Annotated in this window: 51 protein-coding genes and 1 tRNA gene (1 of these 52 running past the window's edge); 19 read left to right on the top strand and 33 right to left on the bottom strand. The window is 40.7% G+C overall.

What is annotated here, in order from left to right; translation table 11 throughout:
- Both Q0N70_RS07820 and Q0N70_RS07815 read right to left on the bottom strand, forming a co-directional pair.
- A protein-coding gene (locus Q0N70_RS07820) for a DUF2804 domain-containing protein (protein WP_294015558.1) crosses the window boundary here: on the bottom strand, positions 1 to 605 show its 5' portion. 463 nt of this gene lie to the left of the window's left edge; 605 of the gene's 1,068 nt are visible here — the first part of the coding sequence; the start codon lies at positions 603 to 605; the stop codon falls past the left edge of the window.
- 242 nt (positions 606 to 847) lie between these two features.
- A complete protein-coding gene (locus Q0N70_RS07815) occupies positions 848 to 2,089 on the bottom strand; it encodes an IS110 family transposase (RefSeq protein WP_273467049.1) in 1,242 nt (413 codons plus the stop codon).
- Positions 2,090 to 2,441: 352 nt separating this feature from the next.
- Between Q0N70_RS07815 and Q0N70_RS07810 the strand changes: the two genes are divergently transcribed.
- The 3 genes from Q0N70_RS07810 (at position 2,442) to Q0N70_RS07800 (ending at position 5,568) form a co-directional block, all read left to right on the top strand.
- Positions 2,442 to 3,812 carry a porin gene (locus tag Q0N70_RS07810; RefSeq protein WP_294015555.1) on the top strand — a complete coding sequence of 457 codons (1,371 nt, stop codon included), beginning with the start codon at positions 2,442 to 2,444 and terminating at the stop codon, positions 3,810 to 3,812.
- A gap of 206 nt (positions 3,813 to 4,018) precedes the next feature.
- Positions 4,019 to 4,750 carry a transposase gene (locus Q0N70_RS07805; protein ID WP_294015553.1) on the top strand — a complete coding sequence of 244 codons (732 nt, stop codon included), beginning with the start codon at positions 4,019 to 4,021 and terminating at the stop codon, positions 4,748 to 4,750.
- On the top strand, positions 4,747 to 5,568 hold the full coding sequence (locus Q0N70_RS07800; protein ID WP_367268261.1) for a transposase: 822 nt from the start codon (positions 4,747 to 4,749) through the stop codon (positions 5,566 to 5,568). Before Q0N70_RS07805 ends, Q0N70_RS07800 begins: the two co-directional genes overlap by 4 nt.
- A gap of 274 nt (positions 5,569 to 5,842) precedes the next feature.
- Here Q0N70_RS07800 and Q0N70_RS07795 read toward each other — a convergent pair whose 3' ends face one another.
- Together Q0N70_RS07795 and Q0N70_RS07790 are read right to left on the bottom strand one after the other, a co-directional pair.
- Entirely contained in the window at positions 5,843 to 7,117 is a 1,275-nt protein-coding gene (locus tag Q0N70_RS07795) for an ATP-binding protein (protein WP_273353816.1), read from the bottom strand.
- Between the two features lie 403 nt (positions 7,118 to 7,520).
- Entirely contained in the window at positions 7,521 to 8,861 is a 1,341-nt protein-coding gene (locus Q0N70_RS07790) for a porin (RefSeq protein WP_294015549.1), read from the bottom strand.
- Between the two features lie 535 nt (positions 8,862 to 9,396).
- Here Q0N70_RS07790 and hflK point away from each other — a divergent pair.
- The 5 genes from hflK (at position 9,397) to Q0N70_RS07765 (ending at position 14,765) form a co-directional block, all read left to right on the top strand.
- A complete protein-coding gene (hflK, locus tag Q0N70_RS07785) occupies positions 9,397 to 10,374 on the top strand; it encodes an FtsH protease activity modulator HflK (protein ID WP_294015547.1) in 978 nt (325 codons plus the stop codon).
- Entirely contained in the window at positions 10,358 to 11,362 is a 1,005-nt protein-coding gene (gene hflC, locus Q0N70_RS07780; protein WP_294015545.1) for a protease modulator HflC, read from the top strand. The genes hflK and hflC overlap by 17 nt, the downstream gene beginning before the upstream one ends.
- Complete coding sequence (locus tag Q0N70_RS07775) at positions 11,359 to 12,981, top strand: hypothetical protein (RefSeq protein ID WP_294015542.1); 1,623 nt, start codon at positions 11,359 to 11,361, stop codon at positions 12,979 to 12,981. Before hflC ends, Q0N70_RS07775 begins: the two co-directional genes overlap by 4 nt.
- Before the next feature lie 131 nt (positions 12,982 to 13,112).
- Entirely contained in the window at positions 13,113 to 14,609 is a 1,497-nt protein-coding gene (locus Q0N70_RS07770; RefSeq protein WP_294015539.1) for an acyl-CoA carboxylase subunit beta, read from the top strand.
- An 83-nt stretch (positions 14,610 to 14,692) separates the two neighbouring features.
- A tRNA-Thr gene (locus Q0N70_RS07765) sits at positions 14,693 to 14,765 on the top strand.
- 295 nt (positions 14,766 to 15,060) lie between these two features.
- Here Q0N70_RS07765 and Q0N70_RS07760 read toward each other — a convergent pair.
- Positions 15,061 to 16,503 carry a TrkH family potassium uptake protein gene (locus tag Q0N70_RS07760; protein WP_294015537.1) on the bottom strand — a complete coding sequence of 481 codons (1,443 nt, stop codon included), beginning with the start codon at positions 16,501 to 16,503 and terminating at the stop codon, positions 15,061 to 15,063.
- 9 nt (positions 16,504 to 16,512) lie between these two features.
- Positions 16,513 to 17,964, bottom strand: a complete 1,452-nt coding sequence (locus Q0N70_RS07755) for an NAD-binding protein (RefSeq protein ID WP_273351923.1) — start codon at positions 17,962 to 17,964, stop codon at positions 16,513 to 16,515.
- A gap of 138 nt (positions 17,965 to 18,102) precedes the next feature.
- On the opposite strand from Q0N70_RS07755, the gene Q0N70_RS07750 reads away from it, so the two are divergent.
- A complete protein-coding gene (locus tag Q0N70_RS07750; protein WP_294015534.1) occupies positions 18,103 to 18,936 on the top strand; it encodes an undecaprenyl-diphosphate phosphatase in 834 nt (277 codons plus the stop codon).
- A 125-nt stretch (positions 18,937 to 19,061) separates the two neighbouring features.
- Here Q0N70_RS07750 and purD read toward each other — a convergent pair whose 3' ends face one another.
- The 7 genes from purD to cysS all read right to left on the bottom strand — a co-directional run bounded on the left by purD (position 19,062) and on the right by cysS (position 26,354).
- Positions 19,062 to 20,414, bottom strand: a complete 1,353-nt coding sequence (purD, locus tag Q0N70_RS07745; RefSeq protein ID WP_294015531.1) for a phosphoribosylamine--glycine ligase — start codon at positions 20,412 to 20,414, stop codon at positions 19,062 to 19,064.
- A gap of 74 nt (positions 20,415 to 20,488) precedes the next feature.
- Entirely contained in the window at positions 20,489 to 21,067 is a 579-nt protein-coding gene (locus Q0N70_RS07740; protein ID WP_294015529.1) for a glucosaminidase domain-containing protein, read from the bottom strand.
- 2 nt (positions 21,068 to 21,069) lie between these two features.
- Positions 21,070 to 21,801: a UMP kinase gene (pyrH, locus tag Q0N70_RS07735; RefSeq protein WP_294015527.1), complete on the bottom strand. Its 732-nt coding sequence runs from the start codon at positions 21,799 to 21,801 to the stop codon at positions 21,070 to 21,072.
- Between the two features lie 19 nt (positions 21,802 to 21,820).
- Complete coding sequence (locus Q0N70_RS07730) at positions 21,821 to 23,530, bottom strand: transglutaminase domain-containing protein (protein WP_294015525.1); 1,710 nt, start codon at positions 23,528 to 23,530, stop codon at positions 21,821 to 21,823.
- A 1-nt stretch (position 23,531) separates the two neighbouring features.
- The gene (locus Q0N70_RS07725) at positions 23,532 to 24,248 is read right to left on the bottom strand and encodes a hypothetical protein (RefSeq protein WP_294015523.1); all 717 of its coding nucleotides are present in this window, start codon (positions 24,246 to 24,248) and stop codon (positions 23,532 to 23,534) included.
- Positions 24,232 to 24,789, bottom strand: a complete 558-nt coding sequence (locus Q0N70_RS07720) for a sigma-70 family RNA polymerase sigma factor (protein ID WP_148228287.1) — start codon at positions 24,787 to 24,789, stop codon at positions 24,232 to 24,234. The genes Q0N70_RS07725 and Q0N70_RS07720 overlap by 17 nt, the downstream gene beginning before the upstream one ends.
- 32 nt (positions 24,790 to 24,821) lie before the next feature.
- A complete protein-coding gene (gene cysS, locus Q0N70_RS07715) occupies positions 24,822 to 26,354 on the bottom strand; it encodes a cysteine--tRNA ligase (protein ID WP_294015521.1) in 1,533 nt (510 codons plus the stop codon).
- A gap of 92 nt (positions 26,355 to 26,446) precedes the next feature.
- Here cysS and murB point away from each other — a divergent pair, with 92 nt between their 5' ends.
- The 4 genes from murB to Q0N70_RS07695 are packed head-to-tail and all read left to right on the top strand — an operon-like array spanning position 26,447 to position 29,605.
- Positions 26,447 to 27,406, top strand: coding sequence for a UDP-N-acetylmuramate dehydrogenase (murB, locus tag Q0N70_RS07710; protein ID WP_294015519.1), 960 nt, complete (start codon positions 26,447 to 26,449; stop codon positions 27,404 to 27,406).
- An 8-nt stretch (positions 27,407 to 27,414) separates the two neighbouring features.
- A complete protein-coding gene (locus tag Q0N70_RS07705) occupies positions 27,415 to 28,614 on the top strand; it encodes a Crp/Fnr family transcriptional regulator (protein ID WP_294015517.1) in 1,200 nt (399 codons plus the stop codon).
- A 31-nt stretch (positions 28,615 to 28,645) separates the two neighbouring features.
- A complete protein-coding gene (locus tag Q0N70_RS07700) occupies positions 28,646 to 29,149 on the top strand; it encodes a hypothetical protein (RefSeq protein ID WP_294015515.1) in 504 nt (167 codons plus the stop codon).
- Between the two features lie 3 nt (positions 29,150 to 29,152).
- Entirely contained in the window at positions 29,153 to 29,605 is a 453-nt protein-coding gene (locus Q0N70_RS07695; protein ID WP_294015513.1) for a DUF192 domain-containing protein, read from the top strand.
- A gap of 6 nt (positions 29,606 to 29,611) precedes the next feature.
- Here the strand turns inward: Q0N70_RS07695 and Q0N70_RS07690 are convergent, their stop codons facing one another.
- Positions 29,612 to 30,766: a tetratricopeptide repeat protein gene (locus Q0N70_RS07690; protein ID WP_294015511.1), complete on the bottom strand. Its 1,155-nt coding sequence runs from the start codon at positions 30,764 to 30,766 to the stop codon at positions 29,612 to 29,614.
- A gap of 15 nt (positions 30,767 to 30,781) precedes the next feature.
- Positions 30,782 to 31,684: a PilZ domain-containing protein gene (locus Q0N70_RS07685; RefSeq protein ID WP_294015508.1), complete on the bottom strand. Its 903-nt coding sequence runs from the start codon at positions 31,682 to 31,684 to the stop codon at positions 30,782 to 30,784.
- 391 nt (positions 31,685 to 32,075) lie between these two features.
- Between Q0N70_RS07685 and rpsD the strand changes: the two genes are divergently transcribed.
- Entirely contained in the window at positions 32,076 to 32,669 is a 594-nt protein-coding gene (rpsD, locus tag Q0N70_RS07680) for a 30S ribosomal protein S4 (RefSeq protein WP_294015506.1), read from the top strand.
- 228 nt (positions 32,670 to 32,897) lie between these two features.
- Here rpsD and holA read toward each other — a convergent pair whose 3' ends face one another.
- The 4 genes from holA to hprK are packed head-to-tail and all read right to left on the bottom strand — an operon-like array spanning position 32,898 to position 35,822.
- A complete protein-coding gene (gene holA, locus Q0N70_RS07675; protein ID WP_294015504.1) occupies positions 32,898 to 33,914 on the bottom strand; it encodes a DNA polymerase III subunit delta in 1,017 nt (338 codons plus the stop codon).
- A gap of 1 nt (position 33,915) precedes the next feature.
- On the bottom strand, positions 33,916 to 34,530 hold the full coding sequence (lexA, locus tag Q0N70_RS07670) for a transcriptional repressor LexA (RefSeq protein ID WP_013702390.1): 615 nt from the start codon (positions 34,528 to 34,530) through the stop codon (positions 33,916 to 33,918).
- Between the two features lie 3 nt (positions 34,531 to 34,533).
- The gene (locus tag Q0N70_RS07665) at positions 34,534 to 34,800 is read right to left on the bottom strand and encodes an HPr family phosphocarrier protein (protein ID WP_276780891.1); all 267 of its coding nucleotides are present in this window, start codon (positions 34,798 to 34,800) and stop codon (positions 34,534 to 34,536) included.
- Between the two features lie 32 nt (positions 34,801 to 34,832).
- Positions 34,833 to 35,822, bottom strand: a complete 990-nt coding sequence (hprK, locus tag Q0N70_RS07660; protein WP_277299619.1) for an HPr(Ser) kinase/phosphatase — start codon at positions 35,820 to 35,822, stop codon at positions 34,833 to 34,835.
- Positions 35,823 to 35,870: 48 nt separating this feature from the next.
- Here hprK and Q0N70_RS07655 point away from each other — a divergent pair, with 48 nt between their 5' ends.
- From Q0N70_RS07655 to Q0N70_RS07640, 4 genes are all read left to right on the top strand, one after another.
- Positions 35,871 to 36,635 carry a class I SAM-dependent methyltransferase gene (locus Q0N70_RS07655; RefSeq protein WP_277299620.1) on the top strand — a complete coding sequence of 255 codons (765 nt, stop codon included), beginning with the start codon at positions 35,871 to 35,873 and terminating at the stop codon, positions 36,633 to 36,635.
- A gap of 558 nt (positions 36,636 to 37,193) precedes the next feature.
- The gene (locus Q0N70_RS07650; protein ID WP_277299621.1) at positions 37,194 to 37,505 is read left to right on the top strand and encodes a hypothetical protein; all 312 of its coding nucleotides are present in this window, start codon (positions 37,194 to 37,196) and stop codon (positions 37,503 to 37,505) included.
- A 97-nt stretch (positions 37,506 to 37,602) separates the two neighbouring features.
- On the top strand, positions 37,603 to 39,693 hold the full coding sequence (locus Q0N70_RS07645) for a cation:proton antiporter (protein ID WP_294015497.1): 2,091 nt from the start codon (positions 37,603 to 37,605) through the stop codon (positions 39,691 to 39,693).
- A gap of 136 nt (positions 39,694 to 39,829) precedes the next feature.
- Entirely contained in the window at positions 39,830 to 41,413 is a 1,584-nt protein-coding gene (locus Q0N70_RS07640; protein ID WP_294015495.1) for a RecQ family ATP-dependent DNA helicase, read from the top strand.
- Here the strand turns inward: Q0N70_RS07640 and Q0N70_RS07635 are convergent.
- From Q0N70_RS07635 to Q0N70_RS07585, 11 genes are all read right to left on the bottom strand, one after another.
- Positions 41,325 to 44,201, bottom strand: coding sequence for a pitrilysin family protein (locus Q0N70_RS07635; protein WP_294015493.1), 2,877 nt, complete (start codon positions 44,199 to 44,201; stop codon positions 41,325 to 41,327). The genes Q0N70_RS07640 and Q0N70_RS07635 overlap by 89 nt on opposite strands.
- 114 nt (positions 44,202 to 44,315) lie before the next feature.
- Positions 44,316 to 46,835, bottom strand: coding sequence for a heavy metal translocating P-type ATPase (locus Q0N70_RS07630; RefSeq protein WP_294015491.1), 2,520 nt, complete (start codon positions 46,833 to 46,835; stop codon positions 44,316 to 44,318).
- Positions 46,836 to 46,883: 48 nt separating this feature from the next.
- Complete coding sequence (locus Q0N70_RS07625; RefSeq protein ID WP_294015489.1) at positions 46,884 to 47,249, bottom strand: heavy-metal-associated domain-containing protein; 366 nt, start codon at positions 47,247 to 47,249, stop codon at positions 46,884 to 46,886.
- Between the two features lie 18 nt (positions 47,250 to 47,267).
- Positions 47,268 to 47,582 carry a metal-sensing transcriptional repressor gene (locus Q0N70_RS07620; protein ID WP_294015486.1) on the bottom strand — a complete coding sequence of 105 codons (315 nt, stop codon included), beginning with the start codon at positions 47,580 to 47,582 and terminating at the stop codon, positions 47,268 to 47,270.
- Between the two features lie 196 nt (positions 47,583 to 47,778).
- Complete coding sequence (locus Q0N70_RS07615) at positions 47,779 to 48,957, bottom strand: phosphoglycerate dehydrogenase (protein WP_294015484.1); 1,179 nt, start codon at positions 48,955 to 48,957, stop codon at positions 47,779 to 47,781.
- 15 nt (positions 48,958 to 48,972) lie between these two features.
- Positions 48,973 to 50,094 (bottom strand): 3-phosphoserine/phosphohydroxythreonine transaminase, encoded by a 1,122-nt coding sequence (serC, locus tag Q0N70_RS07610; RefSeq protein WP_294015482.1) that lies wholly within the window; start codon positions 50,092 to 50,094, stop codon positions 48,973 to 48,975.
- Positions 50,095 to 50,394: 300 nt separating this feature from the next.
- Entirely contained in the window at positions 50,395 to 51,252 is an 858-nt protein-coding gene (locus Q0N70_RS07605) for a putative ABC transporter permease (RefSeq protein ID WP_294015480.1), read from the bottom strand.
- Positions 51,253 to 51,283: 31 nt separating this feature from the next.
- On the bottom strand, positions 51,284 to 51,940 hold the full coding sequence (locus tag Q0N70_RS07600) for a TetR/AcrR family transcriptional regulator (RefSeq protein WP_294015478.1): 657 nt from the start codon (positions 51,938 to 51,940) through the stop codon (positions 51,284 to 51,286).
- A gap of 100 nt (positions 51,941 to 52,040) precedes the next feature.
- Positions 52,041 to 52,865, bottom strand: a complete 825-nt coding sequence (locus Q0N70_RS07595) for a GNAT family N-acetyltransferase (RefSeq protein WP_294015475.1) — start codon at positions 52,863 to 52,865, stop codon at positions 52,041 to 52,043.
- Positions 52,866 to 52,876: 11 nt separating this feature from the next.
- On the bottom strand, positions 52,877 to 53,341 hold the full coding sequence (locus Q0N70_RS07590; RefSeq protein WP_294015473.1) for a GNAT family N-acetyltransferase: 465 nt from the start codon (positions 53,339 to 53,341) through the stop codon (positions 52,877 to 52,879).
- 13 nt (positions 53,342 to 53,354) lie between these two features.
- Entirely contained in the window at positions 53,355 to 53,942 is a 588-nt protein-coding gene (locus tag Q0N70_RS07585; protein ID WP_294015471.1) for a DJ-1/PfpI family protein, read from the bottom strand.
- Positions 53,943 to 54,197: 255 nt separating this feature from the next.
- On the opposite strand from Q0N70_RS07585, the gene Q0N70_RS07580 reads away from it, so the two are divergent.
- Entirely contained in the window at positions 54,198 to 55,397 is a 1,200-nt protein-coding gene (locus Q0N70_RS07580; RefSeq protein WP_294015468.1) for an SUMF1/EgtB/PvdO family nonheme iron enzyme, read from the top strand.
- Positions 55,398 to 55,400: 3 nt separating this feature from the next.
- On the opposite strand, the gene Q0N70_RS07575 is transcribed toward Q0N70_RS07580, so the two are convergent.
- The 3 genes from Q0N70_RS07575 to Q0N70_RS07565 all read right to left on the bottom strand — a co-directional run.
- A complete protein-coding gene (locus Q0N70_RS07575) occupies positions 55,401 to 56,144 on the bottom strand; it encodes an AAC(3) family N-acetyltransferase (protein WP_294015466.1) in 744 nt (247 codons plus the stop codon).
- Between the two features lie 297 nt (positions 56,145 to 56,441).
- Complete coding sequence (locus Q0N70_RS07570; protein ID WP_294015464.1) at positions 56,442 to 57,206, bottom strand: SUMF1/EgtB/PvdO family nonheme iron enzyme; 765 nt, start codon at positions 57,204 to 57,206, stop codon at positions 56,442 to 56,444.
- Positions 57,207 to 57,238: 32 nt separating this feature from the next.
- Positions 57,239 to 57,671: hypothetical protein (locus tag Q0N70_RS07565; protein ID WP_294015462.1), on the bottom strand; the 433-nt coding region annotated here is incomplete at its 5' end.

The following is a 57,671-nucleotide window of genomic DNA, read 5'->3' as shown; positions in this document are numbered from 1 at the left end:
TCGCCGCTATTGTAAGAAAGTGTAAGAGAACCGTGCAATGGAAGAACAGAACTGTAGCTTGCGTAGCTTCGCCTTAAAGTAGGATTTGGGCGCACAGAAGTAAGCTCTGCAAACTGGCTGTCGTTGAACACTGCGGAAAAAGCTCCACGCGCGGAAGGACGCACAGAATCTCCTTTCAAGTCGAATATAACAGAAAGCCTGTTTTGCTTCCTGTTCCAGCTGATTCTTGTGTAACGCCTTTTGCTGTAGTTTGAAGTTGAAGCCGATTCAAGGCTATGCGGAATAAGCCTTTTTCTTGGACCCATGAGCGAATGATAGGCAAACCGCTGCGATGTATTTTTATTCCAGAACACAACTTCTGAAAAGCCAGCAATTTTTGCGTCTATAAAACTGATGCGCCCGATATATTCCCCAATATTAAACGAAAATATAAGGCGGCTCTTTATGCGGAGGTTTGTTATAAAAGTCGGAAGCGGAATCACTCCATAAGGCCTGTAGACTCCGCGGATGTCAAAACGCTTAGGATGCCCCCGGAACGTTCCGAACACTGGCCGCCCGTTCTGAACAAATGACGGAGGAATTTCCTGCAAATCTCGTGTGTACATAGATATACTTATTTTAACATTACGTGCCGCTAAAGTCTATGGAGGGAGGAAAACCAACTAATTTGTAAGCGAAGCGATGTAATCGCCGTTTCTTACATCCCTCCAAACCTCCTGTCTTTCCCAGCACCGCTTAGGGCTGCCGCATTAAGTACCTGTTTTCGTGTTTTAATTATTTCTTTTATAAACAACTGTCATTGCCGTGCTTGACACGGCAATCTATTCAAATATGTAATTGTAATATATTATCGAGCTTTTAGGGCGGCTCTTGCTATGCGGCGAGAAGTTCTTGCTGTTATAGCTGGATTTATGCAGAGCATTGGGCTGTAGTCTATGTCATTTTTTAAGACTGTGTAGATTATGTTGAGGAGCTTGTGGCAGACAAAGCCCATTGACTGAAAATGCGTTTTTCCTTTTGAAACTTGCGACTTGTAAACAATCGTTATTTCACGGCAGTGGTTTACGGAAACAAATGAAGCCATCCAAAGGCATCTTCTAAGGTAGCCAGAACCGCGCTTGGACATGTGGTTTTCGTTCCCCAAAAACTGCCCGGACTGCTTTACCGAAGGATCTATTCCGGCATAAGCACACAATTTTTTAGGATTGGCAAAACGGCTTATGTCGCCAATTTCACTTAAAATAGAAGCTCCAAGCACTGGCCCAATTCCCGGAATCTGCGTAATCTTTGTTCCGAACGACTTAAAATGCGACGATATGTGCTTTTCAAGGATTTCAATCTGATTTTCAAGAAGCTCCATTTGCTCCATCATCTGCTTTACAAGAAGCGAAAGTGTTTTTGAAGAAAGGCGGGCGGCAAAAGAGTTACGGGCAAGGCTTATAAGTTCTTGGGCTTTTTTTAGTCCAAATTTTCCGTTGGAGGCCACCTGAAGAAGCTGCGCAAGATTGTCTTCCCCGAACAAAGTTATTTCTTCTGGAGTTGTGCAGTGCTTGAGAATTGCAGTGGAAGATTTTCCGAATGTATCTGAAAAAAAGCCTTGGTATTCCGGGAAAATTCTGTCCATCATCACAATTATTTTTCGCTTTAAGTTCGCAACCATATCCACAAGAAAAAATCTCTGCCGGCACAAGTCGCGCATCATGAGCATACGGTCGTCCGCAAGTTTTGTTTCTGAATACTGCCCGATTCTGATTACCTGCGCGATTATTTTTGCATCCACGGAGTCTGTTTTTGTTTTTCTGATGTAGAGATTCCGAAGAGCGTCTGACTGGAGCGGATTTATTACGTGAACAATTGCGTGTTTGTCTGCAAGCCAAGTGTACAAGTTGAGCCAGTAATGTCCCGTGGCTTCCATTCCGAATTCAAAATTTTCAAGGCTGGAATCTACTGCCGAAAGCTTATCCATAAGAAACTCGAAACCTTGCTTTGTATTTGTAAATCTGAAAGATCTGCCCACAAGAGTTCCGTCCGGCTTCATTATTGCCGCCTGATGTGATTTTTTTGCTATATCGATTCCAACTATGTACATATTTGCCCCTTGAGTTTAAAGATTGAAGTTTGAAACGGGACTATCCTGCCCGAAAATAGCCGAGCCAAAGTCCTATTCTTATGTGCGGGCTCAAGTCCCAAGGAGGCGATTAGGATTCTTCCTGGATAATCCAGTTCAAACAGTTTCATAATATACCAAAACGCTTGACTAAAACAATAACGCAATCGCTTTTCTTCTATATAAAAGATGTTTTGTTCAGTTTATTAGCTTGAAGATATGCCATTTTTGAACCGTTTCCTGTCATTATCTGGCTTGACCAGATGCTCCATTAAAAAGTTAAAGTAAATTTCCTCCGGGGAACCCTAAGATTTAAACATAAGGAGGCTAAGAGATGAAAAAGACTCTTATCGCGGTCGCAGCGGCTGCCGCACTTACAGCAACTTCTGCTTTCGCAGAAATCACATTCGGAGCATGGCTTCGCGTTCTTGCTTCTCCAGTAGCTTCAACAGGCGAGGACATCATCGCCGGTGTTGAGAACTCATGGGGATGGGGCGCACGTACAGCCAGAATCAACATCAACGGAACTTCCGAGGACGGAAAGGCCGGATTCGTAATGGGCGTTTACAACGACTTTGAGAGCGGCCTTGGACAGGGCGACGACGCTTACCTCTGGGTTAAGCCTGTTGACATGGTAAAAATCTCTGTAGGTAAGTTCGACTCTCCTACAAACGGACTCCGCGGCGACTTCTGCTACGGCTCATGGAACTGGCTCAGACCTTACAACTGGGCTTATGACGGCGAAGGACTCACATTCGACGGAATCTGGCGCAAGGGTATGATGCTTGAAGCAGATCCAATCGAAGGACTCCACGCATTCGCAGTTATTCCTATGTCTTCTAGCTATGAAAAAGCTGAAGATGTATACAAGAATATTCAGGCTGGATTTGGCTACACAATTGAAGGTGTGGGTAGATTCAAGGCACAGTATATTGGCGATTACTCACAGAAGAAAGTTAAAGCCGCTGCTGCAAAAAAAACATGGGCACTTGGAAACAAAGAAGATAAGGATGGAAACTGGGTTTTTGATGACACAAAAAGCGAAGCGCCATCTTATAAACAGAATACAGTTAAAGCTGTAGCGGCTAATGATGATGTAATGACAACTGGACAGATTGGTGTTGCATTTGACCTTACAGCAGTTGAAAACCTCTATGTAACAGTTGGCGCAAGATTCGGTATCGCAGATAAGGATTACAGACCTGACTACCTCAAGATGGCGTTCACAGCAGGTGCTTCTTACCAGGTTTCAGAGCAGATGAAGTTCTCTGTAGACGGCGGATACCTCCAGTATCAGGATGACTGCACATATAGAAATGATGAAGCAGTTGACAATGTATTCTTTGTTGGTGCTGGTGTAGACTATGCAATCATGGACGGTCTTAGCTTGGCTGCAGATGTTCGCTATATGAGCAACGGAAAAGGTGTTAACACAACAGATTCTGAGGCACTTTCAAACTGGAAGGGATACGGAAAAGACAAAGATGAAGGTGCAATCAGCTTCCTCGTTGGAGTTAACAAGTCTGTTGGAAGCAACGGTTCTATCGGTATTGGATTCCAGGGCGCAACAAACAACTGCGGTCTTGTAACAAACGACGGTTCAGGAATCGTTGGCGGAAAATCTTATTCATGGGATAAGGATGACAACGGCGACAACGACAACTTCGTTTGGGCAATCCCAGTATCTGTAAGCGTTTGGTTCTAGTCGATAAAACGAAGCTGGCTTCGTTTTACCTCTGACAGTTTTGCTAGCAAAACTGTCGGGCAACAGCGCGTAGCGCGAATGCTGGCGAGTTTGCCTTGCAAGCTAGCGGTGGTACTGACCAAAGCATAGGGGGCTGTCCAAAAAGAAACGGGCAGCCCCAATTATTTTAAATTTACAAGTGAATTCAAATCTGCTAAAATTTAAATATGAGCAGAGGCGTAAGCGATAAAATCACATACAAACCATATAACCAGCACGCGCAGTGGCTCCTGCCGCCAAGCCTGGACGAACTGGTTCCACAAAATCATTTTGTAAGAATTGTCAGCAAAACAGTAGATGAACTCGAAATTGAAGAAGTATTTGCACGAAACACAAAAGGTGGCGGAGCAAGCCGCTACAATCCTGTCATGCTCCTGAAAGTATTGATTTACTGCTACATGACAGGCACCTATTCCTCAAGACAGATTGCAAAGCAGTGCCGCGAGAATGTAAACGTGATGTGGCTCACTGGATTCCAGAAACCGGACTTCAGAACTATCAACACATTCCGCAGTGAAAAGCTGAAAGACTCAATCGAAGAAATATTTGTATCGACAGTGAAGCTTCTGAACAGGAAAGGTTATGTCAGCCTTGAAAAATATTTCGTTGACGGAACAAAAATTGAAAGCGCCGCAAACAAATACACCTTCGTCTGGAGAAAGGCCGTAGAGAAAAACGAGAAGAAACTGGATGAAAAACTAAAGGTATTCCTAAGAGACGTAGAAGAAATTACACGGAAAGAAAATCAGATTTACGGTGACAAGGACTTTGCAGAAACGGGCGATGACACTCCAGTAACAAGTGAAGAAATCAAAGCCGTTGCCGAGCAGATTAACAGAAAACTTGCTGAAATAAATGACCTTGATGACGAAGATTCAAAAGACGTAAAAAAAAACTGAAGAAGGCAAAACGCCAGATTGAAAAGGATTATCTTCCGAGAAAAGAGAAATACGAGAAGGCTAACGCCACTTTTAATGACAGAAACAGCTATTCAAAGACAGACGAAGACGCAACTTTCATGAGAATGAAAGAAGATCACATGCTCAATGGTCAGCTCAAACCGGGCTATAATATTCAGGTTGGAACTGAAAACAATTTTGTAATCGGATATGACGTGTTCCCAAATCCTACGGACACAAGAACATTTATTCCTCATCTTGAAAATGTTCAGAAACGTCTTGGATGTAAGTTTAAGTTTGCAATTGCAGATGCAGGTTATGGAAGCGAAGAGAATTACGATTATCTGGAAAAAAATGAAATCACAGGAATAGTAAAGTACACAACTTATGAGAAAGAAACAAAAAGGAGTTTCAGGAAAAAGACATTCAACACTGAAAACTGGAAATACGATGCTGAACAAAAAGAATATACCTGCCCCTGCGGAAATCCAGTTCCTTACAGAAAGACAGTGACTAAGAAAAATAAATCCGGATATTTACAGACTTACGAAGTTTACCAGTGTGAAAACTGCGAAGGCTGTCCTTTCAGAGAGTTATGTACAAAATCCGAATATGGCAGAGTGATTCAAAGAAACGGGCACTGGCTTGAACAGAAAGCAAAAGTAAAAGATCTTCTTTCCAGTGAAGAATATAAAACTCTCATGAAAAAGCGTTCCACTGAATGTGAAACTGTCTTTGGACAGACAAAAGGCAATTTAGGCTTCAGGCGATTTCATCTTCGGGGAAAAGAAAAAGTTGGAACTGAATGGGGATTCTGATGCTGGGATATGATTTCAAGCAACTGATTCGATTAATGAACACCTAAGAAAAAAAACAATAAACGAAAATCTACAAAATTCATTTAACATAAAAAAGGCCGCCCTTTTTGAAGTCTGTTAATAACTTCTAGGACAGCCCCTTTTTTTTCAATAAGTATACACTGGATGACTACGCTCCAAAAAATCATCCAAGCACAGGAACACAACATAGCTTTTCTTGAGCAAAGAAGAAATTTATTTTATTGAGCGGCATAAGCAAGTAATATAAGCAATTTCATAACGGAATCAATTCCGGGTGCAGCAAGAATTCTATCAGATTGCAGTGGATTATTCCGTCGTCATCCGAAAAATGAGACGGAATGTCATTCTGTATGATTATCTTTGCAAAAAAGTCCTTGGCAAGTTTTAGAGAATCAAGTTCCGCCGCAATTTTTTCAGTTGTGCCCATCTGCCATGCGGACTGAATATACACCCGTCTGTCGCCTTTGTTCACGACAAAATCGATTTCTTTTTGTGCGTTTGCGCCTTTTCTTCTATCAACAACAACTCCAATATCAACAGAATATCCGCGCGTAAGCAGTTCGTTGTAGATTATGTTTTCCATAATGTGCCCGGAATCAATCTGCCTGAATCCCAGCCGTGCATTCCGCAGACCAATATCCGTAAAATAATATTTGTTCGGGTAATCAAAATAATGCTTTCCTCTCACATCGTAACGCTTTGCCTCGCTTATAAGAAAAGCATCCTTGCAATACCCGATATAATCGCTTACCGTGTTCGAGCTGAATTTTTCATTCTTTACGCTTTTTATGCTGTTCGTAATATTCAGCGGATTTGTCAAAGAGCTGATAAACGTGCTGAGCAAATTCAGAATGTCGTTCAGCAAATCCGGGCGCTCAATTTTATTCCGCTCTACAATATCCTTTATGTAGACCTCGTCAAAAAGATTTGAAAGATAGTCCTTGAACTGCTCTTCGGTCTTTAAATGCAGAAGATAAGGAAGTCCGCCGTAAATCATATAACGGTCAAAGTTGTCTCGCTTGTCGCCTCCAACCGCCTCATTATATTCTGCAAAACTCAATGGAAAAACATGAATCTGCGAGGAACGGCCGCGGAATTCCGTAGAAATATCCTTGGAAAGCATTTTTGAATTGCTTCCGGTAACATAAACGTCAAGGTTCTTATAATCTTTAAGCTCGTTCAGCATGTCGTATACTGTGATTTCAAAGCCGTCATTGTCCGGATCCGGAACTGAATAGCAGAACTGGATTTCATCAATAAAAAGATAGAATTTCTCCCTGCCTGCAGAAACTGTGTTTTCCACAAAATCAGCAAGGACTATAGGATTTCTGTATTTTGCGTATTTACGCTTGTCGAGCTGCAATGTAATAACGTTGTTTTGGGAAGTTCCGTTTTTGAGGAGATGGTCATAAAAAAGGTCGAAAAGAAGTGTGGATTTTCCAGCCCGGCGGATTCCTGTGATTACCTTTATCTGGCCGTCCCACATATAATCCAATAATTTTCTTAAATATAAATCCCGCTTTATCATTTGAAAGCTATCCTGCACTGAGAATTTACAGCATTTACGTCGTAAGTTCTCAATAAGAATAGGGAAATTTTCTTTTTCTGTCAACAATAAAAGGATAAATGACTCTACGAACTCTACAGACTAATTCCAGAAGAAATTGCTGTTAGGAAACCGTAGTTGCTGAAACAATCTATTTATTTTGGGATTGAACAAATCAGATAATTCATTTTCGATTAAATCTTCTGCCAGATTTTTATAGTCCAGATTTTCTATTCCGTAGCCGGAAACTAGCCATTTAAACACAAAAAAACCTCCCTTCCGGGAGGCCTATGCTTTGGTTCAGCATTCGCACTATGCGCTGTTGCCCGACAGTTTTGCTAGCAAAACTGTCAGAGGTAAAACGAAGCTAGCTTCGTTTTATCGACTAGAACCAAACGCTCAATGCTACAGGAACTGCCCATACGAAGTCATCGTTCTTATTAGCACCGATTCCTGTAAGTCCGTTTCCGTTTGTTGCACCCTGGAATCCAACTCCGATGTAGCCGTTGCTAGATACGTTCTTTGTAACTCCAACAAGGAAGCTGATTGCACCTTCGTCCTTATCTTTTCCGTATCCAATGTTCTTGTAGCGGAGGTCTGCAGCTGCGTTAAGACCGTCCATGATTGCGTAGTCAACGCCAGCACCTACAGAGAATGCGTTGTCTTTCATATCACTAGCTTTTCCAACACATTTGTCCTGGTACTGAACATATCCGCCGGAAACAGAGAACTTCATAGCGTCAGAAACCTGGTAAGAAGCTCCAGCTGTGAACTTAATTTTTTCGTTGTCAGCCTTGTATTCCTTGTCAGCAATTCCAAATCTTGCGCCTACAGTTACAAAGAGGTTCTCAACTGCGTTGAAGTCAAATGCAACGTTTACAGTTCCAATCTGCTTGCTATCTGCTGCTGGATCCAAGATTTCCTTTGATTCAAGAAGTTCTCCTACACTTTCATAATTGTCTTCATCTTTTACAACAATAACTTTTTTTGTGCTTTTCTTGTTTTTCTCTGCATAGCTTCCAAAGTATCCAGCCTTAAGAGTACCAAGACCTTCGATTGAGTAAGCAGCCGCATACATACCGTTCTTGAATGTGTCTTCAATAGTGTATTTTGAGTCTATTTTTTCTCCGCCTATTACAGTTTCTTTCTGGTAAGCATTGTTATATCCGCCCCAAGTACCATTGTATACAGGAAGCTGGATTACTGCTACAAGACCGTCAACAGGAGTGATTTTTGCCATAAGACCGTCTGTATGGCTTCCGTTGAAAGTAAGACCTTCGTCCTCTGCAATCCAGTTGCCTGGTCTGAGCCAGTTCCATGAGCCGTAGCAAAGGTCGCCGCGGAGTCCTGTTTCTCCTCCATCAAACTTACCAAGAGCAAGCTGAACAGAGCTGGCAGGTTTTACCCAAATGTATGCGTTGTCGCCAACTTCAAGAACCTGTGTTGATTCATCAAAAGTTCCGTCTGCATTAACAGTCTGTGCTTTTGTAGCATTGAAGTAAACATCAAGCTTGAATCCAGCGTTTCCGTCTTCTGATGTGCCTGCAACGTTCAATCTTGAAGGTCTAATTCCGCCCCAAGAGTTTGAAGTACCAGTAAGAATGTCCTCGCCGTTAGACGCTACGCCTGTGATGCTGCGAAGCCATGCTCCGAATGTGATTTCTGCGAAAGCAGAAGTTGCTGTAAGTGCGGCAGCCGCTGCGACCGCGATAAGAGTCTTTTTCATCTCTTAGCCTCCTTATGTTTAAATCTTGGGGAGCCTTTCGGAGCAAAGGAGAATATAGAGAGATATGGAAAAATCAATTTGATTTAATAATGAAATCAACTTAAAAAGAAAACGAAATTAAGTTAATTTCAAAATGTTTTTAAGTTAAAATCAAAACGAAATCAACTTAATTTTAAAATATTTTTAAGTTAAAAACAAAACAATTTTAAGTTAATTTTTAACTGAATATAGCATTAGCCGCGGACTAAGAAAGGCTGGCTTTTCTGCCATGGAACACTGCCGTTTTTCCTGTTCCGCATTTCTTTGCAAGGGTATAAGAATGAACAATTATATGTAAGAGGCTATGTTTAAAGATGGAATTATTGGAGAAAAAAAACAGTGGGTTGTTTTTGCTGTCAAATCGGGAATTGAATTTCAAAATATCAGAAGTATGTTTTACACAAAATTTGGAATTTAATGAAAAGACATTGAAAATATAAAAAATTTGCTGATAGATACCGTTGTTTTTTAAGCGGATTTGCATTAATTTATATTTATGTCAGATTTGGAAGTAAAAATCAGGAGTTTTTTTAAAAAGCCATCTTATGTTGTGGCAGTTATTGCAGGAGTTATTTTGCTTGCGTCGGCAGGCTCTAGTCTTTTTGTTGTTGATCAGGCGGAGCAGGCTGTAATCACTCGGTTTGGAAGATATTATGCTACTTTGGGACCGGGGCTTCAGTATAAAATTCCGTTTATAGACAAAAAATTTATTGTTCCGGGAAACAAAGTTGTCCAGACGGAGCAGTTCGGATTTAAAACCACAAAAAGCGGCTCTGTAAATCAGTATCAGAATAATATTACGCGTGAATCAACTATGCTGACCGGCGATTTGAATATCGTGGATGTTGAATGGATTATTCAGTACAGGATTGTTGATCCGCGTGCCTGGCTTTTTACGGTTCAGGAAAAAGATCAGACAATCCGCGATATAAGCCGTTCTGTAATCAATACTTTGGTTGGCGACCGGGCGATTTTGGATGTTATGAGCAGCGAGCGAAGCAACATTGAAAATCTTGCGGTTTCCATGATGAACGAGCAGTTTTCGCAGCTTGGGCTTGGAATAAATGTATTTGCGGTTAAGCTTCAGAATATTGTTCCGCCGGAAGGAGTTCAGGATGCGTTTGAGGACGTGAACAAGGCTATTCAGGACATGAACCGCTTTATAAATGAAGGAAAAGAAAGCTACAATTCAGAAATTCCAAAGGCAAAGGGCGAGGCTGACCGTCAGATTCAAGTGGCGGACGGCTATGCGGCTGAACGTGTGAACAAGGCAAAAGGCGATGTCGCAAGGTTCAATTCAGTTTATGAGGAATACAGAAAAGCTCCTGCAGTTACAAGGGAACGTCTTTACCTTGAAACTATGGAAGAAATTTTTGCTTCCGGCGCAGAAAAGAATCCGGCTTTGATAGACAGCGGTCTTGACAATGTGCTTCCGTTTAAAAATCTTGGAGGAAAAAATGGCAAAGCAGAATAAATTTTATCTTAGACTTGCGGCTTTTGTTGCCGTCATTGTGATTTTGCTTGCGGCAGGTCCTTTCTATATTGTGAACGAAGGCGATCAGGCTGTTGTTACAAGATTCGGTCAGATTGTAAAATCCTGCACTTCTACCGGGCTTTATTTTAAAGTTCCGTTTCTTGATGTCGTCACTTTTTATCCTGCAAAAATTCTTTCGCTTGAAGGTGATCAGGCCCGCATTCCCACAAAGGAAAATCAGTTTATAATTGTAGACACTACAAGCCGCTGGAAAATTTCAGATCCTGCGTTGTTTTATCAGTCGTTCAAGACTTTGGATGCGGCGTACAACAAGCTTAGCGATGTAATTGATTCTTCAACTAGGACAATTATCACACGCAACCGGCTTAGCGAAATTGTAAGAAGCAGCAATCTTATAAACGAAGAAAAAGACAGTGCGGATTCAAATCAGCTTGCAGGAATCGAAGGCGAGGACAGTGCGGAAATTGAAGCTTTGGTGAATGTGAATTCAAACAACGAAAGTGTTTCCAAGGGAAGAAGCGCACTTTGCCAGGAAATGGCTGACGATGCAAGAAAAATGGTTGGCGAATATGGAATCGAATTGATTGACATTGTTCCGCGCCAGATAAAATATTCTGACGAGCTTACAGAAAGCGTTTACAACAGAATGATTAAGGAGCGCAACCAAGTGGCCCAGGCGTACCGTTCTCTTGGCGAAGGAAAAAAATCCGAGTGGCTTGGAAAGCTTGAAAACGAAAAGCGTACGATAGAATCAGAAGCCTACAGAAAAAGCGAGGAGACAAAAGGAAAGGCTGATGCGGAAGCCGCGGCAATTTACACTCAGTCTTACACGCGTGATCCTAAGTTCTACGAGTTCTGGAAAAGTCTTGAGTCGTACAAAAATACAATTGGCAATTTTGATGTTACCTACAGCACAAAAATGGACTACTTTAAATATTTGTATAGTTCAGATGGGAAGCGTCAATGAGTTCTATCCCAGTTTTTCTTCAAGGCGAAAAAATTTTTTTAGACAGCCGGATGTCTGGTAATGTTTTTGTAAAAGCTGGATTTGCCGGAAAAATCAGGGAAAACGGACTTCTTGCTGAGCTCAATGGCGAAACTTGGAATTTCTCTTTATGGAGTTTTGAAAGCACACTTTCTTCTGCGGATTTAAAAGAATTTGCGCAAGACAAAGATGAGACTGTTTTTCTTGAAGGCTCTTGCTTTTATGGATTTGTGCTTAGTGAATATTTAGAATCCTTGGAGAAAGAAGAGTCTATAAAAGCCTGTTCGCTTGTCTGCAATGCGCTTGATGCTTTGGATGAAAGCAATTTGCCTCTTTCTTTAGTTGGCGCCGGCGGAATTATTGTTTCCAAGGATTTTTCCAAAGTTCTATTTTTGCCAAAGAATTTGCTTGAAGCATCTTTATCTTCGCTTGGAGAGGAAAATTTTTCGGAATTATATGGAAAATATTTGAATCCTGTGTTTTCTGGGAAAACTGCGGTTCGTTTTTTGCAGGCGGTTATTGTTTACAAGGCTATTTGCGGAAAAGTTCCGTTTGCTGAAAAAAATGCTTCTTCGAGGGAAACTGACATTCGGGATTTAAATTATTGCCCGTTGCGCTATGCAGTTTTTGGAGTTGACGAAAAAATTCTTTTATTTACTGAAAACGCTTTTGCCGGAAAAGACTGTTCATTTCCAAAGGAAGAATTTTCCGCGCTTGAATTAAAAGAACCTTCTTCATCAGATTTGGAAAAATTCAAAGCCGAGTCCCAAAAATTTCTTTTGTGCCAAGAAAAAAGAATCCGTGCGAAAAGATGGCTTAGAGCAAAATCCACGGTGATAAAAATTTGCGCTGCTGTTTTTATTTTTGCAATTGCGGCTGTGGTTTCGCTTTACAGGACTTTTTTGGAAAAGCGGACAACAAAAGGTCTAACTTCGCTTCAAACTGTGGAAATGTACTATAGCGCGGTAAATTTGCTTGATGTTGATTCAGCGCGGGCAAGCTCCGCAAAATCTCTTGGCGGCAGAGTGGACCGGCTTGCAAATATTTTTGTTACAGGAAAAACAAGCTCAATGTACAATGCCGGCAACGACCTTGTTCCGCCTTCTGTCTGGCTCGTAAAAAATCAGCTTAGCCACAATATTTATGGAATTTCAAATTTCACAGTTGACGGAAATCCTTGCAGAACTTTTTTTAAAGGCCAGCGCAGAAAAGAAAATCCAGTTGCTATTTCGGAAGAAAACGGACAGAAAATTTTCCCCGGAGAAACAAAGGAATATCAAGTTGGATTTTTTATTTTTGATTCGCTTGGAGAAGACAGCCTTTGTGTTTCGCTTCAAAAAGAAAAAGTTTCCCTGGAATTTAAAAAAGACCGCTGGATTATAACAGGAATTCAAACTGAAATTGAAAGCCGCTTTTTAAAATTCAGCGAGCTAAAGACGGAATATTCTGCTGCAATGGAAAATTGCGGCGGTGATGTTTTTGCCTGCGCTTCTGTTTTGCGCCAAAAATATGATTTTATTCCTTCCGACCAAGAAATTACTGATGCTGAAAAATATGTGGAAGAGCAGAGCCTTGTGTTTTTAAAGCCTGCCGCTGAATAAAATGACAGTTTTACGTTTTTTGTCATATTGACTTTAGAAAACATTCACGGTATTATAAGAAGTCAGTTGCAAAAGTTTGCTATTTGGAACTGGCTTGCAAATAAAGCATCGTTTTGTTTTTTGGAGGAAATATGGCTTCTAATTATAATATTGAAAAACAGCACGCAAAGGGAAAATTTCACGCTATTGAAAGAATCAACAATCTTTGCGACAAAGATTCATTTTATGAAATTTATTCAGCTGCGCGTCATACTTGCACAAGTTTTGGAATGGACAAAAAAGAAATTCCTTATGACGGCGTAATTACAGGCTTTGGAAAAATCAACGGAAAAAAAGTTGCTATTTATGCTCAGGATTTTACAGTTCAGGGCGGCTCTCTTGGAAAAGTTCATGGACAGAAAATTGCGGAGCTCATAGACAAGGCGATTATGGCAAAGTGTCCGGTTATCGGTCTTAATGATTCAGGCGGAGCGCGTATTCAGGAAGGCGTTGATGCTCTTTGCGGTTACGGCGAGCTTTTTTATCAGAATGTGCGCGCGTCTGGAACTGTTCCGCAGATTTCAATTATTGTAGGACCTTGCGCTGGCGGTGCTGTTTATTCACCAGGAATTACTGATTTTATTTTTGCAGTTGACACAATCAGCCAGATGTTTATCACTGGACCAAAAGTTGTAAAAAGTGTTCTTTCGCTTGATATTTCCGCGGAAGATTTGGGCGGTGCTTCTATTCATGCGCAGAAAAGCGGCGTTGCCCATTTTAGAGCTTCTTCAGAGCCGGAATGCTACGAAGCTGTAAGAAAGCTTTTGGATTATATTCCGCATTATTACGGCGAGGAAATTGTCGCTGAAGCTAAGTTCAAGTTTGATGAAAAGAAAAAGGCAAAGAAAATTGCAGAAACTCTTCCAGAAGAAAGCAAAAAGGGCTATGACATCCGCAACGTAATTGACTGTGTTGTTGACGATGACAGTTTCTTTGAAGTTATGAAAGAATTTGCTCAGATGGCAGTTGTCGGCTTTGCAAAGATTGAAGGAAAATCTGTTGGCGTTGTTGCAAACAATCCGGCTGTCTGGGGCGGACTTTTGAACTGCGATGCTTCTGATAAGATTGCGCGTTTTGTACGCTACTGCGATGCTTATAATGTTCCGCTTGTTACTTTTGTTGATGTTCCGGGATTCTTGCCTGGTCCAGATGAAGAGCAAAAAGGAATTATCCGCCATGGTGCAAAAGTAATTTACGCATACAGCGAAGCGACTGTTCCAAAAGTTACAGTTATTACACGCAAGGCTTACGGTGGCGCTTACATTGCAATGTGCTCAAAGCATCTTGGCGCGGACTTTGTTTATGCTTGGCCAAAAGCTGAAATCGCAGTAATGGGCGCAGAAGGTGCACTTGGAATTCTTTATGCAAAGGAAATGAAAGATCCTGCTCAGGCTGCCCTTGTTGCCCAGAAGTCTCAGGAGTATAAAGATACAATTATGACTCCGACAATTGCAGCTCAGCGTGATTACATCAGTGAAATCATAAACCCAGAAGAAACAAGACAACGTGTTGCGCGCAGCCTTGAATTCCTTGCTCAAAAAACACAGAATTCAGCTCCTGCAAAAAAACACGGAAATATTCCTCTCTAATAAAAAAAGTCCGTGGCTCATTTTACTGGGCTGCGGATTTTCTGTTGACTGATTTATTCATTTTTGCTAACATTCTTTCACTTGCCAACTTAGCTCACCTGGTAGAGCAGCTCCCTCGTAACGAGCAGGTACTCGGTTCAAGTCCGGGAGTTGGCTAAAGCATAAGACCGCACTTAAAATGAAGTGTGGTCTTTATTTTTTTATGGAAAACATGAACCGAGTACCGAAGCGAACGCCGACCAAGTGGGAGGAAAAGTCGGCAAGGATGCCGATGTAAGTGAGTGAAGGCGTCCGTAAGGAGACGGCATGGAAGCCGGCGACTGGAGGAATCGAGTTCAAGTCCGGGAGTTGGCTAAAGTATAAGACCGCACTTAAAATAAAGTGTGGTCTTTATTTTTTTATGGAAAAACCTGAACCGAGTACCGAAGCGAACGCCGACCAAGTGCAGTTTTTATTTTTTCCAGTAGGCTGGCGTAAGGAATATAAAAATTGTAAAAAGTTCCAGACGGCCGGCAATCATTGCAAAACTGTACCACCATTTTACAGGGGCAGCGAGCCAGCCACAGTTGTTGCTTGGTCCCAACGCTCCGAATGCAGGTCCGCAGTTTCCGATCATTGTTAAAGCTCCGGTAAAGGAAGTCTGCATATCAAGTCCGAAAAATGACGTGAAAAATGCGGTCAAAATCACAAATGAAAAATACAAAAAGAAAAAAGCCGAAACTGAAAAAACAACATCTTTTCTTCCTGCCTGCTGATTTAACCGGATTGAAAAAACTCCGTGCGGATGAATCATTTTTAGTATTTCATTTTTGAACTGCTTGTAAAGCACGACCCATCTTATGACTTTTATTCCGCCGGAAGTTGAGCCAGACATTCCGCCTATGAACAGAAGCATAAGGATTACAATCTGGCTTGCACTTTTCCAGTTTGTGTAGTCGGCTGTGGAAAATCCTGTTGTGGTTAAAATGCTTGCTGTTTGGAATGCTGAAAATCTGAGCGACTTAAAAAATCCGCCGTAAGAAGAAGCCTGGACAATTGCGATTGCGGCGATTGAAATAACGTTTATCCAGATGTATGCCTTTAGCTCTGAGTTGCATTTTATTTCGCTGAAATTCCGTGTAAAAAAATAATAGTAAAGCGAAAAATTTATTCCGGCTAAAAACATGAACACAAAGCAAATCCATTCGATTGAAGCGGAATTGTATGAGCCGATGCTTGCGTTCCGTGTTGAAAATCCACCTGTTCCCAAAGTTGAAAATGCGTGGCAAAGCGCGTCTATAAAATCCATTCCCGCAATTTTTAAAAGAACAGTTTGAATGAGCGTCATTCCAAGATAAATGAACCAAAGAATTTTTGCCGTGGTCGTCACTTTTGGCGTGAACTTTCCCTTTTCAGGACCTGTAGTTTCCGCCTTTATAAGCTGAAATCCGCCGACTCCAAGAACTGGCATGAGCGCAACCGTAAGTGCCACAATTCCCATTCCGCCAAGCCAGTGTGAAAGGCATCTCCATAAATTTATGCTGCGCGGAAGTTTTTCAATTTCGGAAAGAGTCGTTGCGCCTGTTGTTGTAAATCCGCTTACACTTTCAAAAAATGCATCGGTGAAATTTGGAATTGCTCCGCTAAAATAAAGTGGAATCGCTCCGAATAAACTTGCAGAAATCCAGGCGAGCGCGACGGCTGCAAAACTTGATCTTATTGTAAGCCTTGATTTTTTGTTGCGGAAAAAAAACAGTGTCATTGCGCCTAGAATCAAGCTTGCAATCATCGGAATTAAAAAAGATGGAATTACAAAATATTCATGGCAGAAAATTGCCGTGGCGATTGGAATTGAGAATGAAAGTCCGATTATTGAAATTATAAAAAAAATTATTATGCAAAGTGTAAATGCCATTGAAAGTTCCTATTTGCTGAATTTTTCCAGAATCTTTTTATCTCCAGTTTTTTCTATTATAACCAGATGGTCTCCCACGGAAAATGTTGTGTTTCCCTGCGGAAGTTCAAATTTTTCACTTCCAATTTTCTTTACAAGGAGAATCAGATATTCGCCGGGACTTGCGATGTCTTTTAGCTGCTTGCCGATAAACTTGCTTGATGAAGGCAAATCGCATTCCACGATTTCAAATGCACCGTTTGAAACTGTATGAATTCCCGTTACTGATTTTCCGTGCAGATGGCTTATAATTGAGTCAACCAAAGTGTCCCGCATAGGAATTGCAACATCGACTCCAAGTTTTCTGGCTATGTTTCCAAACTGGGACTGGGCAACTAGCGCGATTGTTTTTTCCACGCCTAGAGATTCAAGGTAAGCGGAAACAACCATGTTCAGTTCGTGATTGTGCGTGGCGCAAATTACAAGGTTGTACTTTTGAATTCCTTCTTCTTCTATAAAAACATCGTCTGTGATGTCCGCGTTGAAAATCTGTGCCTGCGGAAATTTTTTTTCAGCTTCCTTGCAAAGATTTTTGTCGCTGTCTATGATTGTGAATGTCTGCGAAATATTTTTTGTTCCAGTGAAAATTTTTTTTAAAAATGAAACCTTGTCTTTTTCGATAATTTTGTCTGCTACGATTGTTCCGATTCTTCCGATTCCAACCAGAGCGATTTTTTTTATTGCGTCTGTCTTGATTCCGCAAAGCTCAAGTATAAATGGAATGTTTTCTTTTTCAATTATGATTCCGATTCTGTCTCCTGCATTTAAAATTGTTTCGCCGGATGGCAGGGCTGAAATCATGTTGTCTGAATCTTTTTCTTTTGTTTCCTGATAAACTATAAGAAATTTTTTGTCTGTAAGCGAGCGGATGTTTTTTAACGCGGCTCCATCGAGTTTGCTTCCTTTTTCAATTTGAAGCGCAATGATTTCAAAATCTCCGTTTTCACCAAAATCAACAATGTCGCTTATTGCTCCATGCTCAACAGCTTTTACAATTGCCTGAGCGGCTTCTACATCAGGATGAATCATGTAGTCAATTCCGTAAAGCGGACGGTGATTTCCCTTGAAAGTTTCCGCGTGCTGGCGAGCTGTTGTGTTTGTGTTTGCATAGTAGGCGTAGTTTCTTACACGCGCAATTTTCAGTACGTCTGGATAAACGGCGTCCACAAGGGAACAGGTAATCATGTTGATTTCATCGCTGTCAGTCAAAGTTACAAGCGCATCCATTTTTCCAATTTCAAGCTCTTCCAAAACTTGAAGATTGTTTCCGTCCGCATTTATAACTTCGCAGTCAAGACGATTGCTTACGTGCTCAACAATGTCTTCGTTGCTTTCGATTATTTTTACAATGTTGCCTTCGTTTATAAGGCGTTTTGCCAGCTGAACTCCAGTAAAGCCTGCACCGATTATCATTATGTTCATTTTTTTTATTATACATGAAACTCCGCGCTGTGTTCAATCTAAGAAAATGGTGGGAATTAAACGTAGCTTTTTATAGACAGAAAAATCAAGATGAACTAAAATGCTAGCGTATCTAAAATTTATTTTTGGAGATTTAAATTGTCAATTTTTCAAGGAATTGTTTTGGGTGTTCTTCAGGGCATTGCCGAGTTTCTGCCGATTTCTTCTTCTGGACATTTGATTGTCGCGCAGAATTTATTTGGACTTGAAGAAGTGCCGCTTTTGTTTGATGTGTTTCTTCATGTTGCAACTTTGCTTGCCGTTGTTTTGTATTTTAGAAAAAAAATATGGGAGCTGATTTGCAGTTTTGCAAGAATTTTTGTTCCTATAAAAAATCCTTCCGCCGCCCAGATTGAAAAAAAATCTGAAGACACAAAATACATTGTTGCCATTATTCTTGCGACTTTCGTTACCGGCGTTCTTGGAGTTTTTTCTTCAAAAGTTATTTCTGAAATTTCTGTAAAAGCTGTTTGCGCAGGATTTGTTGTTACAGCGTTGCTTTTGATTTTTTCTTCACTTCTTGAAAAGAAACATTCGGCATCTTCTGAATCTTCTTTAAAGTCTCCGTCTTGGAAACAATCTTTGGCAATTGGATTTGCGCAGGGAATTGGAACATTGCCTGGAATTTCAAGAAGCGGCTCAACAATTGCGGGCGCTCTCTTTTGCGGAGTTAAGCGGGACGTTGCCGGCGAATTTTCTTTCATTGTTTCTATTCCGGCGATTTTGGGCGCATTTATTCTTGAACTGAAAGATTTGGGTGAAGTTTCATCTTCGATTGGAGCAGAGCCTGTTATTGCAGGTTGTGCGGCGGCTTTTGCAAGTGGATACATTGCGCTTTCTTGGCTTATGCGGCTTATAAAAAAAGGCAGGCTTGAATGGTTTGCCTGCTACTTGATTCCAGTTGGAATTTTAGGAATGATTTTCCTTCATTAATATTTTTATTCTTCAATTTTACTGGAACTATTTTCATTGTCATTCCCGCACTTGATGCGGGAATCAATGTTTAAGAAAAGTATTATCGAGTCAAGCCCGATAATGACAGTAGGTAAAAATCAAAGCTAATTAGATTCAGCGGCTCCCGGAAGTCCTATGTCTTTTCTGTAGAACATATCGTTGAATTTTATTCCGCTCATTGCTTCATAGGCATTTTTCCAAGCTTCGTCAAAAGTCGTTCCATAAGCAGAGCAGGCTAAAACGCGTCCGCCGCTAGTTACAAGTTTTGTGTCGTCCGGGCTTCGGCTTCTTCTGTTTTCCATTGCGCCGGCTATAAAAACTTTTGCATTGGATTCATTTACTTTTTCTTCATTGATTATAATGTTGTATCCTTTTTTATAGGATTTTGGATAACCGCCACTTACTGCGACTGGAGCAACTTGGTATCCTTTTTTCCATTCAAGCTTGAAATCTTTTAAAGAACCGTCAGTTATGGATTTGCAGAGGCTTGCAAAGTCAAAGTCCATGAGCGGAAGCACAGCCTGTGTTTCAGGATCTCCAAGGCGCACATTGTATTCGAGGCACTTTGGTCCGTCTTCTGTAAGCATGAGTCCGAAGAAAATAAATCCGCGGTAGTCATAATTTTCAGACTCAAGACCTTTTAATGTTGGTTCAAGAATATTTTTTTCAAACTGGGAAATTATTGCAGGAGTTGCGTCATCAACAGGAGCAATTGCGCCCATTCCGCCTGTGTTAGGACCTTTTGCGCCGTCGAAAAGCCTTTTGTGGTCTCTTGCGCTTAAGAATGGAACTATGCAGGATTTTCCTTGCTCTGAAAATTCTTTTGTAACGCTTACAGCCGCAAGAATTGAAATTTCAGTTCCGCGAAGATATTCTTCAATTACGAGTTTTTTTCCGGCTTCTCCAGCGATAGAGCCGTCCATAAGCTGCTCGACCGCGTTTTCAGCTTCTTCCAAAGTCTTTGCAACTACAACGCCTTTTCCAGCTGCAAGTCCGTCCGCCTTTACAACAATCGGCGCGCCTTGTTCTTTTATGTACGAAATTGCTTCTTCTTTTGAAGTGAAAGTTTTGCTTTTTGCGCAGGCAACGTTGTATTTGTGCATGAATTCTTTTGCAAGATCTTTACTGGCTTCAAGCTGCGCTGCCTGAAACTTCGGTCCTACAGTTGGAATTCCTGCGTTCCAGAATAAATCTGCAAGTCCTTCTGCAAGCGGATTTTCCGGTCCGATAACGGCAAGCTCGCATTTGTTTTCCTTTGCAACTTTTATGTACGCATCGTTTCCTGTGATGCCGTTAAGATATTCACATTTTGAAAAATCAATATTTCTGCATTTTTTTTCAAAGGCTGTTCCGCCGTTTCCTGGAACACAAATTACTTCTTCAACAAGATTGCTTTGTGCTAATTTCCATGCAATTGTATGCTCTCGTCCGCCGTTTCCTACAACAATAACTTTCATAGTTGCTATGATAGTTTAAAAATCAAAAAGTTACAACATTGCAGAATTTTCGGCGGATAAGAATTCAGAGTTGCTTAAAAAGATTCAAGTCGAACTAAAAGCTGCTCAAGTTTTAAAGCGTAGTTTTTGTCTGCAGCCCAAGTTCCCGCAAGTCCTTCTATTGTTGGAGATTTTCCGCGCGGATTTACATACTTATACCGAGTATCAATGCATTCATTGTTCAGCGGAATATCTTTTGTTGCATAAGCGTGAAGATGCTGAATGTGCGCTCTTACTCCAAGTTGTTCTGTTGCAAAAGTTTCGCCTGGATGTTCTGCATCGATTGCGCCCAGTCCGCAGTAATTGTGCATTTTCGGCGTAACAAGATTTCCGAATCTTAAAAAACCAGTTTCGAGGCACATCTGGACAAAAGCGCAGTCGCTGTTTATTCCTTCCGCATTTGCTTCTTCAATATAAAGAGCTGCAAGCCGTGCAACTTCTTTTTTGTCTGCTGAAGGATTTGCGCTCATAAAAAAATTATAAAGCTGCTTTTCTGATTTTATTCCTTGGTCAGAAAGATTTCTTGAAATTTCTTTGTGTCCTTTTGTTGAAACGCATGAAACTGCTGTTAGCAAAAGACAAAATATAAAAATCGGCAATTGAATTTTTTTCATGCTTACGAAATTGTTGTTCCTATGTAATTTTTTCCATCAAGAACTGCTTTTATATTCCCGATGTTTTTTCCGCCTGCGCAAATAACTTTTAAGCCAAGCTCCTGTGCTTTTTTTGAAGCGATTGGATCAAACGGACAGTTTTTTCCCGGAACCCATTCGTCTCCAACCATTTTTCTAAAATCGCTCCAAGAGATATTGTCGATTGGTTTTGCATCAGGATTTTTGCGCGGATCGTCTGTGTACACTTTTTCAATGTTTGAAAGATTTACAACTGTGTCTGCTTCAAAACGTTCTGCAAGAAGAACTGCGTCATTGTCTGTTGAAAATCCAGGTTTCCAGCCGGAAGCAACAAGAATTCTTCCTGTAAAGTCGCTGACTTTTGTTGGATCTGTTACAACATCTTGGCTGCACAAAGGTCCGAATACAGTTTTTAAAAGCTGTGCGTTGAGCCGGGTTGCCATTATGCCAATCCAGTCGCAGGCATAGTTAAGTTTTTCTGAATTTTCAAATGCTGAAAGTTTTTTTTGGTTTTCATCAAATTTTGCAGAAACCGCTTTGTATGAATTTTGATAGTTTCTTGCAGGTCCGCCGCCGCCAGCTACAAGAATCAGCCGTGCATCTTTATTTTCAGAAAGCCACGAGCAAATCATGCTGCTGAATTCAAAAAGAAAATCTTCATCTGGCTTGTCCGGTGCAATTATTGAACCGCCTACGCTTAAAACTTTTGTAGTCATTTTTTTCTCCATATATATTTTAGTAAATTCCTTGAATAACAGGATTGTTCCATAAAGAACTGTAGCTTGAAGTTTTGTCTCCGGCTTCTTCCCATAAAGATTGTAAAGCATAAGTACGCGGTCTGTAAACAATTTTGCTGTTTAAAGACGACTGCTTTATCTGATGCCAGCCTCTGCTGAATGCAATGTGCTGATTGTCAAGATTTCCAAAGTAAAATTCTTTTGGGTCGGCTATTTCAATAAATGAAGAAAATGAAAGTCCGGCTCCAAGCGAAACGTCAACAGGCAGCCATCCGTATCCTTCAAAATAAAGTTCTGTCCACCAATGCGGAGTTACATTTGATTTGTCTTGCGCAAGAATTCCCGCAACTGGAACAGAAGGAATTCCTGCCGCTCTGCACAAAGCTGTGTAAAGAATTGCAAAGTCGTAAGCGTCGCCTTTTTTTCTGCGGATTAAATCAAGCGGCGAAATATTTCCTGTGCGGATTTTTTCCGAAACTTCATAATTTTCCGTCATAAAATTGTAAATGAGTTTTGCCTGCCTATACGGATTTTTTTCGCGCCCGACAATTGTTTCAAGAAGCGAAGAAACCGCTTTTGAGTCCGACGGAACACAAGCATCCGCGGAAGTATTTTTTGCGTACAAAATTCCGCCTCTGTCTTTGTATTGTCCCAAATTTCTTGGATTGAAATTTCCTTTTATTCCGAAAGTACTCACAATAAATGTCTGGCTGAATCTTTGCTTGTTGTTTGTAATCCGGTTCAGCTGCTTGTTGTGAATTATGTCAAAAGTGTCGTCAACTATAAATGGCTCAGGGTAAACTTCATTCAGTTCAACAAAAGGCTGAAACGAAGAAACTGCGGGCTTTGGAATGTAAAGCAGAATCGAGCTTTCCTGTGAAGCGACGTGATTTGAAATATCGGCGGCAATCTGAATTACATAAGTTCTTTTGTTTGAGTACTGCTTTTTTCCGTAAGGGAAATTTACATTGATTTTTTTTGCCGCGCTTGTTCCGTGCGGAGTTTCTATAAAAATCGAGCCGCTTGAAGCACCGTCTGGAATCTTCACAGAAATTTCAGAGTCTGTCCAGGCGATGTAGTCAAAGTCAGTTTCACTTGCCGGAATGAAAATGTTGTTTTTGTCCTGATTTTCATTTTGTTCCGAGCTATGCAAAGATGAAGTTTCGTCCCGGTTCGCTGTAAAGTAAACTTTTGATTTCCCTTTTGAAGTTCCGAAATTTGTTCCGCGGATTATTATCGTCTGCCCGGTTACTGCGCTTTCTGCGGAAATTGATGCGATTACAGGAACTGAAGTTGCCGCTGGCGCAACTGCCGCAACGGGAATTCCGTTTTCATTTGCAAAAAATGCCGGCTCGGATTTTCCTGCCGAAGTTCCTACAATTACAAGTCCGTCCTGCGCATTTGGCGGAATTATAAATTTGATTTTTTTATCTGACCAAAGTGAATATCCGCTTGCAGTGATTTTAGAGCCTGCGATTTCTACGCTTGAAGTTCCCCTTGAATCTCCAAATCCGCTGCCTTCTATTGTCATTTCATCGCCCGGCGAGCCAATCATCGGACTTATGGAATCTATTACCGGCTTGCGTTTAACATTGCGACCTAAAATTCCCAAAATTAAAACTGCGGAAACAACAACAATTATCCAGCTTATTGTTCTTGCCAGCGGAGAACTTCTAAGGAGATTTGCATAAGATTTTAAAATTGCCAATTCATTTTCCTGAGTTTAAATTTGAAAAAGGGTAGGAAACGTGAAATGCAAATCCGTTGTTTCTGTCCTGCTGCTCTGAATTTTCGCCCTGCGGATAAAAAACATCGTAGCTTTTTAACGAAGGAATCAGCGCGATTTTCTTGAAATTCGATCCGCCAATTATAAGAACAGGAACTGCCGAAACTGAATTTGAAGAAACGGGCAGCGTGTAAAAGTTTTTATCTGAATTGTCGGAAGCCAAAATTGAATTCAAAACTGAAACATCGATATTTCCGTCGGAGCTAACCTGATTTGCCGTTGACGAAATTGAAGTGCGCGCTACAGGCTGAAATGCGGAAACTTGTCCTTCAAACGGATTTGCTTTTTTTGCGCTTGGAACAACGAATGCAAAAACTGCCGCCGCCGCAATTCCAGCTGCGAAATATTTTATGCCGCTGCTTGGCTTTGGAAATTTAAATGTATTTTTTCCAGCTTGAGTAACTTTTTTGTAGGAAAGCCGCGCTTCAAGCCTTTGAAAACTTGAATCCAAATCTTCCTTTGAAAAATGAAAGGACTCTTTGTCTTCAGCAAAAGCCGAATTAAGCGCGAGGAATTTTTTTAGCTTGGCGGAACATTTAGGGCAGGAATTTACATGCGCTTCGTATTCAGCGACATAATTCTTGGGAAGTTCTCCGTCCGCATAGATAGAATGAATGTCATCTTCAGGACAAGTAAACATCTTCTTCTCCTATCAATTTTAGTAATTGTGCCTTTGCCCGGAAAACCCGCACCTTTACATTCCCCTCTGTAATTCCGAGCTGGCGGCCAATCTCCTTGTAATTCATATCGGCATATTCTTTTAGAATAAGCACTTCTTTTAAATTGTCAGGAAGCTTGTTTAAGGCTTCGAGCGCAATTTTTTTTGCTTCCTTTTTTAAAAGCTCAGTTTCGCCGCTTTCCATTTGCTGACGGCCTTCATAAAGCGCCTTGTGGTAAGCGTTCGCCTCTCTGACTTTTCGTTTTGCATAATTCAGCGAAGCGTTTTTTACAACTCTGATCAGCCAGAAAACTGCGTCATTTATAGAAGGAAAAACCATTGCTTTTTCGTTTGCCTTTATAAATGAGTCGTGAACCAAATCTTCTGCGGCTTCTTCATCTTCTACAATTTTAAACGAAACTTTAAATAAAAGTTCCATTGCAGAGTCGTATAATTTTCTAAAGTCCTTTGAATCCGCACAATTTATCGAGCCTGATTCGCTTTTATTAAAAGAAAACACAATAAGTCCTGTTTAGTTACATTTTTTCTGTTTTTTTAAGAACGCTTCCAAACTGCTCCATTTGGCGTGTCTGTTATAATTATTCCGCGGGATGAAAGCATATTGCGGATTTCATCGGCTCTTGCAAAATTCTTTGCTTTTTTCGCTTCAACTCTTTCTGCCACAAGCGCGTCAATTTCCTGTGCCTCTGGATCTCCTGAATGGTCTGGAACGGAAGCCTTTTGCTCTTTTTCCTGTTCAGCAAGAAAATCCGCGGCAGATTTTACAAGGTTCAAGCCAATTACGCTGTCCATTCTGCGCACAAGCTCAAGCGATTCTTCAGGCTTTAAAGAGCCGTCTTTAACTGCTTTTTGAATGCAGCTCAATGCAACTGGAGCTGAAAGGTCGTTTTCCAAAGCAGCTTGGAATTTTTCTATATATTCCTTTGCTTTTTCAGATAGATTTTCAGTTTTGCAAGCTTCGCCTTTTGAATATATTTTAGAATAGTTCAGGGAATCTGCACCGCCTGCATTTTGAGCAAGCCGGGCAACACGCTGAACAAGAGCGGCTCTTGAATTTTTTGCTGAATCCATTGCGTCCCAGCTGAAATAAATTTGCTTGCGGTAATGTCCTCCCAAAAGGAAAAATCTGTAGTCGAGCGGATCGTATCCTTTATCTATTAATGACTGAAGCGTCAAAAAGTTACCATGGGATTTTGACATTTTTTCCGCCTGGCCAGATTCCGCGGCTTTTTTGTCTTTTGCAATCACCAGGAATTCGTTGTGCAGCCAGTAGTTTACCCATTTGTGGCCGGTCGCGCCTTCCGACTGGGCGATTTCGTTTGTGTGGTGAATCGGAATGTGGTCAATTCCGCCCGTGTGGATGTCAAAATGCTCACCGAGGTATTTCATGCTCATTGCGGAACATTCGATGTGCCAGCCCGGATAGCCTCTTCCCCAAGGCGAGTCCCAGGTCAGGGCCTGATTTTCAAATTTTGATTTTGTGAACCAGAGGACAAAGTCGTAGGGATTGCGCTTGTTCTGGTCAACTTCGATTCTTGCCCCGGCTTTCAAATCGTCAAGATTCAGGTTGGCGAGCTTTCCGTAGTCGGGGTAGGTCGTAACGTCGTAGTAGAGGTTTCCGCCGGACATATAGGTGTGTCCGTTCGCTTCGATTCTCTTGATAAGCTCAATCATGTCCTGGACGTGCTCAGTCGCCTTGCAGACGACATCCGGCCTGATTATGTTCAGCCTGTCGATGTCATTGAAAAAAGCGTCCGTGTAGAATTTGGCGACTTCAAGAACCGACTGGTGGCGTTCCTGTGCCGTCTTGAGCATTTTGTCCTCGCCCTCGTCTGCGTCTCCTGTAAGATGTCCGATGTCGGTTATGTTCATCACGTGCTTTTTGTCGTATCCGAGGAAAGTGAGCGTGCGGTCAAGCGTGTCAAGAAAGACGTAGGCGCGGAGGTTTCCGATGTGCGCGTAGTTGTAGACGGTCGGTCCGCAGCCGTAAAATCCCACAAAACCCTCGTGAATCGGAACGAATTCTTCTATCTTGCGGCCCATTGTGTTGTAAAGTCTCAACGCCATTTTTTCCTCCGTTGAAAAATCTTATGCGCTTTATATTAAGTGCTTGTTTCCACTATCGATTTTTTTAATTTTTTTCTATAAAATGAAATGCAATGACTAACAGAATACGCAAAATAGTTGAAAATATCAAGAACTTGTACAAAGGGCGGTTTTTGCCTGATGAGCCGATGAGGCTTCACACAACGATGAAAGTCGGCGGAAATGCTGAGCTTTTTGCTGAGCCGGAAGACGTTTTTTCTCTTGCGCTTGTTATTTCAGAATGCAAAAAAAATTCCGTGGATTTTTTTATTCTTGGCGGTGGAAGCAACTTGATTGTAAGCGATGAAGGATTTTGCGGCGTTGTTATTTCAATGAATGCATTTTCTTCTATTAAATTTGAAAACGGAATTGTGGTTTGCGGTTCTGGAGTTGAAACTGGCCACGCCGTGGAATTCTTTGCGGAAAACGGAATTTCTGGAATGGAATCTTTTGCGGGGCTTCCTGGAACTTGCGGCGGAGCCTGCTACATGAATGCCCGCTGTTATTCGAATGACATAAGCTCAAAAATCAAATTTGTTGAATATCTTGACTTGGAAAATTTTGATGAAAATTCCTATAAATTTCTTGAGAAACATATAAAAATGTATCATAATAATAAAGATTGTGCGCAGTGGGCTTATAAGCATTCGCCGTTTATGGAAAAATCCGTTGTTATAACAAAAGTTGCCTTTAAAGCGGAAGAATGCCAGCTTGAAAAAATTTCTGAACTGAAAGCTGCGTGCGAAAGTTTTATAAAAGACAGAGAACAAAAAGGGCATTTTAAAGCTCCAAGTTCTGGAAGTGTTTTTAAAAACAACCGGGATTTTGGAGAGCCGAGCGGAAAGCTTATTGATGAAGCCGGCTTGAAAGGCGCGAAAATCGGCGGGGCGCAAATAGCTCCGTGGCATGGAAATATAATTATCAACACAGGAAACGCAACTTGTTCCGATATAAAAAAACTTGTTCAGCTTGCGCAACAAAAAGTGAAGGAGCGGACAGGTTTTATGCTGGAATGTGAAGTTGTTTTTGTTTAGAAGGTGGTTTGAAATTGCTTCAGCTTTCATTTGTGAATTTTAAGCAGAACTCATATATCCTTGTTGAAGGAACTTCTGCAAATGACAGATTTTTTATTATTCAAAGCGGAAGGGTAAAGTGCTTCAATGAGGTTGCAATTCCGGGGACAACTCCTGAAGTTTTAGGTCCGGGCGACTTTATCGGGGTTGTTTCCTGTATGTCTGGGCACGGACAGACGAAAAATGTTGTCGCATTGACTCCGGTTGTTGCAATCATGGTTCATAAAAGCCAGTATCCAGAGCTGATTATGAAAAACACGCCGGTCGCCATGAAAATTGTGCGTTCTTTTGCCCGCGACATGAGGATTGTGAATGATCAGCTTACAAAACTTACGCTCAAAAATATAATTTTGGATTCGCCTGAATCTCTTTTTTCTATAGCGGAATATTACGAAAAATCAGGACATTACAATATAGCTTTGTACGGATATTATCAGTATTTAAAGCAGTGTCCGACTGGAATCAATATTGAAAATGCCAAGCGTCAGTTTGTTCTTCTGCGGAAAAGAGCAAAAGCCGCTTACTTGGAGCCGTCAAACGAAATTTTCCGTGAGTATCCTGCCGACTCAATGATTTTTTCTGAATGTCAGAAAGGCGCGGATATGTTTATAATTCAGGAAGGCTCTGTAAGAATTTCAAAAGTTGTAGACGGAAATGAAGTTACTCTTGCGCTTTTAAAGAAAGGCGATATGTTTGGCGAAATGGCGCTTCTTGAAAACAAGCCGCGTTCTGCAAGTGCGATTGCCCACGAGCCTTGCCGTCTTATGGTTGTGAATATGGCGAACTTCAATCAGATGGTTACAACCCAGCCGCAGATGATTTCAAAACTTACAATGATGTTTGCGGAACGTCTTTGGGCAATGCACCGTCAGCTTGCAAATACTCAGCTTGGCGATTTGAGAGAAAAACTTATCGACATGATTTCGCTTCAGATTGAAAAGCAAAAAGTTCCTTTTGTAAAAGGCAGCGTTTACCATTCAGGACTTTCTTTGACAGATGTGTTTAAACTTTGCGCAATTCCACGTGAACAGCAAGGTGAAGCTTGCCGGCAAATTCAGTATGACCAGAATATAAAAATTGTTGGCGGAAAAATTGATGTGCCTGATGTTGAGGAGCTTATAAAACAGGCTGCATTCTATAGAAAACAGAGTTCAAAACATGCGAATTAAAAGAATTTTTATCTGCATTTTTGCTTTATTTTTGGCTTTTCCTTTTTTTGCTGAAGATGCGCTTCCTTTTGGCTACCGCGGAATACAGCTTGGAATGTCTGTGGATCAGGTGAAAGAGGCTTTAAAAAAAGATTTGAATTTTGGCTACAGAGGCGACAGGGATGTTTCTCTTTTGCCTGGGGAAAACAGAACTTTAATAGAAACCGACACTTCAAAAAATGCTCCGTATTCGTTTCTTGACCGCTGCTGGTTTCAGTTTTACGAAGACAAGCTTTATACAATTACGCTGAACTTGCGTCGCTCAAAAATTGACCATTATTCTGTTTTTTCTTCATTGACTGAAAAATATGGAAATCCATCTTCTCTTAATCCTGAAAAATCTGAATGGAAAGACGGCAACGTGATTATGTCGCTGGAACGTCCGCTGACTTTAAAATATACCGACAGGAAAATTTTTGAGGAGCTGCAGTCAAAGGCTCTTGTAAATAAAAGCGCGGAAGAAATGGCGCGGGATGAATTCCTTGAAGGACTTTGATTTATGAAAAATTTTAAGTTTTTTGTGATTTTTGCAGTTTGCGTTTTTGTTCCTTTTTTTGTTTCGTGCCAAAATAAAAAGTTTAATCTTCCTATAAAAGAAATTGAAATTTTAACTTCCGCAGGAAATTCTATTTTTGTAAAAGCTGAAGTCGCACAAAAAGAAGAAGAGCGCAACTATGGATTTATGAACCGCAAGAATATTCCAGAAGGAACTGGAATGCTTTTTGTTTTTGAAAAAGATCAGGTTTTAAGTTTCTGGATGAAAAACACGCCGCATCCGCTTTCGATTGCTTACATTGATAGAACTGGAAAAATTCAAAATATTTTTGACATGACGCCTTTTAGCCTTGCGCCCGTAAAAAGCACTCGTTCTGTAAGATATGCTTTGGAAGTTCCGCAGGGCTGGTTTGAAAAAAATGGAATAAAAACTGGCGATAAAATTGTTTTGGATTAAAGCGCGCTAAATTTCAGCATCTAGCTTTGCTATTTGTGCAGCGGCAATTTTGTCATCCGGGTCGATTTCAAGGACAACTTCAAAATATTTTCTGGCTTCTTCATTCTGGTTCATTTTTAAGCACAGGCATCCGAGATTGCTTATAATTTTTGTGTTTTCTGAATCCATTGAAAGTGCTTCTACCAAGGTTTCTTTTGCTTCTTTTAATTCGCCTGTTTCCATCTGGCAGATTGCAAGCTCATTTAATGTGTCTGCATTTTCGTCTCCGCCTTCACATTCTCTTGCTTTTAAAAATGCCTGCTTTGCGTCTTCAAATCGTCCAAGCCGCCTAAGTCCCCAGCCAAGCAAAAACCATGCGTTCCAGACAACAGGATTGTCCCTTATGAATTTTCTAATTTCTTCAAGTCCTTTTTCTTCCTGGCCTTCAGAAATCAATTTGTATGCGTCGCGGAATCTGTCGTTTTCCAAATTGCGGTTTGAAATTTTATTGATGATTTCCTGCGCGCGTTCTTTCTTGTAAATTCCGTTTTCGCCAAGCTCTTCGTCTTTTGCATCTGCAACAAGTCCGAGGTAGCTTTCAAAGCAGCCTTTCGCTTCGCCGTAATCACGTTTTTTCAGATAAAAAAAGCCGGCGTTAAAATATGCGTCTGGAATTTCCTTGTCGCTGTCCATTGCCTGGTTGTAGTAGTCAAGCGCGGCTTCGTCGTAAGCATCTGCGTCTTCGTTCAAGGAATTGCGCCGGTAGCTGTCTGCTTTCTGGTCAAAGAAAATCGCCATATTCAGGATTATCGCTTTGTCTTGCGGGTCGATTCCGTTTACAGCCAGCCAAATTTCTTCCGCTAAATCCCAGTCTTCGTTGCGGGCTTTTAATATTGCGGCTTCTGCCAGCTCTTTTTTTATTCCGGGGCGGACATCTGTAATCAGCTTGCGGTAATATTCTGAATTTTCATTTTTTTTGTCATAAGCAAGAACTGTTAAAATGCCAGAGAGAATCTGCTCTTCTGAAAGTTTTGCCGCATCTTGTTCAACTGGATCTTCTGGATTTTTTTTCTGAACAGGCAGCGGAATTTCAGGGTCGATTTTCATTGCCTTTGGAGAAAGTACAGAGCCTTCCGGCAGTTTTATAAAATAGATAGAATCCAGTGAATTTGTAGAAACCATTTTTTTCCTTGCTAATTATGTTGCTGAATTTTCCGGCTGAACAGGAGATGCAGGCTTGATCTCGTCCGCAGGCTGAGCATCTTCAAGTTCTCCGGCTGTGAACTTATTGTCCAGCTCTTTGCGCTTTGTGTTTGCAATGTATTTGTTTATGTGGACTTTATATGCAAGGCTTATGGAATCTTCTGCAAATTTTATGCTTGCTGAAATAATGTCCTTTCTGCCTTCTATAAAGTCTGTTCTTACAATAATTCCGCGGATTGAAATTGTTTCGTGAGGATCTTCAAATTCAAGCTGAATAAGAGCTTCCTTGTTTATAAGGAATTTTGCAAGCCCAAGCAGAACAACTTTTGCGCCTCCAAATGACAAGTCCTGCAAAATGCAATGGCGCGGAACATTTTGTATGTAAATTACAATTTCCTTTTTCTGAAGTCCGAGCTTGCGCATTGATTCCTGAGTTATGAGAATGCGCTCTTCTTTTCTTCTTGCCGCATTGGAATTAGCATCAAGGATGTTGCCAATCATCAGAATCAAGTCGTCCGGCGGTCTTTGTGTGTACTGAATTGTAATAATGGAAAGATCCGTGCTGTTCATATACGGTTCAATCAGGTAGACTTTAGCCGTAACAAAAAAACTCATCAGTTGACCGTCTGGCTGGTAAAAGCAAAATCTTAAGCTGACTGGTGGCGCGGATTTATTTGAAAGCACTGCATAGGCTCCGCTTTTAGTCCCGAGAATTATTTTTGCCTGATTGAATGACGTTGAATTTATAATACAAGGCCATTGAAGTCCGCTGCATTTTATATAAACCTGGCGCGGGTCCATTTTTAGAGTATGTATTATTTCCTTTGAAAAGGTGATTTCTGTGTTTTTATAATTTTCGTAATAGCGGTTAATAACCTGAGCTGTAACGATTGCCATAGTATATCAATAATAACTCATAATTCTTCTTTCAACAATAGAAAATATCAAAAAAATTACAGTAGCCTTAGTTTCGAGTTAATTGTAATTTCGTATAAAAAACAGCTGTCAGTCGAGCTGCGTCTATCAAAACCGTCCGATATCGGACTACACGCTGTTTTGCCTTGGAACTATTATCGTTGCCGCTTTTGCGGCAGCAAAACAGAGTGTTTTTGCCAGCCGCAACTCTCCTTACGTTGTTTTTTGACTGTATATAAAACTGAAGCTACAACTATTTAAGGTTTCTATTGAAATTAGTTTGGAAATTTTATATACTTTTCCAACTGATTTATATCCCTCACCGCGGCAAAAATTGGTGAGAAAATCACCATGGTGAATAGGAGTAAAAATTATGGCAACTAGAAGAAATCCTCGTTTTAAGGAATGCAGAAGACTTGGTGTAAATGTCTGCGGACACCCAAAGGCAATGAACAGAGCAAATGATCCGGCTTTCAAGAAGTCAAAGAAAACTTCTGAATACGGAAAACAGCTTTGCGAAAAACAGAAGGTAAAGGCTTACTACGGAATTCTTGAACGCCAGCTTCGCCGTTATTACGACATCGCTTCAAGAAAAGAAGGAAAGACTGGTGAAAACCTTATCGTTGGTCTTGAAACTCGCCTTGACAACCTTGTTTACCGCATTGGATTTGCAAATTCAATCCGCATGGCCCGTCAGGTTGTTTCTCATGGACACGTTCGTGTTGATGGCAAAAAAATCAACATTCCGTCTTTCCAGGTAAAACCAGGCCAGGTTGTAACACTTTGTGAAAAAGCCCAGAAAAATGAGCAGTTCAAGACAAGCTTCCTTAATGGAAACCGCCGTCCGCTTGCTTATATTGAAGTTTCAGAAGAAGCTTTCTCTGGAAAACTTATCATGATGCCAAAGCGTGAAGAAATTCCTGTAGAAATCAACGAACAGCTCGTTGTTGAATTCTACTCTAAATAATTAGATTCCGCTTTAAAAAGAAAGTCCGCTTGTTTTCAGGCGGATTTTTTTTTGTTTAAATATCTTAAATGTTGAGTTTTGCTATTTAAATGACATTTCTATGTTAAACAGTTTGTCATTGCCGTGCTTGACACGGCAATCTGTTGCTAAATTAAATAGATTATTGGGTCTAGCCCGATAATGACATAAAATTACAAAACTCGAAATTAAGGGTAAAGTTCATTATTTTTAATATTCGCACACGGAGCAGAAAAGTCCGTTTTTTATTACAATCGAATAAATAAGCGTATAAAGGTAGGTTTCTTCAAGGACGGCTCCTGTTTCCCTGATTGAAATGTCGGTTGCGGAAAGAAGTGCAAGAACTGAAGATGCGGCTCCTGCTGTCCAGATTTTGGCTGCCTTTGAATATTTTTCCTGATTTTTTTTGCCTGAAAATCCTGATGACTTTAGCTCTGAGTCGGCTGGAGATTTTCCGCCTGAATGAAGTGAATGCCACTGCCGCAGCTGCCTAAAGCAATATGTGAGTCCTGCGATTAATGCGATTCCGTTTGATTCTTTTGTCGCACGGATTTTCTGAAGAATTTCCAATGAATTTTCAAAACGCTGCTTGGGACTTTTTGAAATGTCTGCCATTGAGTCAAAAAGTGTAAACGCATTTTCTTCCCGGTTGTGTGAAAGAATTTTCTCCACATCAGCAGAAGTGATTGTTGCGCCTTTTTCAAAGCAAAAGAAAAACCTTGAGCATTCGGCCTTGAGGCTTTCCGTGTTGTTTTCGACCATTTCAAGAATTTGATCAACCGCATCCGGCGCAATAGAAAATCCGTTTTTCCTGAAGAAGCTTTCAACCCACTGGGGCTTTCTGTTTTCAAACATTTCCCAGAAAATTTTCTTGTGGCTGGAAGGAACTGCGCTTTCAATTTTTTTGTCTATGGAATTTTCTTCGGAAATTAAAACAAGCGTGTTTGGAGAATTTTTAGAAGCCTTTATCCAGGAAACAAGAGAATCAATGTCGCTTTTTTGCTTTATCTGTTCAGCATTTCTAAGCGTTATAAAAAGCGCCGGAGAAAAAAGACTTGCGTTTTGAAGCTGGGCTACAATATCTTCAATTCTTACATCGGCGGCGTAATATTTGTACTGCTCAATTCCGTTGTTTTTCTTTGAGGCTGCGTCCCGTAGATTTTCTATTGCTTCGTTTTTTTCACCGGCTTCTGGACCTGTAAAAAGATAAACTTCTGTTTCTGCCATTCTAGTATGTTCTTACAAGTCCAACCATTATTCCTGCAATCTGAACGTCCCGTGTGTAAATCGGCTGGAAATCTGGATTTTCTGGCTGAAGGCGGATTCTTTCTTCTTCACGGTAAAATCTTTTTAATGTGATTGCATTGTTTACAACGGCGACAACAATCTGGCCTTCTGTGGCGATTTCTGCCTGCTCGATTATTGCAAGGTCTCCGTCAAGAATTCCGGCATTTGCCATGCTTGCTCCGCGGACGTGAAGGGCAAAGTAGCTTTTTCCCGGGCGCACAAAAGGCTCTGCGATGTTTACATAACCGTCAAGGTTTTCTTCGCAAAGAAGAGGCTTTCCTGCGGCAACAGTTCCAAGCAGCGGAATTTTTGCTAGGAACGGCTTTGTTTCCCTTACAAGTCCGTCGTCTTTTAAAACACGGATTGAGCGCGAGCGTTTCTGGCACTGCGAAAGATAGCCTTTTTTCTGGCAGGCGGCAATATGATCTTGCACGGCTCTAAGTGAAATTCCGAAGTTTTCTCCAATTTCGCGTACAGTCGGAGGATAGCCGTTTTCTTCTGTAAAACGCGCGATAAATTCCAGAACTTCCTTTTGCCGGTCTGTAAGATTTTTCATCGGCTACTCCTCTTCAAATTTCGCTTCAAAAAGGTTGAAAATCGCTTCGGCAGCTTCTTTTTCGTCCGAGCCTTCAGCCTTTAGAGTTATGTTTGTGTTGTATCCAGCCGCCATTGTGATAACTCCCATTATTGACTTGGCATTTACGGTGGTCGAGTCTTTTTCAAGGATTATTTCGGATGAAAATTTGTTTGCTGTCTGGGCAATCAATGCTGCAGGTCTTGCGTGGATTCCTGCGCGGTTTCTAACTGTAAGAATTTTTTCTGTCACAGTGGCACTTCCTTTGTTTTTATTTTTTGGACTCAATAAGAGTCTTCTTTTCCATAGTAATCTCTTTGGGCTGCTCCAGTTTCTATCCAGCGCAAAATGTTCTGGTTGAATTCCTGCGCGGAATAGTAGCCCATTGTTTTTAATCTTTCGTTCATTGCGGCGGCTTCAATTATAATTGGAAGGTTTCTTCCCGGTTTTACAGGAATTTCTATAATCGGAATTTTTACGCCCAAAAGATCTATAAAAGCTCCCTTTGTTCCGATTCTGTCATAGACTTTTGTCTGGCTCCAGGCTTCAAGCTTTATGACCATTTGCACTTCTTTTTGCTCACGGATTGCGCCGACTCCATAAAGCTGAGCGATGTTTATAATTCCAAGCCCGCGGATTTCCATGTGGTGGCTTATAAGCTTGTTTGCTCCCTGTCCGATAATTGAGTTTCCGTTTACGCATCTTATTTCAACAATGTCGTCCGCAACAAGCCGATGTCCGCGCTCAACAAGCTCAAGCGCAGTTTCACTTTTTCCGACGCCGCTTTCTCCAATAAGAAGAATTCCAACGCCGTAAACTTCTACAAAAACTCCGTGGAGCGTTTTTCTTGGCGCAAAAATATTTGAAAAAACTCTTAAAAGCCGCTGTGAAAAATCAGTTGAAATCAAGTCAGTCTGAAGTACCGCGCATCTTGAAGATTCCGCGATTGAAAGAAAAAATTCCGAAGGCTCAATGCTGTGGCTAAAAACTATGCATGGCATCTCATAAGTAAAGAATTTTTTTATAAGGTCGAAATTTCCTTCGGATTCAAGCTTTCTAAGATAGGCGGATTCTCCTCTTCCAAAAAGCTGGACGCGTTCATAGGCAAACGACTCATAAAATCCGGAAATTGCAAGCCCTGGGCGGTTTATGTCGGAAACAGTTATTTCCCTATAAAGACCCGACCTTCCTGCAATGCACTTCATGTTCAGAGAGTCCTGGCCTTTTAAATCCAAGTCAAGAAGGTCTAATACTGTTATCTTTTTTTCCGACATATATATAGTATACAACTATGAATAAATAAACTCAATATGGAATGACTAATGAAAAACAAAAAAACTGAAACTGAATGGTTTGAAAACGAAGATTTCTGGCTGAACTACGGGCCGATTATGTTTGACGGGCAGCAGTGGGCGCAGGCGGCAGGAATTGCAAAAAGCGTGGTGAATCTTGCGGAGCTTGGCGAAGGGGAGCGCGTGCTGGATGTTTGCTGCGGGCCTGGAAGAATCAGCGTGGAGCTTGCGCTTCTTGGACTGAACGTTACTGGCGTTGACATTACCCAGCCGTTTTTGGATGCGGCAAAGGAAACTGCGCAGGATGAAGGCGTTCAGATTGAATTTATAAACAAGGACATGAGAACTTTTTCTTCACGCAAGAAATTTGACGCCGCCGTGAACATTTACAATTCGTTTGGCTATTGCGACAAAATCAGCGACGACATAAAAATCCTAAAAAAAGTGAATGCTGCCCTTAAAAAAGGCGGAACCTTTGTTCTTGAATGCATAAGCCGCGAAACTGCCGTAAAATATTTTACAGAAGGCGAATGGTTTGAGCGCGCCGGAATGACAGTCCTTACAGAATTCAAAGTTCAGGGTGCATGGGAAGGCTTGCTTTCAAAATGGATTTTAATTGGCAAGGACGGAAAACGAATTGAGCACGAATTTATCCAGCGACTATATTCCGCCGCCGAGCTACGCGACATTCTTTGCAAAGAGTGCGGATTTTCTTCTGCGCAGGTTTTCGGAGGATTTTGCGGCGAACCTTACGACCAAAACGCCAAAACAATGGTAATTGTGGCAAAAAAGTAATTTTGTAAACTTGAGTTTTATACATAGCTTTTATTCCCTGATAGAACTCTTGTCATTCTCCGGCTTGATCGGGGAATCCGTTTTATCACAGAAGATTGCCGTGTCAAGCACGGCAATGACAGTTTGTTTGTCATAATAATGAAATTTATTATCACATAAATGACATTTAAATGGCTGTTTTTATTAAAACTTGAAGTTAAAGGCAGGCAGCATATAGATTCTTTGATTTCTCTGGAGAATTAACTGTATTCTTCAATTTTTATGCAAAATTTTCAAGAATATTGAATATTCTAGGAGAATAAGATATATTCTTGCATTTTTATACATTTTACAGAAGAATATTGTATATTCCTCAAGAATATTAAATATTCCAGAAGAATATATGATATTCTTGTAGAATTTCTCATATTCCTGAAGAATTTCTTTTGTTCTTGAGTTTTTAGGCGTATTCTTGAGAATTTCCTCCTGTTTTAGTTGTTTTTATACAGTTCTATGCTTATCTTTTATTTATAAGGAAATTCATTTTTTCAGCTTAAAAAACTAAGAAGGGGGCAAAGAATGGGAGAAACATTCGCGCAGAAACTGAGCGATGCAAGGCTTATGGTGTCTGGCATCAGGGCGCACATGGAGGAGCTTGCCAAGGTGAGCTTGGGAGAAGAGCAGGCCGTTCAAATTGAAGAAATGGTCAATGGAATCCGCGAGCTGGACAGCAAGCAGGAAAAGCTAAAGGCCGATCTTAAGTCTTGCACCGCTGAGCTTACTGAAAAGACGAAGCTTTTAAGCAAAGAAGTTCTTGATGCAAAAAGGCGTGTTAAGCTTACGATTCCGCAGTCGGGCTGGAAGGAATTCGGCATTGCAGACAAGAAGTAGCTTTATTCCTGCTTAAGTTTTGAAGCCTCTGTGTATTGTATAGGTCTAAAAAAGGTTATAAAATACGGACTTATATTTTTACATGGAGGCTTTTTTTTTGGAAGGCGATATTACAGCCCGGATGGGAAATCTTGTTATTCAAATCGGAGTTTTGCTTTTTGCTGTCCGCTTTTTTGGATTTCTTGCTAAGAAAGCTAGAATTTCATCAGTTCTTGGCGAGCTGATTGCCGGTGTTGTTATTGGTCCTTACGCTTTGGGAGCAATTCCGCTTCCTGGATTTCCGTCTGGAATTTTCAGTTTGAATTCTGTTTCGCTTGCTGTAACTCCTGAGCTTTACGGCTTTTCTACCGTGGCTTCTGTTATCTTGCTTTTTGCTTCCGGCCTTGAAACTGACCTTGCGCTTTTCTTGCGCTATTCACTTGCTGGCGGCGTAATTGGTCTTGGCGGAGTTGTTGCTTCGTTCCTTTTGGGCGATGTTGCCGGAATGATGCTTTTTGGCTGCGGAATAATGGATGTAAGATGCCTTTTCCTTGGAATTATGTCCACCGCGACTTCTGTAGGAATTACGGCGCGCATTTTATCTGACAAAAAGAAGATGGATTCCCCGGAAGGCGTTACGATTCTTGCGTCGGCTGTTTTTGATGATGTTCTTGGAATTATTCTTCTTGCTGTTGTAATGGGAATTGTCGCGGCTTTGAGTTCTGAAGGCGGACAAGTTTCTATTGACGGAGCTAAGATTCTTTTGATTGCGGCGCGCGCTTTTGGAATATGGCTCGTGTTTACCGCTGCGGGTCTTTTGTTTTCAAAGAAAATTGCAAAGTTCCTTAAGCTTTTTAAGCATTCGTACGATTTTTCAATTTGCGCTTTGGGAATTGCGTTGCTTCTTGGCGGCTTCTTTGAAAAGCAGGGGCTTGCGATGATTATTGGCGCGTACATTACAGGACTTTCGCTTTCTGCAACAGACATTGCGGCGATTATTCAGGAAAGAATCCACGGACTTTACAAATTTTTTGTTCCGCTGTTTTTTGCTGTAATGGGAATGATGGTGAATATGCGCGAGCTTATGTCCAAGGAAGTTCTTGCGTTCGGCGCGTTCTATACAGTTCTTGCGGTTGTTGCAAAAGTTGTTGGCTGCGGACTTCCTGCTTTAGGGTTCGGCTTTAACTTGAAAGGCGCTTTGAGAATCGGCTGCGGAATGATTCCGCGTGGAGAAGTTGCTCTTATTATTGCGGGAATCGGTCTTACGGCTGGAATTCTTGACGAGCAGATGTTCGGCGTTGTTATTCTTATGACGCTTGTTACAACTTTGTTTGCGCCTCCTCTTATTTCTGCGGCTCTTTCTATAAGCGGAAAGGGAACAAAAAAAGAAACGCGCTCAACAGATAACGTTGCGTTTACCTGGGACTTTGGTTCTGATGAAATTGCTGACCTTGTAATTGACATTTTCCTTAAGGATCTTAGAAGCGAAGGTTTTTATGTTCAGATGATGAATATTTCCGACGGAATTTCCCAGGCAAGAAAAGACGGAATTTCCCTTTCAATTACAGAAACTGAGTCTGTTGTAAAAATTGAAACAAGCGCGGAAGATTCAGGCTTTGTGAAAAACGCGATGTACGAAGTTTTAATCCGCCTTGGAAATCTTGTTCAGGATTTAAAGGAAAACTATGTTCCTGAAAAAATAAATTTTTTTGATCAGAGCGAAGTGAGCCGCACAAGTTCCGACATCCTTAAGCTTTTTGCGCCGGACGCTGTTTCTGTTGATTTGAAGGGAACAACAAAAGAGCAGATTCTTCAGGAAATGGTTATGCTTCTTGCAAATTCCGGGGCTGTGCGCAACTGGGAAACTGTTCTTTCAGATGTCCGCGAGCGCGAAAATATTATGAGCACTGGAATGCAGCACGGAGTTGCTTTCCCGCATGGAAAATCCGACGCCGTCACTCACACTTGCGTTGCCTTGGGAATTAGCCGCAATGGTGTGGACTTTGATTCCCTTGACGGTGAAAAGTGCAAGGTCTTTGTTATGATTGTTTCGCCTAAAAAAACTTCTTCGCCTCACATGCTTTTGCTTTCTTCTATGAGCTACATTCTGCGTGATGAAAAAAATGTTGAAGAGCTTTTGAAATGTCCTGATGCGAAATCTCTTTTTGAAAAGATGAAGAAATTTGCCGCGCGGAAAAATAATTCTTAGAATGAATAAAAGTTTTTAGTTAATCCAACATTTTTTGTTTTTCTTAAGCAATAAAGTTTTTATCAGAAAAAATCAGGCTGCCTAGTAAAGTAAAATTTATTAGGCAGTTTTTTTTTGCAAATAAAAAGAGGACTTTATGGCAGAAGAAAACAATGATGAATTTTGGACAGCTCCAGAATCGGAAGAAGAAAACACTTTGGATTCTGATGAAGTTTTGCAGGCGGCAAAAAAAGCGTTTGGCATTTCGTATTTTTTTCCGTGGCAGAGAATTGTAATTGCAAATATTTTGGATTCGGCAAATCCAAGAAATGATGTTTTAAAAGATGATGTCTGTTCGAATGGACGGCAGATTGTTTTGCTTCCGACTGGAGCTGGAAAATCGCTTTGCTTTCTTGCGCCGGCTTTGCTTTTAAATAAACCTACGCTTGTTATTTATCCTTTGCTTGCGCTTATTTCAGATCAAAAAAGAAGAATGGATGAAGGCGGCCTTGACTGCGTTGTGTTTCGCGGCGGTCAGACTGATTTGGAGCGTGAGGAAAATTTTATGCGCATAAAGAACGGTGCAAAAGTGATAATTACAAATCCAGAGGCGTTGCAAAATCAAAATCTTTTGGAGCGGCTTTGTTCGTTTGGAATTGTTCACATTGCAATTGACGAGGCGCATTGTGTAAGCGAGTGGGGCGATTCCTTTAGGCCTGCTTATTTAAATCTTGGCGATGTTATAAAAAAAATTAATCCGCCGGTTGTAACAGCTTTTACTGCGACTGCTTCGGAAAGTGTTCTTGCAAGAGTTTCTGAAGTTCTTTTTGATGGAGAGGCGAAAATTGTAAGAAGTGAAAGCGACCGTCCGAATATTCATTATCAAGTCGTAAAATGCTATGCGAAAAAACGGACTGCCTTTTTGCTTGCGCTGACGGAACAAAAGCCGCTGATTGTTTTTTGCGGAACTCGTGCAAAATCTGAAGACATGGCGAGGGAACTTTCTGCTTACTATGGAAATGACAAAGTGAAATTTTATCATGCTGGAATGACCCGTGAAGAAAAGCAAAAAGTTGAAAAATGGTTTTATCCGAAAGATGATGCGATTTTGTGCTGCACTTGCGCTTTTGGAATGGGAGTGGACAAGAAAAATATTCGCACTGTTATTCATTTGGAGCCAAGCCCAAGCGCGGAATCTTATATTCAGGAAGCCGGCCGCGGAGGAAGGGATGGAAAAATTTCAAATGCGATATTACTTTGGAGTTTTAACGATCACAAAAAATTTTCAGCAGTAAAAGAAAATGACAGAAGAAAAGTTATGCAGAAATTTGCAGAAAGTAAAACTTGCCGCCGTCAAATTTTATTGGATGCGTTGGGCGGAGAACAGGCGACGTGTGATGGCTGTGATGTTTGCTCTGGAAAATCAGATAAAAAAATTGCGCTTGATGCAAAAATTGTTATGGAACTTGTAAGAAAAAATCCAAACCGTTTTACTCAAGATGAATTGAATCAAGAAGCGATGATTGCCTTGAATAAATCGGCTGGAAAAAATTGCTCGGTAAATATTTATGAACATTCAGATACGGATGAAATTATAAGTCAGCTTAAAATGCAAAAAATCATACGCATAAGAAAGTTTCTGTTTAAAGGACTTATTGCTCCTGCTCGCCAAAATTTAAAGTTGTATTTTCGCCAGTTATTGCGAACCAAGCGGAAGGATTTTCAACCCAGTATTTTTTGAAGACACGGAGAATTTCTTGAGCTGTAGTTTGCTTGATTTGCTCTAGCTGCTTTAAGTCATAGTCGATGTCGTTGAACTGAATCAAATTGTAGCCCAGTATTGAAACTAATCCTGCGCTGGTTTGCTGGCTTTGATAAGTCTGGTTTATATATGAATTTTTATAGCCTTCCAAATTTTGTTCAACTGTTGAAAATTCATAGCTTCCATCTGCATTTGTTTTTTCTACGATTTTATCATTTGCCATGTAGTTTCTTGCTTCTTTCATTGTTTTTTCAAAATTGCTAAAATCAGAAACTTTAAATAAATGTTCAATTCCATAAGGAGCTTTTGAGCCTATGACATAACTCTGCGGCGAATAGCAAATTCCGTAGTGCTCTCTTACAACGTTAAAAAGAATGTCTGTGTAAATATTTCCTGCAAGCACACATGGAATAAAATCTGGTTCAGTATTTGCCGGGGAAGCGAAAACTTTTGTAATGTACGCCGTTCCTTCTGCTGACGAGTGGCGAAGCGTAACTGGCGCATTTTTTTGTATGCTGATTGGCTGTACGTTTTTTCTTGTTGTTTCTTCATTTGAAAATTTTAATTTTCCAATTGTGCTGTTTAGTTTTTTAATTAAAAAGTCTGAATTTATTTTTCCTGAAACAACAACAGAAAAATTTCCGTTTGCCAAAAGTTCCTTGTGGTAATTTTTTAGATTTTCTATTGTAATGTTTTTTATTGAATCTGGAGTTGCAAATGTTTTTGCTTCGTAAGGATGACCTTTGTAAAGTTCATTTGAAATTGTGTAAGCCAAAAAAGATTCCGGGTCGTTGAAAATTCCTTGGATTCTTTGGCGCAGGCTGTTCATTGTGTTTTCATATTCATCCTGTTTAAATGTAGGATTTAAAAATCCGTCCAGAAAAACTGGAAGTGTTTTTTCAAAATGCTTGTCCATTGCATTTAAGTAAAGCGCGCTTCCAGAAAGTTTTGAAAAATATCCTATGCTGGAATTTGTGTTGTATGAAATTTCTGTTCGTTTTTTGTATGAAAACTTTTTTGAAGAATCTGCCATGAAAGAAAACAATGTTGTTTCCATGCCGGATGTTTCTGGTGTAAGTTTTTCAACTCCGCCCGGACAAAGAATTGCAATGGAAATAATTTTGTCGCTTGTGTTATTTATGTAAACAGGAATTCCGTTTTTCAGTTTTTTAATTTCAATATTTCGCTTTGAAATTTTATTTTCAGTTTTTGTTTCTTGATTTTCTTGCGGAATGTAAATATTTTTTTCTTCTGCAAATTTGTAATTTGAATTTTGAACTGGCTCTTTTAATTCGAATTGTTTTTCCTGCCACCATCTTTTTTCATCTGAGCGGATTTCGTAGAATCCTGCATTTTCAAAATCTTCTTTTGTGCTTTTGTAAATTTCAGGATTTAAAAGAACACTTACGAGCGGCTTTTTGTTTGATATATATTTTTCTACGATTCTTTTTACATCGTCCTGCGTAACTTTTGAAAGGTTGTCGTAATAGCTGAAAAAATATTCTGCATTTGTATTTGTCCACCAGCTTCGGATGCTTGTCAAAAGTTCTGACGGAGTTTCTGTTGCTTGTGTCTGACTATCTTTTAATTGTTCTATAATTTTTGATTTGTATGATTCTGTAAAGAATTTTTTTTCATTTGCGATTTTTGGAATAATTGAATTTTGAATTTCTGAAAGAATTTTTTCTGCTCGTTCTGGCAGCAAATTTTTCGGCTCTGTTACAATTGTTCCGAACTCAAAAAGTCCGTTCGCTCTTACTGTTGCATATTGCGCCCAGGAATTGTTGAAGTCTGGAATTTTAAATTCTGAATTTTTGTAAAGCGACTGAATGTATTCTCCGTTTGGCTCTGACAAAAGATACATAAGATAGTCCGCGGCATAAGTATCTTGCAAATCAAAGTCTGCGTCCGGACCTCTGAACTGAATCATAACCTGCACAAGTTCTTTTGTGATTTTGTCAAAAGGCATTACGCAAAATTGTGTGTTTTCAAACGGCTCTTTTTTCTGCTGAGTGGAAGGCTCAATGTTTGAATTGTTGTTGCTCCAAGTTCCGAATATTTTTTCTGCAAGCTTGAAAGTTTCTTCAGGCTGAATGTCTCCGCCAATAAAAAGAGCGGCATTTTTGGGAATGTAATATTTTCCTTTTATTTCTTTTAGCTGAGCTGAAGTTGCATTTCTTACAGCGTCAAATGAACCGCCAGAATCAAGTTTGTAAGGCGCGTCTGGGAAAAGTTTTTTATTTAAATAGCTATAAAAAATTTTTGATGGATCTGATTTTCCGCCTTCAATTTCTGAAAGCACAACTTTTTTTTCATTTTCAAGTTCCTGTTCATCAAGAAGAGGAGAGCGAACCGCCGCATTCCAAAATGCAAGTCCTTCTTCAAGTTTGTTTGACGGCACTGTGAAAAAATAATTTACATGGTTTATTCCTGTTGTTCCGTTCCAGCTTGCAACTCCAAGATTCGAAAGGGCTCTGTTCACAGAAGCCGCATCTTTGTAAAGTTTGTTTCCCTTGAACATCATGTGTTCATACAAATGAAAAAGGCCTGCGGTCTTTGGAGTTTGCGTTATAGCTCCAGCTCGGATTGCAATTTCAATATAGACCAAAGGAACGGTGTGGTTTTCCGCGGCAAAAACTGTAAGCCCGTTTTCCATTTTGTATTCATATAAATTTTCAACGGGAGTTTTTTCAGCGTGAATAAAATTCAGTGTAAAAAAAAATACAAATAATGAAATAATCTTAATAAATTTTTTGTTTTGTTTCATAAGTTTATTTCACTGAATTTTTGTTAGATTTTCAAGAGTGTTTTGTTTTGCACGGAATAAATTTTTATTATGGAAGAAAGATGCCGTGGCTGCATTTTTACCACGGCGTTTTTTTTAGATTACTGTGTAACCAGCTTTTTTTACTGCATCTGCAATTTTTTTGTCATCGACTTCTTTTGAAAGTTTTAAGACAACTTTTCCTGTTTCGTGATCTGCTGCGGCTTCTTCAATTCCCTTGATTTTTTCAAGTGCTTCTTTTACGTGCGCCTCGCAATGTCCGCACATCATTCCTTCAACTTTGATAGTTTTTTCAACTGTTGGCATAGTAACCTCCTTTTGCCTTTTTAAAGATTGAAATTTATTTTCTGCTTTGGAAAATTTATACGGCTTAAAAAAATTCAGTCTAAGCGCATTTGTTACAACGCAAAAACTTGAAAGGCTCATTGCCGCAGCCGCGAACATTGGATTTAAAAGAAGTCCAAATGCTTTGTAGTAAACTCCTGCCGCAAGTGGAATTCCTGCAATGTTGTAGAAAAATGCCCAGAACAAATTTTCATGAATGTTTTTTAATGTCGCTTTGCTAAGCCGGATTGCCGCCGGAACATCTAGCAGTGAATTTTTCATAAGAACAACTTGCGCGGAATCTATTGCAATGTCGCTGCCTGCTCCAAGTGCAATGCCAATGTCTGCGCTTGCAAGTGCCGGCGCGTCATTGATTCCGTCTCCAGCCATTGCTGTTTTTCCTTTCGATTTTAAAGTTGCGATTGCCTTTGCTTTTCCATCTGGAAGAACACCCGCGATAATTTTTTCTATGCCGGCATTTTTTGCGATTGCCTGCGCTGTTCTTTCGTTGTCGCCTGTAATCATAACCGGAGTTACTGACATTGCCTTTAACTGTGAAACCGCCTGCGCGCTGTCGTCTTTTATTTTATCTGCGACACAAATCATTCCAAGAATTTTATTTTCCTTTGCAAATATAAGTGGAGTTTTTCCTTCGGAAGAAAATAAAATTGTTTTTTCTTTTATTGATGAAATGTCTGCATTTTTTTCTATAAAAACTGAGTTGCCTGCAAGAAATTTTTCTTCTTTGATTTTGCATGAAATTCCATTTCCCGGAAGCGAAACAAAATCCTGCGTATCAAAAAGCTCTTCATTGGCAAAACTGGAATTGCTGTAAAATTTCATAATAGCTTTAGCAAGAGGATGCGAGCTTTTTGATTCAAGCGATGCCGCAATTTTTATAAAATCTTTTTCTGAAATATTATCTGCTACAACAATATCGGTTACTTCTGGCTCGCCTTTTGTTATTGTTCCGGTTTTGTCTAGCGCGACAATTTCTATTTTTCCAGTTTCTTCAAGAGAAGTTGCAGTTTTAAAAAGAATTCCATTTTTCGCTCCAACTCCGTTTCCAACCATTATGGCTACTGGAGTTGCAAGCCCCAATGCGCACGGACAGCCTATAACAAGAACTGCAATTGCTCTGGACAGTGCAAAGTTGAATTCCGCGCCGGAAATCAGCCAGACAAAAAATGTTATTGCTGAAATTAAAAGTACGGACGGCACAAAAATTCCAGAAACCTTGTCTGCTGTTTTTGCAATTGGAGCTTTTGTTGCGGAAGCATCGCTTACAAGTTTTATTATTTGTGAAAGAGCTGTTTCTTCTCCGACGCGCAATGCCTTGCATTTTAAAAATCCATTTAAATTTATTGTTGCCGAATATACTTCGCTTTTTGCAGATTTATCGACTGGAATGCTTTCTCCTGTTAATGCGGATTCGTTTACTGAAGATTCCCCTTCAATTACAATTCCATCAACTGGAATATTTTCTCCGGGCTTTACAATGAAAATTTCGTCTTTTTTTACTTCGCTTATTGGAACTATAATTTCTTTTCCTTCACGTATGACTGTGGCGTTTTCTGGCTTTAGCTTTATGAGGTTTTTTAGAGCGTTTGTGGTTTTTCCTTTTGAAATGGACTCAAGCATTTTTCCGACTGTGATTAAAGTTACAATCATTGCCGCGCCTTCAAAATAGAAGTTGTCCATGCATTTCATTACACGCTGCTCATCGCCCTTTAAAACTGCATCGGTCATGTTAAAAAGAACTACGAGGCTGTATGCAAATGAAACTCCGCTTCCGAGCGCAACAAGCGTGTCCATGTTTGGAGTTCCGTGAAGCAGTCCTTTAGTTCCGCTTATGAAAAATTTTCTATTGATGAATAAAATTACGATTGTAAGCAAAAGCTGAATAAGTCCCATCGCAACATGGTTTCCGTTGAACCAAGAGGGAAGGGGAAAGTTTAGCATCATGTGGCCCATGCTGAAGTACATGAGAATCAAAAGAAAAATCAACGAGACTGCAAGGCGGCTTTTTAAATTTTTTAATTCTGAATTTTCTAGCAATAGCTCCTGAGTTTCTGAATTGCTTGTTTTTTCATTGCCTGAAATTTTTGCGCCGTATCCTGCTTTTTCAACAGCTTGAATTATGCTTTTTGCGGAAGCTGTTCCTTCCACTGACATTGAATTTGTAAGAAGGCTTACAGCGCAAGATTCCACGCCTTTTACTTTAGTTACTGCTTTTTCAATTCTAGCCGAACAAGCTGCGCAGCTCATTCCTGAAATAAGAAATTTTTCCATTCGAACCTCCATTGCTTACAGACAAAAGCCAAGAATGAAATTTCCTTTTTATTGTGGAATAGTTTTTATAAATTTATATCCGGCGTTTTCAACAGCAGATTTGATTTCTTCTTCTGAAATATTTCTGCTTGCTTCAAAAACCGCAGTTCCGTTTTTAAAGTTTACTTTTTTTACAGAAAGCTCTTCAATTTTATTCAGCGAGTTCCATAGTTTTTTTGCGCACTCTGAACATTTCATTCCTTCTGTGAAGACTGTTTTTTTTTCAACAACAGGATTTTCAAGCTGTTTTTTTTCAACTAAAGTTCCGCCGCCTCCACCGCAGCAAGAACCTTCGCCTTTAAAATGTTTTATTGAATTTCTTAAGGCAAATGCAAAAACTACGATTATAAATAAAACCAAAATTATATTTATCATGTTTCCTCCCATGAAAATTTATTTCATAAGCTTTTGAAGTGTGTGGACAAGCTCATCAACAATTTCCTCGTCGCCATTTTTGATTCCTTCCGCAACGCAGCCTTTTATGTGGCTTGCAAGAAGCTCTTTTGTGAACGAGTTGAATGCAGCCTGGCACGCTGAAACTTGAATAAGAATGTCCGTGCAGTATGCGTCATTCTGGAGCATTTTTTTTACGCCGTTGACTTGCCCTTCAATTCTGCTGAGTCTGTTTACAAGTTTTCTTAGTTCCTCTTCAGGACGTTTTGTTGTCTTGTTTGCGCAGCAAGATTTTTTTTCTTCTTCCATTTCCATAATTTTTCTCCACTGATGAATTTTTTCTTATACTATACCACGCTACTGTATCTGTCAATATGTTGGGAAAATTTTGCAAACTATTTTTCAGCATGAAATGTAAAAATTTTTTTGCGGCGGATTTATTTAAAATAAAAAATCCCTGCGAATGTAAAATAAAATTTATTCCGCAGGGAAGTTTCTTAATAGAAAATTTTTAGTTGTAAATAGGTCTTACTTTTGTAACGTCTTTTATTGCTGCAAGATTTTCCAATGTCTGCTCGTTGACTTTTCCTGCTACGTCAATAATGTTGTAAGCAACTTCGCCGCGGTTCTGATTGACCATTCCTTCAATATTGAGATTTGCTTCTCCAAGAATTGTCGTGAACTGCGCAACAAGTCCCGGTTCGTTTTTGTGGCTTATGCAAAGTCTTGTTCCGCCGCAAGGAATCGGGTTGTCTGTTGTTGTCTTTGGAAAGTTTACGCTGTTCTTGATGATTCCGCGCTCAAGGAAATCACGCAGTTCTTTTACAGCCATTACTGCGCAGTTGTCTTCTGCTTCTGGAGTTGAAGCTCCCAAGTGCGGAAGGCAGATTACTTTGTCGCAGGCAATAAGCTCCTCTGCTGCAAAGTCTGTAACCATGCATGAAATTTTTCCGGCTCTGATTGCGGCAAGAACATCTTCATTGTTTACAAGTCCGCCGCGCGCAATGTTTATAAGCTTTACGCCGTTTTTCATGTTCTTGATTGTATTTGCATTGACAAAGCCTTTTGTGTCTGGAGTTTCTGGAACATGGAAAGTAAGGTAGTCAGCTTTTGCAAGAAGTGTGTCCAATGTTTCAGCGTGCTTAACCTGATGGTTCAAACTCCAGGCAGCGTCTACAGAAAGGAACGGATCATAGCCAATTACATTCATTCCAAGTTCTACGGCTGTGTTTGCAACCTGCGCTCCGATTGCTCCAAGTCCGATTACGCCTAAAGTTTTTCCTTTTACTTCCTGGCCGATGTAGTTCTTTTTTCCTTTTTCAGCGAGAGTTGCGATTTCAGCTCCTTTTCCGGCAAGGGAATTTACCCACTGGTTTGCAGCGATTACTGGACGGCTTGCCATAAGAAGTCCGAGAATTACAAGCTCTTTTACAGCGTTTGCGTTTGCTCCCGGTGTGTTAAAAACTACAACGCCTTTTTGCGCAAGGTCTTTTACAGGAATATTGTTTACGCCTGCTCCAGCGCGGGCAACAGCTTTTATGTTCGGATCGATTTCCATTGAAAGCATATCGTGGCTGCGAACAAGAATTGCGTCTGGCTTTACAATTTCGCTTGCAATTTCATATTCGTCGCGCGGAAAATTATCAAGTCCAACTGCGCTGATTCTGTCTAGTGTCTGAATCTTAAACATTTTTTTCTCCATTTTTTATTTGTTTTCTTCTGCGAATTTTTTCATGAATTCAACAAGAGCTTTAACTCCGGCTAGCGGCATTGCATTGTAAATTGAAGCTCTCATTCCGCCTACAAGCCTGTGGCCTTTAAGGTTTACAAGTCCTGCGGCTTCCGCTTCTTTTACAAATTTTGCATTGATTTCTTTTTCTTTTGCAATGTCTGCTTCATCTTTTGAGCCTGTTGAATATTTTGTAAGGAACGGAACATTCATTAATGAGCGGCTTCCTTTTTCTGCTGTGGCATGATAGAAATCGCTTGAGTCAAGATAGTCGTAAAGATAGTTTGCTTTTTCTACATTCAGCTTGTTGATTCCTGCATCTCCTCCGTTCTTTTCAATCCAGTCAAGAACTTTTCCAAGAACATAAATTGTGTAGCAAGGCGGAGTATTGTACATGCTTCCGTTGTCTGCGTGCGTTTTGTAGCAAAGCATTGTCGGTGTTCCTTCGCGTGGAGTTTCTGTAATCAAGTCTTCGCGGATTATAACAAGCGTAACTCCAGCCGGAGCAAGGTTTTTCTGCGCGCCTGCAAAAAGAAGTCCGAATTTTGAAACGTCAAGCTCCTCGCTCAAAACGCAAGATGAAATATCTGCTACAAGCGGAATTTTTCCAGTGTCGGGAATGTACTCGTAGTGAGTTCCCATTATTGTGTTGTTGAAGCAAATGTAAGCGTAGTCGTAGTCGCCTTCAATTTTTTCAACACGCGGAATGTAAGAATAATTTTTGTCTTCACTTGAAGCGATTATGTCAACTTTTATTCCAAGATGCTTTGCTTCTGCCGCCGCTTTTTTTGCCCAAACTCCAGTCTGAATGTAAGCCGCTTTGCCTGTGTGGATTCCAAGGTTTTCTGCGACCATTGCAAACTGAGTTGAGCCGCCTCCCTGCAAAAAAAGAATTTTGTAGTTTTCTGGAACTTTCATAAGCTTGCGGACTTGAGATTCCGCGTGGTCAATTATCGCCTGATATGTGCTTGAGCGGTGGCTCATTTCCATTACTGACTGGCCGCTTCCGTTGTAGTCTAGCATTTCTGCCGCGCATTCTTTTAAAACTTCTTCCGGCAAGCAAGATGGACCTGCGCTAAAGTTGTATACTCTTGACATTCTGTACCCCTTTTAATTTGATTTGTGAGAAAAATCACAATGATTTTGCTGTAATTTACTTAATTTTATAAGAAAAAAGAAGGCGTTTCCATTGAAATTTAGCCAAGGCTTACAAAAATTGTCAGAATTTGCTGATTTTATGCTGAAAATTGCCTTTATGTGAGAAAAATCACAATAATTCTGTATTTTTTACTGCAAAATTAGCATGGCATAAAAGACGCTTTTGAAACATTCTCTTGGTAAACAGTTTGTCATTGCCGTGCTTGACACGGCAATCTGTTGTAATTTTCAAGCTGTTAGTTACTTGCGGATTTTTCTCAAGCGTTCGTTGCGTTTTTTTTCGATGCTTTCCTTGAGCGTCTGCTTTATGTGGTCAAGCGGAAGTTTGTATTCGCGGCTGGACATTGTAGGAAATTTTCTGAAAAGGCTTTCTTCGTTGCGCTGTCTGCGTGAGAATTTTTCAAGCCGTTCTTTCATTTTTTCGCTTGCCTGAATTGAGCCGGATTCTATTCTTGATTTTACAGACTGAATCATTGTATGCAAGTTTGTGTCCGCAAACCAAGATTCGCTTCCGTATTTTTCCTTGAGCTGCTCGCCGAACATCTTGAGCTTTTCCATTGTCTCGCTGAATCTTACAAGCCGCTTTATCGTGAAAATCACATCGATTCCGAGCATTGTGCTAAATGCGTAGTAAACTGCAGGAATGAACGGCTGAATTTCAGGAGCAAAAATCAAGTTTACGGCTATTGGATGAAGAAAATGTTCAAGCGCAACTCCGCCAAGTCCGAATGCGCATGAATTTAAAAGGCAGATTCTTCCATTTAAATTGAAGTTATGTGCTGAATAGTCCCACCATTTTGTGTGGAAAATCGTTTCCAAAAGCCAGCTTGAAAAATATTCCAGAATCGAAGCTAAAATTGCCGACGCAACAAAAAGCCTGAACCAAGTTTCGCGCCAAGGATAAATTCCAAAAAGAATTATAAGCGCGCCGAATCCGTAAATAGGACAAATCGGACCGTGCAGCATTCCGCGTTTTTCGATTTTTCTGTAAAGTGAAGAAACCCAGATTTCCTCGCAAATCCATCCGACAAAAGAATAAAAAATAAAAAGCAAAAAAAGATGCTGGCTGTCAATCAAAGGCATATTTATCTGGCTCATTTTTTTACCTCAGGGAATTTTTGAAAAAATTTTAGGCGCACAAAAGTTTGCTGAACTGCTCCACAAGTCTGTTGATTTCGTCAATTCCCTTGTCGTCAGACTGAAGCGTAAAAAGCTCTCCTTCGCCGCTCTTGGGATTCTGAACTACAGCTTGCTTGCGTTCCAAAAGTCTTCGGTTTAAAAAATCGTTTATTCCGGCGCAGAACCATTTTGAAATTCCCGGAATTTGCTCTTTGGAAATTTTTATTTTTCCCAAATCTAAAAGGCATTCAAGCACGATTGCGGTCTGGGATTCAAGTTTTTCATTTTCTTCCTTTATAATCTGCGCGGTTTTTATGTCGAAATATTTCTGGCTTTCCACAAAAGTATAAATTTGAAACAGTGGCGCTTTTTCGTGCATTTTTACGTAGCGGCTTACGATTCCTTTTAGGACAGTTTCAACAGGATATTTTTTTGCCACGCTTTCAATTTCGGCGGGAATGAATGAAATGTTCTTTAAATATTCGGCGCAAGAAGAAGTTGTCTGCTCGATTATGTCATTGCGGCTTTCAAAGTGATTGTAAAGAGATGCTTTTTTTATTCCAAGTGATTCGGCTATGTCAGAAAGGCTTGTTCCTCCCGCGGACTTGTAAAACGCTGTGTCCAAAAGAGATTTTATAACATTTTCCTTTGTGATTTTTTCCGACATATAAACCTCGCTTTAACTACTAACGCTCGTTAGTCTAAATCAACTTGCCGGTTTTGTAAAGAGGAAAAATGGTGAACATTGCTGGGATTCAAAAAAACTTTCACCTCTTCCCGTTCATCTTTTCAATTTCCTCAATAGGTTTTGCGGTCAGTTCGCACCAGGCAGGACGGAAGCCGCTTCTGATTGCGTTTCGGGCGGAAACGATGTTTGACCAGGCGCAGCAGTAGAACGGAATTTTTCCGCGCCGCAAAGTTTCTTTCGCAAGTTCCCTCGTGAGAGTGGAGGCGATTCCCTTACGGCGGTATTCGGAAAGAACGTCAACTCCAATCTGCCACATTGTGTCGCAGTCCGCGGAACAGCCGGCAAGTCCAACGAGTTTCTGCGAATCTGAATCGAACGCGGCGATCGCAAGCACGTCAAGATTTTTTCTGTCCGCACAGAGCGCATTGCTCCATTCGTCAACGTAAAGGTTCTGAAAATCGCACGGCTCAAGAATTTTTGTGGTGAAGGCGTTTTCGTTCTTGCCGGATTCATTTTCCGAAAAAAGCTTGTTCACGTCGTGCAGCCAGTATTCCGCCATGAAGCACACGTCGAATCCGAGCGGACGCAGTTTTTGGGAAAGCACGTGCATGTTCGGCGTTTCAAAGCAGTGGTACCACACGAAGGACGAAATGTATTCCTCGACGATTGCGCAAAGTTCGGGCGAGCATGAGGCGACTATGTTGTTTCCGTAGCTCACAAGGTCGGCGGCAAACGGAAGCTTGAGGTACCGGCGCGCGTCCGCATTTTCCTTTGAGATGACGACTTTGTTTTTGCTCAGAAGAAAATCATCTGCGTTGCAGTTCATGTCAATCGCCGACTGCCTCATTGCGGTTTTGAGAATCTGTTCGTTTGTGACTTTTTGCGGAAATGAAATTGTGGACAAATCTGGTTCTCCTATAAATCCTTCACCATCGCTTCAGTGTTTGCGTGCCAGCCCATTGCCTCGTAGAGTTTTCGGCCGTCATCGGTTGCGTCAAGGCTGATTTCGGTAACGCCTCGTTCCTTTGCCTCGTCAATAAGAAATTCAAGCATTCTGCGAGCGATTCCTTTGCGGCGGAATTCTTTTTCAACGTGCACGTTCATAAGGTGTGCGCGTTTTCCGCTTTGGTGTGAGAAAGTCGGCATCATGTCCGTGTAGCAGAGCGTTGCGTTCCCCACGATTTGCGGTGTTCCGGTAGAATCGTTGGTTGCGATTACAGTTGTTCCGTCGCCGTGCAGAAAATATTCTTTTGTGACTTCCATGAACTCGGCGGAAAATTCGTAGTTATCGTCAAATCCGCAGACTTCGCGCATTGTTTTGCAGCGGGATTCCATTAGTGCGCCAATGTCTGCGTCGGTTGCTTTTCTGATTTGAATCATGTTTTGTTTCCTTTTAATTTTCTGAAAACTCGTCTTTTTCAGGGTTGTCGTTCCAGACGTATTCAATCCGCCTTGCAATTTCGTTCGCTTTGTTTTTGCCAAGAATGTCGGAAACAAAACCCAACGCCATGTCCATTCCGGCACTGACTCCAGATGATGTGTAGATTTTTCCAGCGACGACCCATCGAGCTTTTTTTACCCAAAGCGTTTTCTGCGAAGTTGTTTTTACCCAGTCAAAAGCCCTTTTGTTCGATGTCGCCCGGATTCCGTCAAGTGCGCCACATTTTGCGAGAAGGGCAGAGCCTGTGCAGACTGAAAGACAGAACTTTGATTTTTGGGCAAGTTGCTTTAATTTTAAAAGGAAATCTTCATCGTGAACAAGGCTTCTGGTTCCTTCGCCTCCGGGAATTAGCCAAACGCAATCTTCTTTTGATTCTGTGATTGGTTTTGTTACAATGGAAACATTCTGCGAGCTTGTTACGATTCCGCCTTCAACTGAAAAATAGTCAAGTTCAAATTCCTGAACTTTTCCAAAAATTTCTGCAGGTCCGAATGCGTCGAGTGTTTCAAATTTGTCAAAAAGAAGAATGTTTATTTTCATGCTCTCTCCTAAAAATGTTCTTTGTCATTATCCAACTTCTTTGTCATTATCTGGCTTGATCAGATAATCTCCTGCAATGGATTCCTGTGTCCGGTGTATGGGAATGACAAACTGATATGTCATTGTTGTGCTTGCCCCTGCAATCTTGCATGAATCAATGTTGCAATTTTACTTCTGATTCCGATTTTTTGCAATCTGTGAAGGATGGTGAAAATTTCTGTGTTCAATTTTCCGTTGCTGTAATATAATCTTTGCATGAACAAATTTCTTTTCATTTTATCCGCGGTTTGCATTCTGTTTTTCTCGTGCAATTTTTCCGGCGATAATTCCAACGACTACGCTTATTACAAAGTCGCTCCACGCACGGAAGATTCGCAGTTTTCTGTTTCAGGTTCAGGCTTAAAAATCGACATGATAAGCGTTTTGAATACGGACGCGATTGTTCTTGGCGAGGATGTTGAAAGTGTTACGAAAAATGTTCAGGTTGTGCCGTTCAGCATGTCAAAGTTCGAGGTGAGCTACAATGTTTGGCGTTTTGTGTATTCTTGGGCGACTTCTGATTTGCGCGGAAACAAGAAATATACTTTTGAAAATGCCGGCGCGGAAGGTCAGTATGGAGATTTGAGCAGCAGCAAACTTTTTAACGAGGGTGGCGAACCGCAGGATGAGGGAATTCCTGTTTGCGGAATAAACTGGCGCGATGCGGTTGTGTGGTGCAATGCCTTGAGCGAATTGTGCGGTCTTGCTCCGGTTTACTTCACGGATTCCGATTTTAAAAATCCTCTTAGAAATTCAATCTACGCGGAAGGCGAGAGTCCTTCAAATATTCCGCTTCCCTATGGAAATGCAAAGGCAACCGACATGACAAGTCTTGCAAAAGGAAATGTTGACAATCCGTATGTGAACAAAAATGCGGACGGTTTCAGGCTTCCGTATCTTTATGAATGGGAGTATGCCGCGCGCAAATGCGAGGACGGTTCTTTTATAAGCGGAAGAAATGCTCCCGGCGACAAAACCGGACCTTGCAACGGAAGCTCAAAGCCCACTCTTATGGACGAAATCATAGGAATTGAATTTGTCGCGCAGTCAAAAGTCGCAAAAAACTACGGCTGGAATATGAGCAACTCAATGCAGGACGGACCAAACAAAACTGCCGCCGGCTGGGACGACCGCAATTCCGCGTGCAAGATTCCTGCAAACGGCGGAATGAGAATCCACAAGCAGGGCGGAAAACTTCCTTCCAAGCTTGGATTTTACGACCTTGCCGGAAACGCCTACGAATGGTGCTACGATTTTGGCTCGCCCTACGACTGGAAATACGAAGTTTATCCTTACAAAAGCATGAAACAGGGCGGCTACAACGCGTCCTATTCATATTTTGAATCCTGCTACCGAAGAGCCGATCCATCTTACGTAAAAACCGGCGGACTTCGCCTTGCAAGAAACGCGGAGTGAAGACTATGATTTCTTCTTTAATTCCCAAAATCCGAATGGGTCTGTTTTTAGTTCATGCTCATAAAGCGAAACGACTTTTCCCACATCAAAAAGCATTGCCTTGCAGCTTCCGATGTCAAAATGTCTTATAAAGCCCATTTCGTCAGCCATGTTTTGAATTTTGTACCAGGCTTTTACAGGCGGATCTCCTGCTTCAATAAACCATTCTTCAGGCGGATAGATTTTGTTGACTTCTTCGCTTGGAGCAAATAGAACTGAAATTTCTTTTGGAGTGATTTCTTCAACATAATGCATTGCGGTAAGCTTATAAATGTCCACGCCCAAAAGCAGAGCCTTGCCTCCGTTGTGAATGGCAAAATTAAGTCCGCCAGTTACAGCTTCCTGCGCGTGTTTTCCCCAGCCTGAAATTTGCATTATTCCGCTTCCTGTAAGAGTTCCGTTTTGCAGCCTAAATGTGTCGGCGGTAATTCCCATTGCGCTTCTTTTTCTGTCGTTGGGAAGGATTTTTATTTTGCAGGTTATTCCAAGCTTTTTGTCTTCGTCTGTGAGCGTAAGGGCAGGGCTAAGCCTTAGTGCCGGCATAAAAATTGTGCCTTCTGAACCGACACATTCTTTGAGCGCGCTTATTACAGTTTCTGCTCCGCCTTCAACATAACCAAAACTGCTGAGGCTGCTGTGAACTTCAAGGCACATTCCTTCTTGCACGCCGTTTTTCTTAAGCGTATTTACGATAAAGCTCTTGTCCATTTTTTTCTCCCATAAAAAGTCAATGAGGAAATTTCAATTTCCGATTTGACTTTTTAGCACAATTTCGCAACAAAGTAAGAAATTGCAGTTGATAAGAAAGTTTGCAACGCAAACTTGTGAATAAAAACTTTGACGCTATTTTAGGCAAAGTTTTTATTACAGTCTCCATGTGATTAAGGATTTAACGATATTTTAGGGACTAGAGCCTATTACGTTTCTGAAAAAAAATCAACTTGAAAGCGCAACTTTGGAAATTTCCAAGCGGGTTGCAAAGTTGTCTTTTTGCTGTTTGCAACCTTATTTTGCATTCCTTACTACACGGAAAGAGTATGGGTAAGGACCTGCAGCTGTTATATATTCTTCTGGATAGAACATTTCTCTTTTGTATACAGGAACACTTTCGTATACAGAAATTGATGTTTCACGTTGTCCTCCTCTATATACTCTCATATCTCCATGGTTTGATCCATGCGGATCTTTTGAATTTTTGCTTTCGTTATAATAATCGCTAGAATACCAGTCCCAGCACCATTCTGGATTTCCTTTGCTAAAATCAGAAATGCTTATTTCATTCCGAGCGGCATATTCCCATTCTGCTTCCGTTGGCAATCGATAACCATTTGCATTCCAGTCGCAGGTAATATTTGGATATTTTGTTCGGGTTCTTTCTGCATAAGTAATATTGTCTTTTGAACCGTTAGAAGCGTAGCAAGGAGTAAGACCTTCATCTCTGCTCCGTCTGTTGCAATATACTATTGCATCATACCAAGTGATATTTCCTGCAGCAGTTGTACTCCATTGGCTTTGCGGAATTTGAATTTCTTCTCTATAAAATCCTTTGGGATATACACCAGTGTTACTCATCCATTCATCAAGTGTGATTTTAGTTTGGCTCATGTAAAAATCGCTTACAGTAACTGTGTGCACTGGAGCATCTTTTTCAGAATTGTTTCCCATCTGGAATGTGCCGCCTTTCACTAGAATCATATTGTTCTGTGCTGAAAGTGGAGCGATTGCAGCCAACGCTAAAACTGCCGCAAGAATAAATTTTGTTTGTTTCATAAAAATCTCCTGTTTTTATAGATTATTTTTGATTACTGAATAAGAGGCATAATTGTTGTGATATAAATTTGTTTGGCTCTGCTATAGCTGTTTATAACTACATAATGATTGCCAGCGCGCCAGTCATCCGTTACAAGGGCAACACTTACATCGCAGTTGCGCTGGTTCATCAAAGCTTTTACAGATGAAGCAACTTTTTGACTTGGGTTATATTTTTTTATATTGTCAAAATCAATTACATATCCCATGTTTTCAACCCAATAAGGAATATATTTATTAAAAATATAGCTGTCGTTCCCATCATGGTATGTATAAGAATCATAGAGCCAGTAATGAAGTTTTCTGCCGTCAACTATTGCCCAGCCATCCTGTTCTTTGTATGAATTTGCGACATCAAAAAATAGCTCTCCTTTAAGATGGCATGATATAAAAGGCTGGGAAAAAGTGGTACTCTGGTTTGACGGA

It is taken from the genome of uncultured Treponema sp., from assembly GCF_945873775.1.
Lineage (GTDB): Bacteria > Spirochaetota > Spirochaetia > Treponematales > Treponemataceae > Treponema_D.
This window is presented reverse-complemented; position numbering and strand designations above follow the sequence as displayed.

Excerpts from the sequence above, each read along its gene's own strand:
- Q0N70_RS07815 (WP_273467049.1), bottom strand. The coding sequence starts at position 2,089 with ATGTACATAGTTGGAATCGATATAGCAAAAAAATCACATCAGGCGGCA.
- Q0N70_RS07810 (WP_294015555.1), top strand. The coding sequence starts at position 2,442 with ATGAAAAAGACTCTTATCGCGGTCGCAGCGGCTGCCGCACTTACAGCA.
- Q0N70_RS07805 (WP_294015553.1), top strand. The coding sequence starts at position 4,019 with ATGAGCAGAGGCGTAAGCGATAAAATCACATACAAACCATATAACCAG.
- Q0N70_RS07795 (WP_273353816.1), bottom strand. The coding sequence starts at position 7,117 with ATGATAAAGCGGGATTTATATTTAAGAAAATTATTGGATTATATGTGG.
- Q0N70_RS07790 (WP_294015549.1), bottom strand. The coding sequence starts at position 8,861 with ATGAAAAAGACTCTTATCGCGGTCGCAGCGGCTGCCGCACTTACAGCA.
- hflK (WP_294015547.1), top strand. The coding sequence starts at position 9,397 with ATGTCAGATTTGGAAGTAAAAATCAGGAGTTTTTTTAAAAAGCCATCT.
- hflC (WP_294015545.1), top strand. The coding sequence starts at position 10,358 with ATGGCAAAGCAGAATAAATTTTATCTTAGACTTGCGGCTTTTGTTGCC.
- Q0N70_RS07775 (WP_294015542.1), top strand. The coding sequence starts at position 11,359 with ATGAGTTCTATCCCAGTTTTTCTTCAAGGCGAAAAAATTTTTTTAGAC.
- Q0N70_RS07770 (WP_294015539.1), top strand. The coding sequence starts at position 13,113 with ATGGCTTCTAATTATAATATTGAAAAACAGCACGCAAAGGGAAAATTT.
- Q0N70_RS07760 (WP_294015537.1), bottom strand. The coding sequence starts at position 16,503 with ATGGCATTTACACTTTGCATAATAATTTTTTTTATAATTTCAATAATC.
- Q0N70_RS07755 (WP_273351923.1), bottom strand. The coding sequence starts at position 17,964 with ATGAACATAATGATAATCGGTGCAGGCTTTACTGGAGTTCAGCTGGCA.
- purD (WP_294015531.1), bottom strand. The coding sequence starts at position 20,414 with ATGAAAGTTATTGTTGTAGGAAACGGCGGACGAGAGCATACAATTGCA.
- Q0N70_RS07740 (WP_294015529.1), bottom strand. The coding sequence starts at position 21,067 with ATGAAAAAAATTCAATTGCCGATTTTTATATTTTGTCTTTTGCTAACA.
- pyrH (WP_294015527.1), bottom strand. The coding sequence starts at position 21,801 with ATGACTACAAAAGTTTTAAGCGTAGGCGGTTCAATAATTGCACCGGAC.
- Q0N70_RS07725 (WP_294015523.1), bottom strand. The coding sequence starts at position 24,248 with ATGTTTACTTGTCCTGAAGATGACATTCATTCTATCTATGCGGACGGA.
- cysS (WP_294015521.1), bottom strand. The coding sequence starts at position 26,354 with ATGGCGTTGAGACTTTACAACACAATGGGCCGCAAGATAGAAGAATTC.
- murB (WP_294015519.1), top strand. The coding sequence starts at position 26,447 with ATGACTAACAGAATACGCAAAATAGTTGAAAATATCAAGAACTTGTAC.
- Q0N70_RS07695 (WP_294015513.1), top strand. The coding sequence starts at position 29,153 with ATGAAAAATTTTAAGTTTTTTGTGATTTTTGCAGTTTGCGTTTTTGTT.
- Q0N70_RS07690 (WP_294015511.1), bottom strand. The coding sequence starts at position 30,766 with ATGGTTTCTACAAATTCACTGGATTCTATCTATTTTATAAAACTGCCG.
- Q0N70_RS07685 (WP_294015508.1), bottom strand. The coding sequence starts at position 31,684 with ATGGCAATCGTTACAGCTCAGGTTATTAACCGCTATTACGAAAATTAT.
- rpsD (WP_294015506.1), top strand. The coding sequence starts at position 32,076 with ATGGCAACTAGAAGAAATCCTCGTTTTAAGGAATGCAGAAGACTTGGT.
- holA (WP_294015504.1), bottom strand. The coding sequence starts at position 33,914 with ATGGCAGAAACAGAAGTTTATCTTTTTACAGGTCCAGAAGCCGGTGAA.
- lexA (WP_013702390.1), bottom strand. The coding sequence starts at position 34,530 with ATGAAAAATCTTACAGACCGGCAAAAGGAAGTTCTGGAATTTATCGCG.
- hprK (WP_277299619.1), bottom strand. The coding sequence starts at position 35,822 with ATGTCGGAAAAAAAGATAACAGTATTAGACCTTCTTGACTTGGATTTA.
- Q0N70_RS07655 (WP_277299620.1), top strand. The coding sequence starts at position 35,871 with ATGAAAAACAAAAAAACTGAAACTGAATGGTTTGAAAACGAAGATTTC.
- Q0N70_RS07650 (WP_277299621.1), top strand. The coding sequence starts at position 37,194 with ATGGGAGAAACATTCGCGCAGAAACTGAGCGATGCAAGGCTTATGGTG.
- Q0N70_RS07640 (WP_294015495.1), top strand. The coding sequence starts at position 39,830 with ATGGCAGAAGAAAACAATGATGAATTTTGGACAGCTCCAGAATCGGAA.
- Q0N70_RS07635 (WP_294015493.1), bottom strand. The coding sequence starts at position 44,201 with ATGAAACAAAACAAAAAATTTATTAAGATTATTTCATTATTTGTATTT.
- Q0N70_RS07630 (WP_294015491.1), bottom strand. The coding sequence starts at position 46,835 with ATGGAAAAATTTCTTATTTCAGGAATGAGCTGCGCAGCTTGTTCGGCT.
- Q0N70_RS07625 (WP_294015489.1), bottom strand. The coding sequence starts at position 47,249 with ATGATAAATATAATTTTGGTTTTATTTATAATCGTAGTTTTTGCATTT.
- Q0N70_RS07620 (WP_294015486.1), bottom strand. The coding sequence starts at position 47,582 with ATGGAAATGGAAGAAGAAAAAAAATCTTGCTGCGCAAACAAGACAACA.
- Q0N70_RS07615 (WP_294015484.1), bottom strand. The coding sequence starts at position 48,957 with ATGTTTAAGATTCAGACACTAGACAGAATCAGCGCAGTTGGACTTGAT.
- serC (WP_294015482.1), bottom strand. The coding sequence starts at position 50,094 with ATGTCAAGAGTATACAACTTTAGCGCAGGTCCATCTTGCTTGCCGGAA.
- Q0N70_RS07605 (WP_294015480.1), bottom strand. The coding sequence starts at position 51,252 with ATGAGCCAGATAAATATGCCTTTGATTGACAGCCAGCATCTTTTTTTG.
- Q0N70_RS07600 (WP_294015478.1), bottom strand. The coding sequence starts at position 51,940 with ATGTCGGAAAAAATCACAAAGGAAAATGTTATAAAATCTCTTTTGGAC.
- Q0N70_RS07590 (WP_294015473.1), bottom strand. The coding sequence starts at position 53,341 with ATGATTCAAATCAGAAAAGCAACCGACGCAGACATTGGCGCACTAATG.
- Q0N70_RS07585 (WP_294015471.1), bottom strand. The coding sequence starts at position 53,942 with ATGAAAATAAACATTCTTCTTTTTGACAAATTTGAAACACTCGACGCA.
- Q0N70_RS07580 (WP_294015468.1), top strand. The coding sequence starts at position 54,198 with ATGAACAAATTTCTTTTCATTTTATCCGCGGTTTGCATTCTGTTTTTC.
- Q0N70_RS07575 (WP_294015466.1), bottom strand. The coding sequence starts at position 56,144 with ATGGACAAGAGCTTTATCGTAAATACGCTTAAGAAAAACGGCGTGCAA.
- Q0N70_RS07570 (WP_294015464.1), bottom strand. The coding sequence starts at position 57,206 with ATGAAACAAACAAAATTTATTCTTGCGGCAGTTTTAGCGTTGGCTGCA.